Genomic DNA, 57,671 nt, shown 5'->3' with positions numbered 1-57,671 from the left:
CTATATCTCACGGAAATATAGAGGACGTCGCTGCTGTAGTAAAAAACTATAAAAAAAGTAATGCATCTTCAGCTAAAACATCAAAAACATCTAAGAAGTCATCTAAACCTAGGAAGAATATTGTTAATAAGGATAAAAGAGATAAAAGATAAGGTATAAGGTTAATATAAAGTGTACCTGATGCATATAATTTAATAGAGTTCTATCTAGGAGGATTTATGTCTAGACATTTTACAAATGCAATTTACTTAAGTGATGAAGTGGAGAATATTGTACGAACTTCTAAATTCCTAGGAAAGGGCAACAATGGAGTAGTATATAGAATTGATGATGAAAAAATTATAAAGATATTCAATGATAAAAAGGTTTGTGAAACGGAGTATATAATTCTTAAATCATCTATGCATCATCCATCCTTTCCTAAAGTTTTTGGCTATGGAGATTATTTTATTGTAAGAGAGTTTGTAGATGGTATAAGACTTGATAAATATCTAAATCATAACCCGTTAAATCAAAAACTGGTAAGAAGCCTAGTAGATTTAATAAATGATTTTAAAGAACTTGGGTATAAAAAGTTAGATATACGTTGTAAGGACTTATATGTACAAGAGGACTTTTCTATTAAAGTTATAGATCCAAAGGATAACTTTGACAGAGAGATGCCTTTTCCGAGGCATCTAATGAGAGGTATACTAAAGAGGGATAGTATAGGTGAATTTTTTTATTATCTACAAAAAATAGATAGTAATCTATACGAATCTTGGAGAAGCCAGTTTAAAGAATATCTAAAAAAATTAGCAGAAAAAGATAAAAAGCTCTAAGAGTAATCTTCTTAGAGCTTTTGTGTTTTAATAGCTAATTTTAATCAAAAATTAACTAATTATATGTTTTATTTTAAAAGATACAATGGTAAACTTATCTAGTAAAAACATATAAAAGGAGACGTTTCAAATGAGAAAAAGGACAATAGGAGCTTTGCTTATTACGGCAATAATTTCCCTTACATTAATAGGATGTAGTACCTCTAATAAATCTAATAAAGAGGAGGCGAATACTGAAGGTAATGATAATAAAGAAATATATCTTTCAAAGGAAACAGAGAAGAAGGAAACAGATAAAAATCCAGTGGCTACTATAGAAATGGAAGATGGCAAAGTTATTAAGTTAGAGCTTTATCCTGAAATAGCACCAAATACTGTTAGAAATTTTATAAGTCTTGCTAATAGTAAATTTTATGATGGTCTAATATTTCATAGAGTAATTTCAGGCTTTATGATTCAAGGTGGAGATCCAGAAGGTACTGGAATGGGTGGACCTGACTACTCCATATATGGGGAATTTGCCAATAACCAATTTGAAAATAATCTTTTACATACTAAAGGAGTTATATCAATGGCTAGATCGAACGATAAGAACTCTGCTGGTTCTCAATTCTTTATAATGCATGGTGATACTCCTAGTTTAGATGGAGACTATGCAGCATTTGGTAAGGTTATAGAAGGTATGAATGTAGTAGACTCTATAGCTCAAATAGAAACTGGTAGTAATGATAGGCCTAAGAAGGATATAAAAATTAAATCCATAACAGTAGATACCTTTGGAGTTACCTATAATGAACCTGTAAAATATACAAAATAATTTAAAAGAGCTTTCGCAAATTAGTGATATTTTTGCGAAAGCTCTTTTTTATATAAAATGTTGTTATTTCACATTAAATATACTGCTACCTCTTTTTGTAGCCTTTAATTTGGCTATGTATACATATTTTTAACAAATATTTTATCTACTTCCTCTTTTTTATTATTTAATTATTTCAATATAACTACCATTCGATATAATGTTAGTTATATTGAATGGTAGCTATAATAATTTGCGATATAAATATGCTTACATAATGTATACCTAGTGTAAACGCGGATAAAATGTTTGTTTACAAGGGTAAAATGATGTATACTTAAATCAAGGTGTAATTTAATAATTTTAAGGATGTGTAATTAATGGATTCAATTTTAAGTGTAAGGATAAGCGAGGAACTAAAAGAGAAATTTCAAAGTTTAGCTGAGGTAGAGGGGATAAATAATAAAGAATTCATGGATCTTATAATAAGGAACTACGAATTAAACAAAACTGCAACGGCTACAGACTTTATTAAAAGCGATGTAGAAGAGTTACAGAGCATAACAAAAAGAATTTTAGATATATACATAAATATGATAGAAAAGAACAAGGTTAAGAACTCGGAAGTTATTAATAGTTTTAAAGGGACCTTAGAGGAAGAGTCCAATAGAAGTGAAAAGTTAAAGGAAAATATGGAAAGTGTAAAAAAAGAGTTAGAGTCTTTAAATTCTCAGAATAAAGAACTTAAAGACTCCTTAAAGGAATGTAAAAATCTTTTAGAAAAAGAGAGAGAAGATACTAAGGGCTATAAAGAGCTAAACATAATGTTAAAAGAGAAGGTAAGTGAGCTAAATAGTTATAAAAATGAAGCAGAAAACTTAAGATCAATAAATCAGGACATGGATGCTAACTTAAAAACTCTTGAGAGGGAAAAGGATAGTTATATTAATAAATTAAATGAGCAATTAAAGCACAGTGCTACTTTGGAAGATCAAATAAATGATATTAAAAGTTCTTATGAGAATAAAATTGTAGAGATCACAGAAGAGTTTAGTAGAGAGTTAAGGTTAAAAGATGATGAAATAAGGATTTCTATACAAAAAGAATTACTACAAAAAGAGGAAGAGTACAGAAAAGAAATTTGGTCAATGAAATCTCAGTATGATGATAAAATTTCTAAATTAATGGATGATAAAGAACAATTACTGCTAAAAATGAGAGATGATATAAATAATAATAAATAATATATAAAAAAATGCTGAAGTATTTCTAATTTTTAAATTAGGCTCCAGCATTTTTATTATTTACCCTCTGTATAAGCATGTTCAAGTATATCTAAATATTCTGTGAAACTATCCTTATCCTCTTTAGAAACGTTTTCTAGGGAATAATCAAGAAACTTACATCTTTCCATAATTACTGCTTCTAATATGTTATTTCCCTTTTCTAAACCTTTAATCCTAACTATTCGTCTATCTTTTGAATCTCTAACTCTCTTAACAAGATCCTTACTTTCCATTCTATCTACTAAGTCAGTGATAGTACTAGGAGCTTGATAAAGTTTATTACTAAGTTCGCTAATTGTAACTTCATTATGATTTATGATAATTTGTAAGGCTTCAAATTGTGCAGGGGTAATATCATAATCTTCCAATATAGTTCTTCCTTTTTTCTTTATATAAAAGCATACTCTTCTTAATAGTTTCTCTATCCTTTCTATTTGTGGATCTTCGTAAATTTTCAAAAAATCACTCCTAAATTATATTATAAACAGCATAAGTGCTTATATACTCTTGCACTATTATACACTTTTTTTTGAATATAGTCAATAAATTACAGTTTATTGACTATATTCAATAAAAAACAACATCTTGAAATTTTAAATCAAGATGTTGTTTTTTATATATTTATTTTTAAATTAACTATGTAAGAATTTACTATTCTTGCATTTTAGCAATGCTATCAAGACATTCTTCACAGATGTTTTTACCTTTGTAGTTTTTAACATCTCTAGCATTACCGCAGAATAAACATGCTGGCTCATATTTTTTTAATATGATTTGATCTCTATCTACATAAATTTCTAAAGCATCTTTTATCTCGATATCTAAAGTTCTTCTTAATTCTATTGGGATTACTATTCTCCCTAATTCGTCTACTTTTCTTACTATTCCTGTTGATTTCATAATATTTTCCTCCTAATGTTTGTTATTTATTTTTTCATAAGTATAAATTGAATTATATATAACTATTATATATAATTATTATAATTTGTATACATTATTAAATTATCCAATTACAATTAAAATATACATTAATAGTTAATATATATCTATTATAACTTATTCTTTTAAATATTAACAGATATTTTTTTACTTTGTCAAATTTTACAAATGAAATGATTTATCTATAGTTTGTAAATTGTACATCTATACCATAATCTTTAGATTTTAAAAGTTGCATTGTTTCTTGTAAGTCATCTTTATTCTTCCCAGATATTCTTAATTGATCATCCATAATTTGAGGCTGAACCTTTATTTTGCTAGCCTTGATATCTGCCACCATAGCCTTAGCTTTCTCAGTAGAGATACCTTTTATTAATTTACAATTAACTTTAGCTGTTCCTAGTGAACCTGAATCGATTTTTCCAACCTCAAGAGCTTTGGAAGAGACACCTCTTTTAATAAATTTCCCTTTAAGTATATCGATTACAGTATCTAATTTAAACTCATCATCAGATATGAGTTTGACTTCATCTTTCAGTAAAGTTATTTCCGTCTTAGTACCTTTAAAGTCATATCTTTGTTTAATTTCCTTTAGTGCTTGATTAATAGCGTTATCAATTTCTTGCATATTAATTTCAGATACCACATCAAAGGAATATGAACTTGCCATACTTAGAACCTCCTTAAAATAATCTATATGTAAAAAACATATAAATATATAATAATTTATATGTTTAAAAATGTCTATATAATTTTTGAAAAATTTAAGTTAATTTTTTGGTTGAAGTTTTTTAATAGTTTTGTTAAAATGATTTAATGATTTAATATAGATAAAATGGGAAGTGATGATAATGAAATATTGTATTTTTGATGAAAAGAAAGTATGTAATGATTGCGGTGAGTGCAATGTATGTGAATATAATAGAGATAAGATCTGTGATAATTGCGGTAAATGTCTAGAGATTGAGGGATATGATGTCAAGGCTATAAAAATAGATGAGGTATTTGAGAAGAATAAAGAGGAAGAAATTAAAATTGATCTAGAAGATTTTAGTGATTTCGATACAGTTGAAGATGAGGATAGTTTTGCAGAAGAGGGTGTAGTTTCGTTGGAAGAGGATGAAATGCCATATATAGATGCTCTCGATGATGAATCCAATTGGGATTATATATCTGATATAGAAGGCATGGATGAGATTATGGAAGAAACAGATACAGATGGACTGCTACATGAAGAATATCCAGGTTTATATGTAGTAAGCAATAAAAGATAGCTACACAAAACTATTATATATGATATAATAGTTTTATAATATTTTACTACGGAGGTACAAAAGAATGAGCATTACTATTCTTAATTAATTTTATATGCATAACAAAATAAGTATTTATTACACTTTAAATATAGTTTTATGTTTTTTTGTTGTGCAATTAATTAGGCAGTGGTAATCTATTCTTTAAATTCTAATCATATAATAAGTATAAGACTGTTTTGATAGGTAAAGGTATGTAACCATAGTTTACTATAATTAATTTATTTTAATAGTTTCTATTTACCCTGAACCAGTTTATATTGTATGAATTACTAATAGAGTTGTAAGTTTGGTTTTAATTGCTTATTGTGATTAAAACCTTTTTGTTTTTTTAAAATAAAATACCACTATTGCCTTTTGATAGATTTATTAAAAGGAGTGTTATAATGGATAAGATAATCATTAAAAATATTTCTAAATCCTTTCAAAATCGCACAATTTTAAAAAATATAAGTTTTGAAATAGGAGATAATTCTAAGATAGGTCTTGTAGGAGAAAATGGCATAGGTAAAAGTACCTTAAAACAAATAATAACTAAGAAGATTTCCTACGATGAAGGAAGTATCAATTATATTCCTTCAAATATTCTTATCGGAATTATAGATGAAAACTTATATAATAATAATACTTTTTTAAGTGGTGGTGAAGCTACTAAAAAAGAAATTCTTAATATATTTCATAGTAATTATGACTTGTTTATACTAGATGAGCCTACAAATCATTTAGATTTAAGTGGTGTTCAATGGTTAGAAAGACTTATAAATTCTATAAATAAACCTATGATTATAATAAGTCACGATAGGTTTTTCTTGGATGAAGTTACAAATAAGACCTTTGTTTTAAGTAATAACGGAATAAAAACCTATGAAGGTAATTATTCTTCTTATGAAAAACAGCTATTGATGGAAAAGATAACTAATGAAAATTTATATAACAAACAACAACAGGAAATAAAGGCTTTGAAAGAAAATATTAGTCAAAGAAAACAATGGTTTAACAAAGCACACAAAATGGCGGGTACTAATGACCATTTAAGAGCATTAAGTAAAAAGCATGTTTCTATAATGAGATCAAAAGAAAAAAAGTTAGAAAAATTAAAAGAAGATGGAGTTGAAAGAATAAAGGATAATTCTTCAATTAAACTTATACTTAATAATACTAATAGTTTTAAAACAGCCATAAGAGTTGAAAACCTTAGTAAATCCTTTGATAAAAAGTTATTATTTAAAGATGGAAACTTTACTATAAATGGTGGTGATAAAGTCGGCATCATTGGTAATAATGGTAGTGGTAAGACTACATTACTAAATATTCTTCTAGGTAAAGATAAGAATTACAGTGGTGAGGTTTATTTAAACCAAAATATGAAGATGAGCAGTTTATCTCAATATCTAGAAGTCGTAAATGAAGAACTAACTATACTAGATTATTTATTATCCACCAATGAAACTAAAAATATAATTCGGTTATATTTAGGAAGTGTATTTATAAAAGGGGATAGAGTAAATACCTTAATTAAAAACTTAAGTATGGGCGAAAAATGTAGAGTAATATTTACTAAAATAATCATCGAAAATCCTGATTTAATAATTCTAGATGAACCAACTAATTATATGGATATCTTATCTAAAGAAAGTGTAAGTTTGCTTTTAAAAAGTTATTCTGGAACAGTTCTGGTAGTTTCTCATGATAGACATTTAATTTCTACTGTATGTAATAGAATTCTAAAAATAGAAAATAATAAAATTATTAATTTTACTGGGAATCAGGATGAAATAATAGAGTTTTTCACTTGTAATAGGACTAAAAATAGTAAGTCAAGGGTCAATAAAGACGAAATATTAATGCTTCAGTGTCGACTTTCTCAGCTAAGTGGTTTACTAGATGATGTTTCATTAGAAAAGGATGTTAAGTTAAAATATGAAAAAGAATTTTTGAATATTAGTAGGCGTATATCTGAATTGAGCGATAGAAAATATAAAAAGTAAAATAAAGAAGGATAGCAGCTATAGATTTAATAGTTGCTATCCTTCTTTATTTTACTCATCCCCCAAGGGGTGAGTTTTAATTGCTTCTCTTAGGGTTTCATCATCAACATGAATATATATTTGAGTAGTGCTTACATTTTCATGACCTAATATCTCCTGAAGAGTTTTAACATCTACACCACCATGCTTATGAAGTAGAGTTGCAGAGGTATGCCTTAATTTGTGAGGTGTGTATTTATCAGTATCGAGACCTGCTGCGCCTACATATTTTTTTATTATCCTCTCTACAGTACGTTTATTGATTCTTCTATATTTTCCACTTATAAATAGGGCTTCTTTATCTTCACTATGAACTTTATCTGCAATGTCATTTCTTACTGCAAGATATTTATTTATAGCCTTAATAGATGCTTTATTAAGGTATATAGTTCTTTCTTTATTTCCTTTACCAATGACAGTAAGGGTATCACCTTTAATATTAGCAATATCAATGCTACAAAGCTCTGATAGTCTCACGCCACAATTTAAGAATAGGGTAATTATACATAAATCCCTAGGTGAATTTTTATCTCTATTATTAGCTACAGCTAATAAGTCTCTACTTTCATCTAAAGTTAAGTAAATGGGAGAGCGCTTTCCTATTTTAGGACTTTCTAAATCTAAAGTAGGGTCTGTAGGTATAAGTTTAGCCTTAGAACATAAATAGTGAAAAAAGGACTTTAGCGAGGCAACTTTTCTTGCCTTTGCATAGGTTCCATTTTCTCTCATATTCTCTAAAAAGGATAGATAGGTGTAAAAATCAACCAATTCTAAATTCTTAAGATAATCAGAAGATATGTCATCAATAGGAATATTTTCGAAGATAGCATCTTTTGATAATTTAACTTCATTATTATGTACTTTAAGAAATTTAAAGAATAAAGTTAGGTCATAAGCGTAGGCAACTAAAGTATTGCTAGAAACACCTTTAACAGAAGAAAGGTAACTTAAATAATCCTTTAGTATTTTGGGTAGAGAATTATCTTGCATATAATTTATTTTAGAATCCATAAAATCCATTCCCCTTTAATTTTTATAGCATAATGTCGCGAAACTTACATTTCACGACATTAATTATTCGATGAAGAGAGGTGAAAATCCTTTAATTTTTTAAAATTGTTGTACAATGACAAAAAAGTTATTGCATAATAATAGATTCTATTGTGACATAAAAGTATGTATGTTCCTTTTAAAATACGTTTATGCACACACTTATATGTCAATTTTCTTATTACTATATACTTTTTATTAAAGTAGGTTTAATAAAATAACGTTAAAACTTCAACTATTAAATTAAATTTTCGATTTCTCCATTTATTTCTACTACTCTCCCCTTTTATCTGAAATATTTAAGCGTTATAACACGTATTAAATTAAAACTAACTACATTTTTGATTTTCAATTACTATGTATTAGTACAACTTTATAGAAAATAAGGAGTGAGCATAGTGATTAAAAAATATTCATGTACACTCCTTATTGAAAAATTGATTTAAAACTTTATTCTTTCGAGCAACTTTTATTGCAAAAATTGCCTTTTCACAGTATGCTTTCATGGTTTCTTCATAGTAGAAGTCTATCATTAATGTCGCATCAAAAAGTCAACGTTATTTATGGTATGGCTCGCCTTATATGTGAGCTTTTCTCTAATTATTTTCTAACGTAATGTAACCATTCCACTATCTAAGTTGTAACCCATTTTCATTAAGATAATTAATAAAAAGTTCTTTTACCTTAGTAATCTCATCAATTTGTAAAGTTCTATCACTATCACCAATAATCATTCTAATAGTAGTACTCTTCATGTTATCTGGAACATTTTTTCCTGAATAAGTGTCTATATAATTAGTTTGTATTATTAATGGATGGATGAATTTATTCACCAGGGATTCTATATCATCATAAAGCGTATTCATTGGAGTTAATATACTAAAATCAAGATAAGTTTCAGGGTACTTTGAAATTGCTTCATATTTAATTGGATTTTTTTCTACAGTATTAAGAAGCTCCAAATTAATGTCTATTACCTTTATAGTATGCTTTCTGCTGAATAATTTCAATGTAGAGGAAGGTATAGAATACACATAGCCTAATTTTACATCTTTATAGCTTATGCTAAGGCAATGCTCCTTATAGTCATTTTTTATTTGAATATACTTTCCATCAATATTTTTCGCAGTTTTTAATAAATATCTGCTAATTCCCTTGGTATAGCGATATAATTGCTCCTCATCTTTGCTGCTGTAAATTGCAGCAGTCAAATGTTTAGGTTGAGTTAATTTACCCTCATTCATTTTGAATACTCTTCCTATTTCAAAGATTTTAATTTCCTCAAAGCTTTTTCTATTGTCATAAATTATTTTGAGTAAATTAGGCAGCATATCACTTCTAAGGCTTTCATACTGCTTTACTCCAGAACTCACTATCTTCAAGGTATTTTTGTATCCATAGCCAAGTCTTTTAAGCCAATTGTTATCGTACCATGAGTAGGAATGAACCTCGTTGAAGTCAAATTTTTTCACTAATATATCCTTCAATAAATACTCCATATCCTTTATAGGATTTTTTATACCAGCAGCTACTTCTGCTTTATTAGGACTGCCTTTTATATTATCATAGCCATAAACTCTAAGAATTTCTTCTATTATGTCTGCTTTGCAGGTGATATCTTTTGTTGCCCTGAAGGTGGGCACTTTTATATAATATACATCCTCTTTCTCTTCTACCTCAAACTCCAAACTCTTTAGTATATTTATCACAGCAGTCTTATCAATGTTGTTTCCTAAATAAGTTTCTATATATTTATGGTCAATGCTAATATCTATAGACTTTACTTCATTAATAATATTATCGTACAGTGATGTTTCTACTTCTATTTCCGGCTGATACTTCTGAAGCAGTTTTAAAAATCTCCCAACAGCAACAGTAATAATTGTGGTATCTAAGAACTTTTCATATCTCACGCTTGCATCTGTTCTAATACCCAAGGATGAGGCAGTTTTTCTTACAGCTACCCCATCAAAAGTAGCAGATTCAAGAATTATTCCTTCTGTATTTTCACACACCTCTGACTCATATCCTCCTATTATGCCTGCTATGGCTAAAGGATTATTCTCACTGCATACCATTAATGTACCTTCAGGAATATCTATTTGCGAATTATCTAATGTACCGAACTGTATTGGCTGTTTTAAACTAGCTACTCCAATAGAATGGATATCTCTACTATTAAAAGTATGAAGAGGTTGACCTATATCAAGCATAACATAATTTGCAATATCTACTATAATATTAATTGGTCTAATGCCACAGTTACTTAATCTATCAGCAATAAACTCTGGCGATTTATTTGCCTTCACATTACCAATTTTAATTACAGAATATCTCAAAACCTTTTCTTTATCTTCAATATCGACATCTAAAGTCTTTTTACTAATGTCTTTTAGATGCTCTTCCTTTATATAATCTATACTTTTTAATTTCCTACCTGTGATTGCTGAAATTTCTCTTGCTATTCCATAATGGCACCATAAATCTGGTCTATTGGTTAAAGATTTATTATCTATTTCAATTATCACGTCATTATCTATATAATTTACTGCTTCTATCTCTGCAGTAGTAATTGTGAATTTACCTACAAGCCAATCAACATCTATATTTTTTATATCCACATAATCATTTATCCAATCTAATGATATCTTCATTTTTCTTCCTCCATTACTTATTTAAATTGCTTCATAATTTTCAAATTACCAGAGTTAAAACCTCTGATATCTGGTATTCCGTATTTCATCATTGCAAGTCTTGTAAGTCCAAGACCAAATGCAAAGCCTGTGTATTTTTCGCTGTCAATACCGCCATACTTTAATACATTGGGATGAACCATTCCACATGGCAGTAATTCTACCCAGCCAGAGTGTTTGCAGGTAGGACATCCTTTTCCACCGCAAATCTCACACTTTATATCAAGTTCAAAGCCAGGCTCTACAAACGGGAAATATCCTGGTCTAAGTCTCAACGTAATCTGCTTTTCAAATATTTTACTTAACATTGTTTCCATAGTATAAATAAGGTTTGCCACAGATATTCCCTCATCTATTACAATACCTTCAAGCTGGAAGAATGTATTTTCATGGGACGCATCAATATCCTCATTTCTGAAGCATCTTCCAGGAATAATAGCCTTTATTGGAGGTGAATACTGCTCCATTATATGCTGCTGTCCTGCTGAAGTCTGAGTCCTTAATACCATACCATTTTCTAGCCAATAGGTATCCTGCATATCTCTAGCTGGATGATATTTAGGAATATTTAAAGCTTCAAAGTTGTAGTAGTCTGTTTCAACCTCATTGGTATCAGCTATGAAGAAACCCATTTCCTTAAAAATTTCTTCAATATCCCTTTGAACAATTGTTATTGGATGATAAGTTCCCACCTCAAATTCCATCCCAGGGAGGGTTATATCAAATTTATTTTCCATGCTTCTGTTTTCAAGGTCAGTTTTTAGTTCTGATATTCTTTCTGTAATGTAGTTTTTAAGCTTATTTCCTTCAACACCTACAGCCTTTCTTTCTTCAGTACTAAAGCTGCTTAGTGACTTTAATATATTTGTTAATTCTCCATTCTTACCTAAAAATCTTATTCTCAGTGATTCCAGCTCTTCTATAGTTTTAATTTCTTCAAAAGCTCTCACTACCACTTCTTTTAAATGGTTAATTGACTCTGAGATTTTAATCCTCTCCTTTTAACTTTTTAAAAATAAAAAACCCCTCATCCTAAAAAGGACGAGAGGTTAAACTCACGCGGTACCACCTTATTTATCAATCATATTTGATATTCTAACACTATTTATAGAACACCTAATACAATTGACATCTCAAACAGATACTGGAATGAAATCCGATATCCTCTTTCTTATAACGGTGAAAGCTCCGTTTTACCTAATAAAATTTCAGCTTAAAACTCCAGAGGGAACTTCAAAGTAACTGCCACTGCAGGGTTCTCAGCCTCCCCCACTCTCTGTAAGCTTTAGATAAATTTACTTTCCTCTATCATAGTCATATCAATATTTATTTTTAATTATGTTAACATAATAATCCTTTGAAGTCAATATATTTTTAAAATTCAGATAAATTTTAATTTTTAATATTTATAATTTTTAGGTAGGCTTCTTGATTATTCTTATTATATTGAACAACATAATCAACTAATGGAGGTGAAATAAATGATTTAAAATCAATTATTTCATTGGGTTTGGTGGCTTTTATGTTAATAGCATAAGTAACCCAATTGTTATAATGCCTTATCAATAGATTGCTTAAAATACGTTCAAAACTATCAACTAATACACCATAATCATCTAATGCTATATATTCATTTTTTCCATAAGAATTAAAATACATGCGAAATTCATTGCTAACATATTTATAAAAAAGTGTTCCAGTTATATTCACTTTTATTGAAACCAAAGGATCATCACTACCCCTATTTGTCTTTCTAGTGTGAATATGGTCATAATCCTCATGCCCTTCTATATCTCTTCTCCACATTATGTAAGCAAATACTTCTGCATCAATATTTTTGTAATAAAGTTCTTCACTAGATAATTTATCTTTAAAATAGTCAAAGAAAAAATATAACTTTAGACTTTTATAAATATTTATGGAATTTTTTTTAATATGATACTTTCTTCTGATATGTTTTGCTATACCCTTAATTATTTCTATATATTCATTCATCATAATGAATGAATATCCATCATAAATACTGTCACTAAATTTAGGTATAGTACTATGCTTCAGACTGACTTTAAACTTTATTGCATTATTTGGTAACTCCTTTGATTTTACTATTTCCAAAAAAGCTTTAACACTAGTATTAAATAGAGTACTTTTTAAATCATGAACTAAAAACCAAATGAATGAAGGATAGAAATATATAATACCTTCTTTAGAACTAGGAAATTTGCTTTTTCCAATAGAATCAATTATTTTATTATTAATACTCAGATTCGTCCATGCTCTAAATATGTCAATTGGTGTTTTGTCTAAAATATAATTATACTCACAAGTACATTTTAATCCATGTTTATAATCAGAATAATCTATAACGTAGTATGATTCTCTTTCGCAATTAGGGCATTTAGTTTGTAAATAAACATTTATCAAAGAAAATCAGCTGATTACATATAGAATGATATCCATTTTTAATACACTCAGGACAGTACCTCCATGTTCTTACCATATATTTTTTAAAGTCTGGTGCATTATAGATACAACCTAAGAATTCTTCTAATTCATCGTGAGTCTTCTTAAAAACATCTATATTTAATATCTTAGTTAATGTTTTTAAATCAATGTTATTATTACATGCATACATACTAGGATAAATGTAAATAGTGTTTCGTTTTGACTTAGCCTCTATAATCTTTGAAAAATTTCTATCAGTGATTGCATTTGCATATTTAAATTTTTCAACACTTCCCCAAATTGATTCATAAGGTAGAATCCAATTACGCTTCCATGTATATGCCATATTTTTGCTCCTGTGATATTATTATTATTTATTTAAACATACTATTGTATATCTCGGCCTCAATATATCCTGAGGAATTAATTGCTTCTTCCCAATTTGAAATACTTGGCCAATGTACCCCCTTACCATTTCCCTTACCCTGGATTTTGGTTGTATTATATATTTAATTATTTTTCTATAATTTCTTTCTTATAACTATCATACATTTTTGAAATGGAAATATAAATCATTAATATATATCCTAAAATAAATAGGTAGTTTAAATTTAGTAATATATCTATTACTCCAAATACCTTAGAAGATGTAGATACTATATAGGCTACAGCTACTATTATAAAAGGCATTAAAGAAATAAAACTAAATAATATTTTCTTTTTTTCTCTTTGGAGTATTTTTTCTAATAATTTTTCATCCATACCTATAGCTTTATATAGTAAAAATTCATCTCGCCTTGTTAAAAATAGATTATAAAAAGAGAAATAGCAGTTTGAAAATCCTACTACTACAAAGAATATACTAAAGAATACTGCTAATATATTTCCTATTACACTTCTCTTTTTAACTAACATTTCTTCATCTAATTCTGATACTAAACCATAGTCGTTTTCTTTGAAATATTCTAAGGAAATATTATTAATACTATTTTGTACTTCCTTTATATTATCAGTCTTAACTGAAATATATTCATATTTATCTAAATCTGCTATTCTTAAGAAATTACTGAAAAGTTCTATATACTGAGATTTAGACATACATACATTTAATCTATTTTTCCTAATATTATAGTCAAATAAAGGTTTATCTATTTTATCCTCTACATTTAATTTAAATTCATATCCTCTAGTATCTAGAATACTTCCATATTCTGAAAGAGATAGTTCCTTTACATCATCTTTCAAAAACTTTATATCTTTCATTTTTGATGCTGGGACATTAAAATCATCTCCCATAGTATTTAAAACAATCACTTTATTTCCTATATAATCATCTGGATTTAAACCTTTTTCTAAAACCAACTCTCTAAACTTCTCATCTTCTATTCCAAATAATTCTACTTTAATATTTTCTAAAGATATTATTTCTTCCTCTAAATTACTTAAACTTTCTGTACTTTTATATTCATCAGAAACTAGATTATTATCAAAATCCAAATATACAGATTCTTTTCTAAAGTTTACTAACTCATCTATATCTAAGAATTTAATACTTTTTATCAACTCTTCATTTAATGGATTTAAGGTTGCATATTGACCTTGAATACCATAAGTTGCATATTTATTTACACGGTTGTATTTTTCATCTATAGAGTAGTAGGTAATTACCGTCATTATAAATGCCATTAATAGAAATCCTATTTTTAAAGTTACACCTGTAAATCTAAAATTATGCTTACTGTTTTTATAAAATTGCTTTGAAAGATCTTTTTCTATATTTCCAGTGTATTTTAAATCATATTTTCTATAGCTTTTGCTTTTTATATTTCTCTTCAATCCATTTAATATGGAGTTTTTCTTAAGTTTTTTAATTGGTTTTTTAGTACTTAAATATATTATTAAAAAACTTAAAATATATACAAAAGCTACAAGTTTAAAATCAAACTTTAAATTTAAATACATATTGTTTGAAAATGATTCCTTTGCATTTGAAAAATATTTTTCGACTCTACTTATAATTATAAAAAGTAATTTTACTAATCCCAAAGAAGAAAGTATCCCTAATAATATTGGAATTTGTGATGTATATATAGCCTTTAATCTTATTATTTTATTTATATCTTTATTTGTAGCTCCAATAGATTTAAGTTTTGAATACTCTACAATAGACTTTGATTCTTGAACTAAAAATAAATTTACAATTATTGAATAGAAAAGGACTATTAATATTATAAATAGAACAAAAAGTATAACCTGAAAAGTATGGTCTTTTAATAAATCATCTTCTGGATCAAATACAAAGGCCCTATCTAAATATGTTAAATTATAATTATAGGTAATATTCTCAGTCTCTAAGTTTTCTACAACTTGTTCACTTAAGCTATATGTTCTAAATATATTTTTATACCATATAAAAGGTGACAGTTCTTCTCCACTTTGTAAAAGAGCATCTTGACTAACTTTTAAAAATATATTGTAAAATTCCTGATATTCATAAGTCGTATCGTAATATATACCTGATATTTTATATATATTTCCTCCAAATTCTATATCATCTTCTGAGTTTTTCCCTATTTCTCTAGCCATATCGTTACTTATCATGACTTCTCCATCTTTAGGAAGTTCCCCTTCTTTTAGCCATGATTTAATAGTAGATAATGCATTATCATCCATTTTAAATAATTTAGTTTTTCCTTTAGAACCAAATCCTTCTTCTACTTCTCTTGTATTAAAGAAACCAACTTTTTTTATATGCCTATTTGCAATTAAGTTATTTGAATCCTTACTTGAAATTCTATTTACAATTCTAAAATGATAGCCTCCTGTACTTTCTGCGATTGTATCTCTATAAGACTTATAATAAGAAGATACTCCAAATATGAAAGTAGATAGTATTAATACGGCTAAAAATATAGTAATTATTGTTGAATTATAACTTTTCCTATTATTCTTAATATCTCCTTTTACATATTCTTTTAAAATACTCATCTTATCACCTCGTCGTTTACAACAAGGCCATCTTCCATTGTAATTATTCTATCAGCTGCTAAGGCTACCTCTTCATCATGGGTTACTATTATCATTGTTTGATTGTACTTTAAATTTGATAACCTAAAAAGTTCTATTATATCTCTAGCATTTTTCTTGTCTAGATTTCCTGTTGGCTCATCAGCTAAAACTATACTTGGCTTATATATTAGACTTCTAGCTATAGCCACTCTCTGCTGTTGTCCTCCAGATAGTTTGTCAGGAAAAATCTTTAATCTATTATCAATTCCTAAACTACTTACTAATTCTTTAAAATATTCCATATCCACTTCTTTATCATCCATTAAAACTGGTAATTTTATATTATTTTCAACTGAAAGATTAGGTATTAGATTGAAAAACTGATATATAATTCCTAACTGTCTTCTTCTATAAAGAGCTAAGCTATTTTCATCTAATCTTGATATATCACTATTTTCAACGATTATGCTTCCATCTGTATCTTTATCTATTCCTGAAATTAAATTTAAAAGAGTAGACTTTCCACAGCCACTTGGACCCATTATGGCAATCATCTGTCCTCTTTCTATAGATAGATTAATATTCCTTAAGGCTTCTACCTTTGTTTCTCCTTCACCATATATCTTTTTTAAATTTTCAATTTTTAATATTTCCATTTTATTACCTCCTTGTAAACGCTATTATAAAAGTTAACCACTTTCAATCAATTCGCTAGCGAATTAGTTTACCACCTTGAAATATATTCCTGTAAGATTTAAGGGTATCAAAAATTCTTACAAGGAGATGAAAGGTGTGATTGTTGAAGTGGATTTATACTATAAAATCCGTACCCTCCATGGAGATGGAGAATCTATTCGGGCTATATCTCGAAGGCTTGTTGTTTCAAGACTAGCCGTCAAAAAGTATTGTCAAGGCAATACGCATCCCGATGTACGCAAGCGTATAACCGTGAATCTGATGTCATTACTGATGATGTCAGAAACTTTTTTATTGATTGTCTTAATGAAGACAAGGAGCAGAAGTTGACAAAACAGCAACGTACTGCAAAACGTATTTATGACCGTCTTGTTTCAGAGAAAAACTTCAAAGGCGGTGAATCTACAATCCGAAATGCAGTGAAGGCTCTTCGGATGGAAGTTGTTGTTCCTCCACAAGCGATGTCCCTTTAGAATATGATCATGGTGATGCTATCCAGATTGACTGGGATTAATCTACCGTCTACATGGTACTATGTCAAGAAAAATCACAAATTAAAAGTGGAAAGTTATCTGATAACCGTGTTGTAAAAATATATTTATTTTTGGCTGACTTCTTGTTATTTCGCTACTTTTGTATATTCTTTTTCATATTGATTTGGAGACAAATATCCACAGCTCTCTTTTCGAGTCGCTATATCAGAAGGTAATCGTTTTCTCCAGGCGTTATAACCTAATATTGAAACGCCTAAATATTTCAACATTCCGCTGACACAAACCCGGCGCTATCCACTGAGTTTATCCTGTTTTGCAGCAACTTCTGTATAAATAGCTTCTGTCATCTTCCCAGAATGCTGATTGTTTTTTTTATAACATCAAGTGCATCCTGCACATCACGCAGTTTCTTTTGAGCCGTGCGATTTCCTTTGCTTCATCGCTTGAATAATTACCGGATCCTCTTGTAGGGACTTCCCCTTTGTGTTCTTTTGCTGCATTTACCAAGTTGCTCAATGCAGACTTACTTATTCCTAGATTCTTATTACAACCATTCATACCTAGTTCTCTATGTCCATTGTAATAAGACACTGCATCTTCTTTAAAGTTCTGCGTACTGTACGCCCATGTTAAGTTCCTCCATCTTGTATTAATTGTAACAATTTATTAGGAACTTTCCACATTTAAAAGCAACGTGGTAAAAAAACTCATTGACGTTTACACCTCCTATATATAGATAATATAATATGAACATGACATCTAAGTGACATTATAAAACTTAACTTAAAATATAAGACTGCTGTTACTTATCTTTATTTTCTTATACATTGGACTTGATATAAATGCTATACCTCTTTACTTATAGTATTGTTTAAAAGTAAAAAAATTGTATTTGTTTTATACTCTTATAAAACAAATACAATTTAGATTAATAATCTTTAAGTTCTTCATATAATTTAAAAGAATCTAATAAATTATATTGGGGAGTTGTTGAATCTCCATCAGCTCCTGCAGTAACTACTATATATTCTCTACCATTAACTGTACCGAAGCTAACTAAGCATAAACCTGCTTCTTCTGTATATCCTGTTTTTCCTCCCTGTATATAATCCTTATTTAGATTTAGATCATTTCTCATTTGTAAAAGTCTGTTATAAACTATATGTTTAGTAAAAATTCCATTTAATCCATAAGCACTATATTCTTTAGTCGTTATTATTTTTTTAAATTTATTATTCTTTAATGCATAATCAAAAAGCAAGGCTATGTCTTGAGTTGTACTGTAGTTTTCACTATCTGTAATTCCTGTTGAATTTGAAAAATGAGTATTCACCATACCTATTTCCATTGCTTTTTTATTCATTAGTTCTGTGAAACTCTCTTCACTGTAAGAAACTTCCCTTGCAAGAGCTATACTAGACTCTCCACCAGATTCCAGTAAAATTCCATATATAAGGTCTATAACTTTAGGTTTATCTCCTTCTTCAAATCCTGAAACACTTAATCCATTTGTATTACAATAGTTTATTATATCTCCTGTTATTTCTACTCTTCTATTTAAGTTTTTAACATTTTCTAAACCTATTATTGCTGTCATAACTTTAGTCATAGAAGCTGGATGAATTCTATCTTGAGGATTTTTCCCCATAATAACTGTATTCGTATCTTTATCTATAACAGTTGCATTTCTAGATTTAATATCTTCATATGAATTATAATTATCATCTAAAGTATGATTGCTTACAGTATAATCCGTATTTGATTCTATTTTCCCTAGATTAGAAAATGTTGTTGATAAAAACGGTCTACATTTCAATAATGCCATTAATAATATTAAAATTAAAGCAATCCTTATAAATCCATTTTTCGTTCTTCTCACATTAACCACCCTTTTATAAAATTGTTTTAAATGATTTTCAAATAAATCATCTTCTTAAAAATATAAAAGACCTGTCTGAATATACTTTTATATCATATAAAAGGTGAAAGTTATTTTTCACTTTCTAAGATACTATCCTAATTTATGCTTAAAGATACTATGTCTTTTTATATTCTCATTTTATTACCTCCTATAGCTAGAGAATATAATATGAAAGTGACATCTAAGTGACATTGTAAAATTTAATTTGAAATGTAAGTCCATTGTCATTATAGACTTTTATTTCCCCATTATGATTTTCTATTATTGTTTTTGAAAGATTTAGTCCTATTCCATAGCCTGGCATAGATGTATTTCCCCTATAAAATCTATGAAAAATTCTATTTATCATTTCTTCTTCTAAACCCTTTCCATTGTCCTTTATCTTTATTTCATTGTATATGGGGTTAGATATAAATTCTATTTCTACCTTGTCTAAAGTATACTCTAAAGAGTTTTTTATTATATTTAAAAACCCTTCATAAAGCCAGACTTCATCTCCTAAAACCTTAAAGTCTACTCCAACATACTCTACTTCAATAGCTTTTTCTCTATTTAAACTATTGACAACATCTTCTACCATTTCCCTTATAGAAAGCTCTTCATATTTATAATCTATAGTATTTGAATTTACTTTAGATAGTTTTAAAAGTACTTCTGTAAAGTTTTTCAGTCTATCAAGCTCTAAATTTAATTTTTCTAAATATATATCTGTATTCTCTCTATCTGTTGATATTAACTCTGTCATAAAACCTATTGAAGTTATAGGTGTTTTAAGTTGATGCGCTATATTTGATAGGTCTATTTTTAAATTGGATTTCTGTCTTCTTGCTTCCTCTTCTAGAGATTTTAAATTTACTATAATCTTATATATTTCATTTCGCAAAATACTGTACTCATCATCATCTTTTATTTCTATAGAATAATCTCCTTTATTTATATTTATTAAAAGCTCTTCTAACTCCTTAATCTTAAATTCAAGTTCTCTATCTTTCTTTCTATTAAATAAAATATAAATACCGTATATTATTCCAGAAATAATAAAAGCTAATATAAACCCATATAGCTTATGGGTAAATATACTTTTATTGTAATAACCTAGTGAATTTAAAGTAGCTTTACTATCTAGGCCTTTAATATCTAAAATATTTGAAATTGTTCTGTAAAAATATCTATCCAGTCCATTTATTAAAAAGCTAATAATTAAAACTATTATTAAAAAAAAGATCACCTTAATCCCTCACAAATCTATAGCCAATCCCTCTAACAGTTTCTACTACATAGCTATAGTCCTTTAATTTTTTTCTAAGTCTTTTAACTGCTGCAGAAAGAGTATTATCTTCTACAAAATCTCCATCTATATCCCAAACTAACTCTAAGATTTTATCTCTACTTAAAGTATTTCCTCTATTTTCTAAAAGAAGTTTTAGAACCTCATATTCCTTTAAAGTTAAATTTATATTTTCTCCCCCTAAAAAGCATGTGTAGTTTTTTTGATCTAATACCAGACCTTTATAGTTTAGTTTTCCTTCTACTCCATCTACTCGCCTTAAAATACTTTCTATTTTAGCCTTAAGTACAGGAAGTCTAAAAGGTTTAGTTATATATCCATCTGAGAGATTTAATCCTTTTACTATATCTTCTTCAGAATCATTTACTGTTAAAAATACCACTGGAGTAGATTCTATATTAAATATTCTTAAAAAATCAAACCCTGTTCCATCTGGTAAATTTATATCTAAAAGAACTAAATCAAAATTATAGTCAAATATTTCCTTTGATTCATCAATTGTTCTTGCAACTTTAACTATGTAATTATTATTTTCCAAATAAGTTTTAATTCCAAAACAAACATTTTCGTCATCTTCAAGTAAAAATATTTTCATTAAATTCCACCTTAATTATTACGTATTTATCCTATAGATAAATCATAGTTCACTTTCATATTAAGCTATAATTTCATATACTTGTACTAATTTTATCTTCTAATTAAAGTATATCACTACTTATTCCCATTACCTCCACTACTTCGTAATAATTGTAATTCCGACCATTAACAGAAAGTATACTTAAAATTTATCCTATAGTTTTTTATTATATTTCATAGGTATTCATCTTTAAAATATGGATTTTATTTAGCTATCTCTTTGCGCTATTGAGTTATCTCTATGATTATTTATCTTTCAAACTCTACAAAATCTACTAAATTTATAACTATAAGTTTTCTCATAACTGTATACGCTATTAATCCCATATTGGCATCTCATCATTATTTTATATAATGACTTTGAGATATGAATTTCTATATATAAAGTTTTTAATTGTTGATGTTGCTATTGTTTCAATATCCATAAACTCCCTAGCATAACTTTCTATACTTAAAATTTATCACTATTTACTTAGTTGCCTCTATCTGTATGAAATAGAGTAATATTATCTAATTTAGTTTTATCTCTTGCAAATGCTCTATAAACTAGAGGTGCATCTTTATTAGGCCCAGCCACCATAGCCACTTATTTCTCTATTAAATAGGTTGACTAAGAAACATATATAATTCCATCTAACGTATGTTAAATCACTTACTACAGTTTTATAAGGTTCATCTGTATTTAATCTTCTATTTAGTTCATTAGAAACCTTTGATTCATTGCATTTATCCACATGAGGCTTGTACTGAGCTACTGTATAGTTTGATACTAATCATTACTCTACCTATTTTTTCTTCTAAATACTATATAACCTGCTTTTTAAGCTCAACTTTAATTTTTCTATTACCATAGTTATTTCTACTTGATTTAAATATATCTATAACTTTTGGTATTGTTTCATTTGTAGAGCTCTTATCTTTTGATTCATAGTAATAAGTACTTCTAGGAATTTGTAGCACTTTGCACATTGCTGATACACTGTATTTGTACGGATTATTCTTAATCACATTTACTTTCGTCCTAATATCAGCGCTGCTTGCTTTAAAATATCATTCTTCATTTTTATATGTTGGTTTTCTTTCTTTAATTTTATTAGTTAATTTTCTTCTGGAGAACGATTAACTTTTTCTTTAAAAGAACCAGTGATTTGGCTGCTTTTAATCCAAGAATTAAAAGCAGTAGGTGTTAAATCATATTCAACCACAATATCTTTTTTTAGGCTTACCACTTTCGTATAGCTTCACCATTTGTTCTCTGAATTCAGGGGTATAGGTTCTTCTTTCTCTCTTTGTCATATAAACGATTCCACTTTTAATATATTGATATTATTTTACATTACCTTAATTTAGTTGTCTAGTTTATTGTAACCTATCCTCCTGTATTAATTTTTATATTATGTTCATTAATTTTAGATTTATTACTGCTCTTTTTCTATTTAGATAAACATTTTTATCAATTTCTGATAGGTTATCAACCAAAACTTTTGACCATGTACTTGTATTACATAGTTGAGGATTAAACATAATTTCCTCCCTTGGTATCAGAATGAAATAAAGTACTAACTTTAATGTCATATTCTTTTTTCTATGGTAGAAATAGTATTATGTCCACATTTTAATGTCATTTATACATTATATACCCAAGTATATGTCACAATTTTCTTGACATATACTTGGGTATATAAAAATTTTATTATTAAGTTATAATAGTAAAAAAGATGTTAAACTCCTAGATACTCTAGATTTTCAACACCTCTTATAGAAAAGTATTTATGTAATAACTTTTATGTCACTAGACAATTTCTTTTCTATTTTTATTTTATTCTCTAAAATTTTATTCTCTACATTACTTATACAATCAATTAAATGTATTTTTAAAGATCCACTTCCCTGAGATTTTTCTACTATTTTACTATAAGCAAGTTCACCACATACTCCCATAATACCTAAAGCAGTTACGGTAGCATCTAATAGTTTATCTGGATTAGCACCAACTAAAACTCCTATAATCGATGAAAGCATACATCCTGTTCCTGTTATATTTCTCATGGATGGATGCCCATTTCTAATAATATATACCAAATCTTTATCTGCAACTATATCTATAGCTCCTGTAATGGCTATAATTGCCCCTAGATCTGTAGAAAGCTGTGTAGCTAGACCAATTGCACCTTCAATGTTATCTTCAGTTATAGTCTCAATTTCACTAGCATCTACACCTTTACATATTGTCTTTTTATTTCCTATGGTTTTTATTTCGGAAATATTTCCTTTGATAACTTGAAAATCCACAGTGTTTAAAAGCTCCTTTAGAGCCTGTTGTCTAAAGGAGGATGCACCAACACCTACAGGATCTAATATTACAGGATGCTTTAATTTATTAGCTCTCCTCCCTGCTTTAATCATGGCTTCTAATGTTCTTAGATTTAAAGTTCCTAAATTCATCACTAAGGCATTGCTTAAGGTGGTTATCTCCTCTACTTCCTCTGGATCATCAGCCATAATAGGAGAACCTCCACAAGCTAAAGTTATATTTGCACAATCATTAGCTGCTACATAATTAGTTATATTGTGCACTAGTGGGTTAGTTTTTTTTGCTATATCTAAAATATCTTTAATCATTTAATCCCCTCTCTATTAATATTTATTTTTTAAATATTAATGTGTTAACTTCTAATTACCTTCATTCGTTAGAAAATTTTTCTAATATTCCTGTTTTCTTGAGAGCCATTAAAAATAGTATGGCTATTACTGCACCACCAATGGAGCTTACGCTAAATGGCACTACAAAGCCCCAAAGAGCTGCTTCCTTTGATAGAATGAACTTTGCTACTGGATAGGCTATTAAAGCTCCTATTACCCCTGTACCGAAGATTTCTCCTATAGATGCCATAGTTATTTTTTTATTATATTTATATAGTATTCCTGCTAAGATAGCTCCACACATACTTCCTGGAAAAGCTAGAAATGTTCCTGTACCCATTAGCACTCTAATTAAAGAAGTAAGGAAAGCTATAGCTACTCCATAAAAAGGACCTAAAATAACAGCTGATAACACGTTTATCAAGTGCTGAACTGGAGCACATTTCGCAATTCCTACTGGTATAACTATAACTGTAGATAAAATAACTCCCATTGCAATGAAAATTCCAGCTAAAGTTAATTTTTTAGTTTTTAACATTACATATCATCCCCTCAAGATCAATATTTTTTTATTTACTTACCCTCCCCTATATGAACAAAAATAAAAGGTACACCAACTAAGTGGTATACCTATAATTATATAAATCTACTTCCTACGTTGGCATTATCCAAATCAGGTACGGTCGAAGTTTACACTTCCTCTCAGCCTGTACACAAGCTCCCGAATATTAAGTTAACTAAATATTATCATAATGAATTACTATAGTCAATTAAGGATATACTTGCTATTTTAGAAAAATAATATGCTATAATTATTTTAAAGCCTTGAAGTATTATTTAAAGCTATAAATCTATATACATAAAATTTTCAAGGAGGATAATCTATGAAAAATAAACAAGCTACCCTATCTATTATTTCAGTAGTAATATTAGGTTGTATTATTATGGCCTTAGTGGAAATTTTAATTATACCTAATTATTTTACAAAATCATTAATAAAAATATGTATATTTTTGATATTGCCCTTAATTGTATGTATAAAAGATAAATCTATTTCCTTTAAAGCACTTTTTAAGGGAAGTAAAAAAAGCATATTTTTTGCACTTATATTTGGCATAGTTGTATATGTCTTTATATTAGGAGCCTATTTTATTCTAGGACCATTTTTTGATTTTTCTATGGTCACCACTAATTTAGAGAATAATTTAGGAGTAACTAAGGATAACTTTTTATTTGTAGCACTATATATTACATCTATTAATTCTCTTTTGGAAGAGTTTTTCTTCCGTGGTTTTTCCTTCTTATCTTTAAAAGAGGTTAGTTCAAGGAAAATCGCCTATATTTTTAGTGCTTTAGCCTTTGCTATTTATCATGTGGCTATTATGAATAATTGGTTTACTCCCCCACTGTTCATTTTACTTATAGTTTCACTATTCATAGCAGGACTGCTTTTTAATTATCTTAATGAAAGGTTTAACAATATTTATGTATCTTGGATAGTTCATATGTCCGCTAATTTAGCTATTAACACCGTGGGATTTATCCTCTTTGGTATCATAAAAATAAGCTGAAATGCATTGGCATTCCAGCTTATTTTATACTATACGTTTATTTCTACTTCTTCACCTAATTCATTTTTATGAGTTTCTAATACAGGGTTTATATATTCCTCTATAAAATCAACTACTTGCCCACTAGCTCTTCCAGTGAACTTACTTGGATCTATTATAGATAGAATCTCTTCTTTTGATAATCCAAAGGATTCATCAGCTAGTATTCTTTCTATTAAATCATTCTTTTCTCCAAATTCTTTTACTTGTCTTGCAGCAGCTAAAGAATGAACTCTTATTTTTTCATGAAGTTCTTGTCTATCTCCTCCACGTTTAACAGCTTCCATCATAATATTTTCTGTAGCCATAAATGGTAACTCACTATTAACATGAGCAGCTATTACCTTTTCATATACCACCATATTAGAAGTTATGTTGATATATAAGTTAAGTACTCCATCAAGAGCTAAGAAAGCTTCTGCAACGGATATACGTTTATTAGCAGAATCATCTAGTGTTCTTTCAAACCATTGAGTTGCTGCAGTAATTGCTGGGTTAAGAGAATTTACAATTATATATCTTGAAAGTGCACTAATTCTTTCACTTCTCATAGGGTTTCTCTTATATGCCATAGCAGAAGATCCTATTTGATGCTTTTCAAAAGGTTCTTCCATTTCCTTCATGTTTTGAAGAAGTCTCATGTCATTACTAAATTTGTATGCACTTTGTGCTACTTCAGATAATGTATTTAATATTATAGAATCTAATTTTCTAGAGTAAGTTTGGCCAGTAACAGGATATGCTTTTTCAAAGCCCATTTTTTTGCATACAATTTTATCTAATTCTTTTACCTTTTCTTCATCATTATTAAATAAAGACATAAAGCTAGCTTGAGTTCCTGTAGTTCCCTTAACTCCTCTAAATTTCATTTTATCAATTGCAAAATCAAGGTTTTCTAAATCCATTAATAACTCTTGCATCCAAAGAGTAGCTCTCTTTCCTACTGTTGTAAGCTGAGCTGGTTGAAGATGAGTGAATCCAAGAGTTGGAACGTCTTTATATTTTAAAGCAAACTTGCTTAGTTGGTCTAACACATTTATTACTTTTTTTCTAATTAGTATAAGAGCATCTCTCATGATAAGTAAGTCAGTATTGTCACCTACATAACAGCTAGTAGCTCCTAGATGTATTATCCCCTTTGCTGATGGAGCTACAACTCCATAAGCATATACATGGCTCATTACATCATGTCTAACTTCTTTTTCTCTAGCAGCAGCTAATTCGTAGTCAATGTTTTCAATATTGTCTCTTAGCTCTTTTATTTGTTCATCAGTAATGTTTAATCCTAATTCTTGCTCTCCCTCGGCTAATGCAACCCAAAGTTTTCTCCAAGTTTTAAATTTCATTTCCTCTGAAAAAATATAGCTCATTTCCTTAGATGCGTATCTAGAATTTAATGGTGAATTATATGTATCTCTCATAGCAACCTCCGTACAAAAATGTTTTTATATCTAATATCATTCAGTATTATAACATATTATATAAGCAAAAGTCCAATTTAAATTCGTGTTATTTATAATAATAGGCTATTATTACTGTTCTATTTTATCCAAGTATATCATATATATTAAACATAAAATATATTAGTGGATATAAACATATCATAATATAATTAAAGTGGGGGGAAGTTTTTATGTGCAAAATTAGTTTATTAGACAAAATATCATTTGTACTTGTTATTATAGGCGCAATTAATTGGGGAATATTTGGACTCTTCAATTTTGATCTTGTTCATTTCATCTTTAGCTTTTCAGATATGCTAGCTAGAGCAATATATATATTAGTAGGACTAGCAGGCATTAATATGATTAGATTTTTATATTGTCTTAACAAAAAATAGTAGCTTTAGTATTAAGAAATAGTTCCATATATAAATATTTATATATGGAACTATTTCTATTTTTGTATAGGAAACTATTTAACTATTTAACTATGGAACTAGGGAAATATATAAATAGCTAAATAGTTGTACTGTCCATGCGGTTTTGAAGTGATTTATGATTTGAATATTGAAATAAAATAGCCTCATTTATATTTCTTATATTTCTTGCTGGGGAATAATGATATAATATTTTATAGAAAATGTACTTATTGGAGGTATAACATGAAAATTGCTTTTATTGGGGATACTCATCATAATGAAATAGCTCTAGAAGTAGCTTCAAAATACATAAATGATTTAAAATCAGATATAGTTATTCATTTAGGAGATTGTATAGAAGATGTAAAACTCTTAGAAAAAACTTTTAAAGGTGAAATATACGCAGTGGCTGGAAACTGTGATTTTTCTAATACATATCCTAAAGAAAATGCTCTTACTATTAATGGAGTAAAAATATTATTTACCCATGGGGATTTATATAATGTTAAGAGTAACATGAATAGCATAGCTATAAAAGCAGAAAGTATTGGTGCTGATATAGTACTATTTGGTCATACTCATATACCCATTAAAGAAGAATATAGAAATGTTATTTTTATGAATCCTGGTAGTATTCCTAAGCCTTCTCCATGGGTCAAAGGAAAATATATAGGTTTTATAGAAATTGATGATGAGGGAGTTATAGTTACTGCTGAATTACATGGCATAGAATTGTAATATAATCCATGGAGAATTGTAATTAAGTACCATAAACATAAAAACAGATAGAGAATATATTGTAAAACACTATATTTTCTATCTGTTTTCTTATGAGGGATTATTTATTAATTAAATAATGAAATCTCACTAATTATAAAGAGTTAAATTAATCTAATAATTCAAACTCGTACCCTTGATTTTTGACGTCTTTTATAACTGAATCCAGTATTTCAGTATTAGTTTTAGAGACTGCATGAATAAGTAATATTGCTCCATTATGGAGTCCATTTAGAATTATTTTCTTTGCTTCTATTGGGTTAGGTTGATTATTAGGGTCCCAATCAACATAAGCAAAACTCCAAAATATAGACTTATATCCTAAATTTTTAGTCATAGCTAAAGATTTTTGGGAATATTCCCCCATAGGTGGCCTAAAATATGGTGGAATATCCTTACCAGTAATGTCCTTAAATTTATTTTCAACATCCTTAATTTCTTCGTTAAATTTTTTTTCATCATCAGCTAAGGATGGCATGGATAAATGACTACTTGTATGATTTCCTACCGTATGGCCTTCTTCTACCATTCTTTTAATAATTCCAGGATTATCATTTAAATAAGGAAGTGTAGCAAAAAAAATTGCCTTCACATTATTAGCTTTAAGAATATCTAATATTTGAGTAGTATAACCATTTTCATATCCTACATCAAAAGTTAAATGTAATACCTTTTTATCTGTATTCCTCACGTAATGAGCATCATATTCATGTAAGTCATAATTTAAATTGTCATTTATTCCAGGGGTTGTATGATCTTTATTTGGATTAAACCACCAAGCTGTTTTTTCATTATCTAAAGAAGAGGTATCAATTATTTTATTTAAGAACTCCTTTTTCTCATTATCAGTAGTAGTTTCCTGATTAATTTCTTCCTCAGTTGTATAATCGCTTTTTATTGATGTATTTTCTATTATTTCATACTCAAGTATTCCAATAAATACTATAATTAATAGAGCTATGAAAATTATTATGTTTACCTTCTTATTCATTTCATCACCTATCATTTCTTTATAAATTTATAACATATAATAAAACAGAGACTTATATAATATAAAAGTTTAAGAAATATACTCTAGAATTCCATCAGCGATGGCTTTTGCACACTTAGCTTGTCCTTGTGTTGACAAGAGAAATTCAGTATCAGAGTCATTAGTTAAGTATCCCAGTTCAACTAATGTTGAGACAGCATTATTTAGTCTAATTACCTTAATTTCACTATCAGACTCATATTTTATTCTTCTATCTGTAGTATAGTTAACACTTGCTAATTTATTTTGAATATTCTTTGCTAAGGATTCCCCTTCACTATTAGGAAGTCTACACCAGCTTTCTACACCTTTAACACTTGAATCTTCAAAGGAATTACAATGTATAGATACAAATACATCAGCATTTTTTGAATTTGATATATCTATACGTTTAAGAAGATCATCACTTTCATTACTGAGCCATGGAACTTCATCACTGGTTCTTGTGTAAACAACATTTATTTGATTTTGGTCTAATATTTTTCCAACTTCAAGGGCTACTTTCATTGTAATATCTTTTTCATATACATTAGAGCTGGTCATAGTTCCAACGTCATAGCCTCCATGACCAGCATCAATACAAACTATAGGTCTATCAGCATACTTTTGCACTTCTTGTGGTTCAGCTTCTTTACTTCCGACTACTGTCATAGCATCTCTTTTGAAGATGTTCAACTGTGTAATTCCAATGACAACAAAAACTATTAGGATAATACCTATGACTTTAATACGTCTTAATTTACGTTTCTTTCTCTTCTTTTTATATTCACTACTATTAACTTTATATGTATATTCACTTTTCACACTTCTTTCTCCCATAAATACACCTCTAATCAATCTTTATTTTAGATATTCCTCTAGACAAATTCCTCTTTCAGTAATTTCTTTTGCTGCTTCTTTTCCTACATATCTATAATGCCAGGGTTCGTATTCTATTCCAGTAATATGAGTTTTATCAGAGGGGTATCTTAATATAAATCCATATTTATATGAGTTCTCTATTAACCATTTTTGCTACGGTGTATTTTCCTGTTCCTTATTTAGTAATTGATAACTAGATGAAACAATATCTAATGCAAGTCCAGTTTGGTGCTCACTTGTTCCTGGTATTGCTATCCATTGCGCAGCTTTCTTTTTAGCTTCTTCTTGCGAATAATTTTGTTCTATATATGTACTTACATCTTGATTAAATAACTGTTGTTGAAAATCCATGGTTCTATAAGAAGAGCAAATCATGGGAGATAGACCTTCTTTACGTGCATTATTCATCATATCTTGTAAATCGCTATATGCACGTCTGTCTATTTGGTGGCCATTGCTAAGTTGTGCCAAATCTACACTAAAGTCTTCTGGTAAAACTGTTGAAGGATTTGCTAAAATTAAGTTCCAACTTTTTTTATCTTGTGAAGATAGGTTATTTTTTTCTTTTAAATTTTTTTGCTTAGATAAATTAGATTGAGTTTTATTCCCGAGTGCTGACATATTAGATGATTCCCATACTTTAGTAACAGCATCTTTTGAAATTTTAAAAACCAATGTAGAAAATGCGAAGAAAACTATGCAATATATTAAAATTAAATTTCTTTTTCTCTTTATTGATACTCTTTTATCTTTAGATATTTTTTTCATGTAAATCACTCCTTCTATGAATCTATAATATAAAAGGAATGTTTAAAAACTATATCATTTTCCCATCAAAGTTGCATAATTAAAAATCACGATAATCATAATATTTATCATGATTATCGTGATTTTTAATAATTAATTAGATTTAATACTATATATCTTTCTGATACACTATACATATAAAATATTTGCTTCTCTGCTATTGAATAAGTTATATTGTTAGAATAATAGTCTTCTACTTTAGACCATTTGATACCTAAGTAATTAGCAAATTCATCAGGATTACTCACTAATTCAATATCTGTAGTATCCTCAAAAGGCGAAACACTAAATCCATAAATCATATGTGTCTCTACATCCATAAGTATGTTAAGGGTACACTCATCAGCATCTAATCTAATATCCCAGACTTTAACTTTGTTTTCTAAGTTCTTTGAATCTATATATGTTTTAAGAGAAAAATCTGTAACCCTTAAGTTATTATCTAAATTAACCTTTGGAATAATCTCTCTATCTTGTAGCTTCTTAATTTCATTAACTATTGAATCTGGTATTCTTATATTATTCATTTTGGGTTCAAATAGTTGTTTTTTATCAATGAGAATAATATCTTTGTTCATCTTTCCATAGCCACATATCATAGATAATTTGTCAATAACAGATGTTTCAGAGCTGTTAGTATTTTTATCACTATTTATAGTAGAAGTCTCAACTTTGCCTACAAGGTAGTTCTGTTGAATGTAAGATAAAATTATAGGCAAAAAAGCAAAGGCTGCTATAATGCTGAATAATATTATACCACTTATAATATTTTCATATTTAATTTTATCTTTTTTCATATTGTATTTCACCCCTTAACTTTACCATAACTTTAGTTCCTTCATTTAACTTACTCTCAAATAGCATTTCACCATTATGAAGCTTTATAATCTCAACGCATATTGCAAGTCCAAGACCAGCTCCACCTTGACTCCTTGCCCTTGATTTATCTACCATATAAAAGGCCTCTGTAATTCTTGATAGTTCACTTTCTTCCATGCCCTTACCATTGTCTTCTATAGTAACTATATAATCTTCACCGTGTCTTCCTTCCTAATAAAGATATTCTGCCACATTCATTATGATGTCCAGCTGTAATAGCTTTAATAGAATTGTCTATTAAATTTATAAAAACCGTCTTTAGGAAATCAGGCTCTAAATATATTTTTTCTTCATCTACATCAAGTGAAAATTCTATATTATGTTTTCTTAAGGAAGGATGCATAATTCCATTTATCTCTTCAAAAAATTCACCTGTTGATATGTAGTACATTTTAAATTCTCTCTTCTTTAAAATAATTAAATCTAAAAGCTTCATTGATAAAGCTTCAATTCTTTTACCCTCCTCAAAGATATAATTAGCTGAAAGCATTATTTCTTCTTGTGATAATTTTTTTGAACGAAGCATATCTGCATATCCAATCATAGATGTTAAAGGGGTTTTTGTTTCATGGGCAAAGCTTCCTATAAATGATTCTTGTCTAACATTTAAATCCTTAAGTTCTTTGACTGTTGTATCTAAGTTCTCAGCCATCAAATTAAAATTATCTGCTAAGTATCCGGTTTCATCCTTAGATTTTATATATACTCTTTGTTCAAAATTCCCCCTTGCAATTTCTTGAGTTGCCTTTGATAACCTATATATAGGTTTTAAAATTAGCCATGAAACAAAAAATGATACCATTCCGCTTACAGCTATCATTATAATAACTATATATATAAAGGTTTTGTATTGGTTGTTTAGACTATCAAATACGTGAGAGATATCAGTAAAATTTTGTACATAGAAGGTTTCTTCCAAAGTTTGCATTGGAACTATAGCATGTATGTAGTATTTATTATTTATATGTACGATTTCATGAGCTTTTGTGTTTTTATCAAGCTTTTTTATAATTTCATTACCAAACTTTTCTTCCAAGTTTTCATAAATAACTTTACCGTTATCATTGCTTATTCGGAAATTCATCTTTCCTTGAACAGTACCAATATTCACTGTAGGGGCAATTTGAGCTATCCATTGGGATTTAGTGTAATTTGCCTCATCACTATTACTATTTGAAAATTCAATAAACGATTCACTGATGTCATCAAGTTCTTGGGATAAAGTAAAATTTAAAATATCATTTTCTATATAAGTTGTATCAATTTCTCTTTTTAGTGAAGACTTAAAATTACTGTTAATTAAAATATAGCTTCCAATACTAAAACAGCTAATAGATATTATCATAGTTGCAAAAAAAATTTTCCAAAATATCTTCAAAGACTATACCTCCAGTCTATATCCTATTTTGTATACTGCCACGATTTTATCCTCTAAATCTAATTTTTTTCTCATTCTTTGTACATGTAAATCTACAGTTCGAGTATTTCCCATATAATCGTCGCCCCAAACTCTCATATATATCTGCTTTCTAAATAGAGCAATATTTTTGTTTTGGATGAAAAGCAATAATAAATCATACTCTTTAGCAGTTAAATTTATAATTTCACCCTTCTTTTTTACTATTCTAGATAAAGTATCTATCTCTATATCAAATAGATAAAGATGATCTTGAAGCTTATTAAAGCGTCGAAGTACCCTCTCCACTCTAGCAAGTAATTCCATTATTTCAAAGGGTTTTGTAAGGTAATCTTCGGCTCCAAGCTTTAAGCCTTTTACCGTATCTTTTACATCAGATTTTGCTGTTAAAAATATAACTGGAATTTCTAGGGGTTTTATATATTCAAATAGTTCATAGCCATCTACCTTAGGTAGCATAATATCTAAAAGAATTAAATCGTAATTATTTTTTTCAATCATTTCAATAGCTTGTTCTCCATCAAAGGAACATTCGCAATCATAACCAGCGTCTAAAAGATTTATTTTTATTAAATTAGAAATTGGTTTTTCATCTTCTACAGTTAATATTTTAATCATATATTCATCTCCTTATGGAATATAAAATACCCTTATTTCTTTATTTTATATCATAATTGTATCATTATTGCATCATTTGTCATTTTTATATAAATAACTCCTTTGTCTTTTTTATCAAATTCAGGAACACTAGAGCCTGAACTGTCTAGTTTGATAAATAGCAATAGAAATAAAATTTCAAAAATGTATATTCTAGGTGGACCTACATTTATTACAAATAGAATATTAAGTCAACTAAATATAAAAGTTAATTAGTCAATTAAATTAAAAAGAGTTGTTGCAACACTTATACCGCAACAGCTCTTTTAATGCAACCTAAATATTTATAATACACCAGATTAAGTATCATTTTAACTAAGTTCTAGCCAGTATCTTTGAGTTATCTCATCTCCATTTTTAACTTCATTTTCTAGAATTCCACCATTATCAATAATAGTTTTAGCTGATCCTAGATTAGTTTTATCACAAGTAATTAATGCCTTATTTATGCCTAATTCTTTAGCTATGGGTAGTGCTAAAGATAACATTTGAAAAGCATAGCCTTTTCTACGCTGAGAAGGTCTTATTCCATATCCAATATGTCCTCCATACTGTAATAAGTAATCATTTAGATCATGCCTAATATCTATAGCACCATAAATTTTATTATGATTATCTATCAGAAAATACATAGAAGAAGGAACTAATTCTTTCTCATACATATTTTCTGACTCATATTCTTCCCACTTATTTACTAAATCTTTAAAGCTCATATTATCTCGCTTAGATGCATTGGGAACAATCTTTTCTCCAGCAGCTTCCCATTCAGTAATATAGTCTATATATTCTTTTTCCATAAATAATGTTGGTTTAACTAATTTAAACAACTATCTCACTCCTCGTCATAAATTATATATTTATTAAAGCTCTAATCTATATTTTAATGCCCTTTTCTTTTAAATAATTAATTATATGTTCTTTATCTTTTAAACCTTTGAATAATATTGCCTCATAAATGTAATATCCACTGGTAAATGGAGTTCTTCCTTCTTCATTTATAATGGAGTTTTTCACATTTAAGATTAAGCTCCTGTTTTCTTCATTTAAATTTTTAATTACTTTAGATACATAGTTTTTATTAAATTCAAAACTTTCTTTATCTACAATCCACAAATCCATTTTCCAAGTTTTATCGGTGATCTTATTTTCATATTGAATTCCCCAATAAAATCCCTTTGGAAGTCCTTTCTTAGGGTAGTTAACAAAGTCTTGAAATTTCATTAGTTTAATGTTCTTTATCTTTGCAAGTTCACTCCCCATTTTAAAGAAATTATCTAAAGAAAATTCTTCTCCATTCATTACCATGTTCATATCAATATCTTCCCAGACCATTAAATTAAACTTATAACTACCAGTATAATTAATTTGTCCATATTTCTTTAGAATAGAGTCAATACCTTCTTTATAAATTATATCTTCAGCTTCTTTGTGTAATTCTATAGCACGACTTAAATAATCCATTATTTCACCTCATTATTTTGATTGTGTAATAATTTATTTTAAATTTAAAATTTACATGATAAAGTTCCTTGATGAAAAAACATTTTCCACTTTCCATCGCAATATTTCCATATGGAACTACGAAGGGAATATTTTTTATTTTCATCAGCTTGAGTATGCTTTATTACTTTATACATGGCTAATATACAATCACTTGATAATTCTTTTATATTAAAATCTAAAATTTCCCACTGTAATGTAGTATCATCATCTTGATCTTGATGTATATCGCCTTTTTCATAATGATATTCTCTTCCTGAACTACAAAATTCTATAAAATCATCTGCTAATATATCATTTATCTTTTGTGCTGATTTTCTTACTTCTGATTTTAGTAAATCATTCTCTAATTCTAATATATGTTCTTTGATATAATTCATTATTCCACCTCAATATTTAAATAATTATTTATATTGTTCATAATAAAATCTGCAAAGTTCACTAGAGCCTTTTCATTAAAGTTAGCTTCTTCTCCATTTTCATAACAGTTTAAAGCTTTTTCTACAGTCTTTATATACTCCTTTGGAAGATTAGAGCATGCCCATTGTCCACTCTCTTTTTTTGAACAAATAACTTCTTCTTCAAGGTAATATAGAACTCTACAAAGATTAAGAATAATATACATTGGTGAATCTAGAATTTCTTCTCTAGAATTTGCTATGTCAAAATAAATTGATTTTAAATAGTCTTTTCTTGGTACAGGTGAAAATATATCTTCTATGGAGCTACCATATATACAAATCCCTCTAGCTCTTGTTATTGTAATATGAGCAGCTAAATCTGGGTCTTCTCCATCTTCACATAAATAGCTATGATTAGCTTCATAAGTAGCTTTATATGCATTAGAGTAGTGAAGTATATATGGAGTTGGATGCTTAAAGTTCTTAACCTCCTTTTCTAAAAGCACACTCATTTCCAAACCTTTTCCTGGTCCATCTTTAGATAGTTCTAATAAAATATCTACAAGCTTTCTTTTATCATTGGCATTTAGGTTTACTTTTACTACTACTAAAAAATCTATATCACTTATATCAGGGTTAAAACAATCCATAGCTAAAGAACCATGAATGTAGATTCCTATTAGATTATCCTTTAATATGGTTTTATAGCTTTCTACTATACTATCTAATATGGTTTTTATCTTTTGCATTTTATATCACTTCCTTCTAATAATTTATATTTTTCATTACAGATATCTATAATAAATTTTATGAAGCTTTTAACTAAGTGTTCTCTTTCGACTGTTGAACTGTAAAAGGATGAATCAAAATTTCTCTCTCTAAGTCTTAAACATTCTTTTATAATTAAACTGTACTCCTTAGGTATAGTAGTTATTGCATATTCTAAAGCTTTATCTTTAGAGGTTATAGCTTTATTTTCTAAGGTATATAGTATTCTACATAGGGTTGCAACTGCAAATTCAATCCATTCATCCTGGAGAAATATATAATTTTCACTTAATTTATCTTTCCAATAATTATTTAAATTGTAGTTCATATTCTCTATAATACTACACCAATCTACTTCTATAGATAAACTGTTAACATCAGGGCAATTTATAGGTATGCCAAAATATTTTAATGTCCACCAAGTAATAGAATTAATATCGTAATAGCCATAGTAATGAAGAATATTATCACAAAAGTATATATAAGGACTTATTTCTGAGTTAAGCTTACCTACTTTATCCTTAGTTATATACATGCCTTCCATTCTATTACCATATTCAAAAGCTTCACTTATTTTCCTATGGACTTTTTCTACGGTACAAATATCTTCATTTTCAAATTCCTCATTCAATATTGTTATAAAATCTATATCGCTTGTTTTCTCATTAAAACAACCTAGTGCCACTGAATTATAAACATATATACCAAATATCTTATTAGGAAAGTTTTCTCTTAGGGATTTATCATATTCATTTAACATAGGAATTAAAGTCTCTGGAATGGGTGTATTTTTTAACTTCTTCTCATAGCAATAAAAATGAAATTCTCTATTAGGAAAATATAATTTACCTACTCTTTTATATCCATGATTGTCGTATAATTTAAGTGCGTTTCTATTTTGGCTATAAGCATCTAATCTGATAGATGTATATCTGTTTTCATCAGCAAACTCTTCAATGAATTTTAATATTTTCTTTGCAATTCCCATACCTTGATATTCAGGAAGTACAGCTAATCTATGAATAACCAATACTTTTTCACCTTGAGTAATCCAAGTTATGTTATTGTACTCTGATGGTTGCTCTTCATCTAAAGCGAAATATGCTATAGATAGTTCATTGTCTTTTAACAAATAGCAATTACCACTAATAATATCAGTTTCTATAATATCTAAACTTGGATAAAATTCATTCCATTGATATATGTCATAACTTTCCATATGAGCTTTACACTTAGAGATTATATCAAAAATACTTAATAGATCTTGTTTTTGGCATTTAACAATATTCATAACCTATTTCCTTTTTAATCATATTTTTTATTGAATGTATTTTAAAATAGTAGTTATATTATACCATTTATATAAATATAATTCATAAATTTATAATAATAATATTGAAGTTAGTGTATAATATTCATATATTTTCAAATTAATTATTTTCATAGAGGGTGTGATTTTTGAAAAGCCTTTAGGTATATTATTTGACTTAGGAGATACTGTACTAGAGTATTATTATAATAACCCTATAGAAGGAACTAAAAAGATATTAGAAAACTCAATAAATCCTTATAATACAACAGCAGAAGAAATTCAGGAGCTAGCAGTAAAGTTAACCCAAGAAACCTTTGGAAAAAGATAAGTGACAGATATAGAGCTTCTAGAAGTTGACTCTATATATGAAATAGAAAAGTTAATTAAGGAGATTAAATAATGGACATTTTAATTAGTAATATGGATGAAAATATGAGCTATGAAAAGTCATGTGGAGCAGTAGTATATAGAACCTCAAATAAAGGAATTCAATATTTGCTTTTAAAAAGTATTGGACTTGATAGTTATTGGGGGTTCCCTAAAGGCCATATGGAATATTCAGAAACAGAAGAAGAAACAGCATTAAGAGAAGTTTTTGAGGAATGTGGACTGAAAGTTAACTTAATAGATGGATTTAGAGCTACAGATAAATATATTATTGATAATTTCATTGAAAAAGAAGTAGTATTGTTTTTAGGAGAAGCTGATAATAGTTTAACTAAAATTCAAGTAGAAGAAATTGAGGATTACAGATGGAGTAATTATGAGGAAGCACAAAGCTTATTAACCTTTGGTAGTGGACGAAGAATCCTTGGTGAGGCTAACAAATTTTTATGTGAGAAAATTTAAGTAATCATAAACAGAGTTCTTTGCTTCAGAGGTAGTTTTTACTCCTTCTGAAGGTTACTAACAGAGTTCTTAGTATCAGTATTTTCGATACTTAGAACTCGTTGTCATTTAGGAAAAATCGTTATTCAGGGACGTAGTAGCTCTTTACTCCCACTTTGAAGAAGATGGGAGTATTAGAGCTGGTAGTCATCGGATAAATATTAAAATAAGAGGCAACCCGGAGGTTACCTCTTTTACATCTACTCAGCTGCAGCTTGTGCTTTTTCCATCATATCTTTAACCTTCATTAGACGGCTTAAAGCACCTCTTTCATTTTCATCCAGCTTCATTTTAATATATTTAATTGTTTCTTGAAGCTGAGGAATTGTCATATATTCTAGAGCGTTTACCCTTCTTCTTGTCTTCTCAATCTCATCGGCCATAAGCTGACAAGACTTTTCTACTTCTGCAAGTTCTAGAAGCTTAGGAAGAATTAAATAAAGCTGTTCAATTGAATTATCAAGTTCTGAGGAAGTACTATAAAATCCATAAGGATATATACTACCTGAATCTCCTTCTAGCTTACGTACAAAGTTCATAACAGGTACATTTACGCTCATTATGTTTTTTTCTGCTAGCTCTAAAGATATGCTTTCCTTAGGATAAGAAATAGCTTCTTCCAAGAACTCAGGTGATATAGCTGCTGATGCCATAAGAAAATCCTTAAAGGCACCTTGAAGTTTATCTTCAACTTCACCACGTAGCTTATTGTTGTATTTTATTAGATCTATGAACCTTCTCATTAATTCATCTTGTTTATCTTTAAGAAGTTTATGCCCTCTAGTTGCTGTAGCTAATCTTTTCTTTAACTTGGATAGCTCCATTCTAGTAGGATTGACATTTAATCTTGCCATATGCTATGCCTCATCTCCCTTAGGCATATACTTTTCAAGGTATTCATCTCTAATTCTCTTAAGCTCTGTGGTAGGAAGTATGGTTAGAAGCTTCCATCCAAGAGATAAGGTTTCTTCTATGCTTCTATTTGTATTAAATCCTTGAGAAACATATTCATTTTCAAAAGCCTCAGCAAACTTAGCATACTTCTTATCTGCATCTGAAAGAGCAGATTCGCCTAGAATTGCTGATAATTCTTTTGCTTGCTTACCTTGTGCATATGCTGAAAATAATTGGTTCATAGTATCTGCATGATCTTCTCTAGTCTTACCCTTACCTATTCCTTTATCTTTAAGTCTTGATAGTGAAGGCAATACATCTATTGGAGGCATTATACCCTTTTGATATAGCTCTCTAGATAGAATAATTTGTCCCTCAGTTATATATCCAGTTAAGTCTGGGATTGGGTGAGTCTTATCATCCTCTGGCATTGTAAGAATCGGAATTTGAGTGATAGATCCTTCTATACCTTTTAATCTTCCAGCTCTTTCATAAAGGGTAGATAGGTCCGTATAAAGATATCCTGGATATCCACGTCTACCTGGAACTTCCTTTCTAGCAGCTGATACTTCTCTTAGAGCTTCTGCATAGTTTGTAATATCAGTCAATATTACAAGTACGTGCATTCCTTTTTCATAAGCTAAATACTCAGCTGTAGTTAGAGCCATTCTTGGAGTAGCTATTCTCTCGATAGCTGGGTCTGAAGCTAAGTTCATGAATAATACTGATTTATCTATAGCACCAGTCTTTTTGAACTCATCTACGAAGAACTGTGCTTCTTCAAAAGTTATACCTATAGCTCCAAATACAACGGCAAACTTAGAATCAGAATTTAGAACTTGAGCTTGACGTGCTATTTGAGCAGCTAACTGTGCATGTGGAAGTCCAGAACCTGAAAATACAGGTAGTTTTTGACCTCTAACTAACGTATTAAGTCCATCTATAGCAGATATTCCAGTTTGAATAAATTCAGACGGATAATCTCTTGATACAGGGTTAATTGGCTCACCATTTATATCTACTCTTTTTTCAGCTATTATACTAGGACCATCATCATTTGGATTTCCCATACCATCAAATATTCTTCCTAACATATCCTCAGATACTCCAAGTTCCAAAGGTCTTCCTAGGAATTTAGCTTTAGTTCCCTTTAGGTTTATACCTGATGAACCTTCGAAAAGTTGAACCATTGCTTTAGAACCATTAACTTCTAGAACTTTACCTCTTCTCTTTTCTCCAGTTTGTAGTTCTATTTCAACTAATTCATCGTATTTAACGCCTTCTACACCTTCAACAACCATCAAAGGTCCTACAACTTCTGTAACTGTTCTGTATTCTTTAAGCATCTAGAACCCCTCCTTCGCTAATTAATCTATTAATTTCTACTACTAATTCCTCAGCGATGTTATTGATAGTGTCAATATTATCCTCAGCAATATATTTACTTCTTGCAATTTTATCTCTCATTGGTAAATTTAATATATTGTTTAGATAAACTCCAGCTTCTAAAGCACGTTCAGCTTCCTTTTTAAATAAAAGAATTAGTTTTAACATTTTATGTTGTTTGCCAAGTGAAGCATATGTGTCTATTTCATGGAAAGCATTTTGTTGTAGATAGTCTTCTCTAAGAGATTTTGCAACCTCTAATTTTAATCTATCCTTTTCAGATAAAGCATCTATACCTACTAATCTAACAATTTCATCAAGGCTAGCTTCTTCTTGTAGTAGTGTCATAGCTTCAACTCTTAATTGAGACCAATCTGAGGCTACTTCTTCATCCATCCACTGACCAATACTATCTAAGTATAATGAGTATGAACTTAACCAGTTTATTGATGGGAAGTGACGCTTATATGCTAGCTGAGCATCAAGTCCCCAGAATACTTTAACTATTCTTAAGGTAGATTGAGTAACTGGCTCAGACAAGTCTCCACCTGGAGGCGATACGGCTCCAATGGCAGTAACTGCTCCTTGTCTACCATCTTTTCCTAAACATATAACCTTACCAGCTCTTTCATAGTAATCTGCAAGTCTTGATCCTAGGTAAGCTGGATATCCTTCATCACCAGGCATCTCTTCAAGTCTACCGGACATCTCTCTAAGAGCCTCAGCCCATCTTGAAGTAGAATCTGCCATTATTGAAACTGAGTATCCCATATCTCTAAAGTATTCTGCTATAGTTATACCAGTATAGATACAAGCTTCACGAGCTGCAACTGGCATATTTGAAGTATTAGCAATAAGTACTGTTCTCTTCATTAAGCTTTCACCAGTTTTAGGGTCTTTTAGTTCTGGGAATTCATTAAGAACGTCTGTCATTTCGTTACCACGTTCACCGCATCCAACGTAAACAACAATTTCTGTATCCCCCCATTTAGCTACTTGGTGTTGAACTACTGTTTTACCTGCTCCGAAAGGTCCTGGCACTGCAGCGGCTCCACCTTTAGCTACAGGAAAAAATGTATCTATAACTCTTTGTCCTGTTACCATTGGTTCTATAGGTTTTAACTTACTTGCATAAGGTCTTCCTTTTCTAGCTGGCCATTTTTGCATTAGGGTTAATTCTTTATCACCCTTTTCAGTTTCAACAATACATACAGTCTCAACTATAGTAAAGTTACCTGATTTTATTTCTTTAATTTTTCCTTTTACTCCATAAGGAACCATTATCTTGTGAAGCACTACGGCAGTTTCTTGCACTGTTCCAATAATATCTCCAGCCTCTACCACATCTCCAACTTTTGCTGTAGCATTAAATTCCCAAACTTTTGTTCTGTTTAATGATTTAACTGCAACACCTTTTTTAAGGAAATGAGAATTTGCAGCTTCCTGCATAGCATTAAGTGGTCTTTGGATACCATCAAACATAGATTCAATTAATCCAGGTCCAAGTTCTATACTTAATGGTTCTCCTGTTGTAATTACTGGATCTCCAGGTCCTATACCAGAAGTTTCTTCATAAACCTGAATGGAAGCTTTATCGCCTCTCATTTCAATGATTTCACCAATAAGTCCCTTTTCACCAACTTTTACAACGTCAAATATATTAGCATTATCCATGTCCTTAGCAACTACTAATGGACCGGAAACTTTAACAATAGTACCATTCTTCAAGTTTTTTTACCTACCTTTCTATAAGATATTTACTCCAACAGCTTTTTCTACATAATCGCTAATTTTTTGTTTACCAATATTTAGCGTACCTTGATTGCTTGGTATAAGTATAATTGCAGGTATAAGCTTTTTATTATACCTTTCAATAGTTTCTTCCAAATGCTGAGCTAATTGCTCAGTTAAAAATATTACAGCATAATTTTCAAAAGCCATTTTATCTACAATTTTTCTTGCTTCTTCAGCTTCGACTGCTGGATAAACATCAATTCCTAAGGCCTTAAATGCTAGTATTGAATCTTTATCTCCAACTACACCTATCTTATACATATAGTTCACGCAACCTTTCTCTGATAACTTCAGTAGCAACCTTATTAATCTTTCCTACCATAATAATTCTAATTATTTTAATTTCAGTTTCTTTAGCAATTATATATGCAATGATAGGCTCTGGTCCGAAGTTAACTCTCTTTGCATCCTTTGCATGGTCCATAATATAATTATCATAGAGTACATCTAAGGATGAAATGCTGCCTGTAGCCATATATTCTTCTAAGATAGTATGAAGTACCTTTGAGTAAGGGGTTCTAGATATTTTACTTGTAAAGATTTCTAGGGATTCATTTATTCCCTCTATAAAAAAGTTATGTTTTATAGTTCCACCAGGTATTAACACACCTTCAAGGAATCTACCATCTTTATTTTGCTTTTTAACTCTAAGCATAGTCTTTATGTTAGTAATATCTATGGACTCATTTACATATCTAGTTATATACTCAACATTTATATTCCTTGCTTTTTCAAACATATCTTCAAACATGTATTTATCTAGAAGAGTATCAATTACTTGAGGATCAGAATTAACCTCAAATTCATTTTCTACCTTAGTGATAACTTTTTGAATATGTTTATCTAAGGATTTTAATTCGTCAGATAATATACAGTTTTTAAGAGTTTCTAAAGGAATTGTTCCTATTGGTATTAAAATATTAGATAAATCCTTGCCCAAGGCTTTTGCCTTTAATAAAACTTTAATATTATGATAATCATATCTTAAACTCATAATATCTATAATTTCTTTTACCGGAGATATTTTATATAAAGTGTTGTAAAGATTCACTAGCTCTTCCTTAAGGATTTTTTCATAATCATAAACTGAATCTATATTATTAATAAGATCACCATAGGTAGTTTCTTGTAATACTTTTAAAACTTCCTGTGGACCATCACTATCTAATAATCTTTCGATTTTATTTTTATCAAGGAGTCTTTTTTCCATTACCCTTAATCGAGCTACAGCATGGGTAAAATCCATTCTGTCCATTTAAATACCTCCTTACTATTCTGTAAACAATATTTTCCCAACTTCATACTCTAATTCATATTTAAGTGAATTCACAAGTTCTTCAAAGGAATTATTTATCTCGATTCCATTTTTACTAAGTATAAAACCACCATCTATTTCATGGGTTTTAACGTTGAATTTTAAATTTCCTAATTTGCCATTAGATTTTAATAACTTATTTAGCTCTGCTAAAAACTTATCAGGAAGCTTTTCTCTATCCTTTGGGTTTATAATTATTTCTTCATCTCCGTCAATGTTTAGAGCCATAACAGAATTGTTCATAAACTTAGTAAACTCTTCTGCATTCATGGACTTAAGTTTTTCCTTAGCTGTTTCAAAGACTTTTTCAATAATTTGTTGTTTTGCCAATAATTTTTTATTTCTTATTTCTAAATCAGTTTTAGAAATAATTCTTTCTTTTATGGTTTTACTTTCCATTTCAGCTTTTTCTAAAATAGAAGAAGCTTTTTTATTTGCTTCTTCTGTTTTCTTTTTAATTATTTCATCAGCTTTTATGGTAGATTCATTTAAAATTTCTATTTTTTTTACTTCTGCATCCTTTATAATTTTAGAAGTAAGATTATCCAAGTTAGACATATTATTCACTTCCTTAATTAAAAGTTACCACTCATTACTAGTAGAAGAGACATTACAAATCCTAAAAGTGCATAAGTCTCAACCATAACAGTTAATATGATACCTTTTGTATTATGTTCTGGTCTCTTAGCTAGAATTTGAATTGCAGAAGCTGCTGTTTTAGCTTGAGATATAGCTGATTTCCATCCTGCTATAGCTATTGGAAGACAAGCTGCAAATAGGTAGAAACCTTGACCGAAAGACATATCTGGTGATAATTGTAAAGATACTAAAAGTGCTATAACAAATCCATATAGTCCTTGAGTACCTGGAAGTAATTCAAGGATTAAGGCTTTACCAAACTTTTCTGGTTCTTCTGCTAAAAGTCCACTAGCTGCTTCACCAACTATACCAACACCTCTTGCTGATCCTACTCCTGGTAATGCTGCTGCAAGAGCAACTCCTATAGCTGCAATAACTATTCCACCGTTTTGTGTTAAAAATTCCATCATAATATTTTATTCCTCCTAATTTATCTATTTTGATATTTTAAAATATTTAGAATTATATTTTAAAGGCTCAAAGGCTGTGCCTCCACCTTCATAAAATTTTCCGAAGTATTCAAGATATTGTAATCTGCATGTATGAACATATGCTCCTAATGCATTGATAAATAAGTTAAATATATGGCCAACTACAAAGATTGCTACTCCAAATATAACTGTAGCCCATGAAGTTGATACCATACTTACCATAATATTAAATGCATAAGCTATAAATCCTGTTGCAAGTCCTAGAGCTGCAAGTCTAGTATAAGAAACCAAATCACCTACATAGGATGTAATTCCGTATAGAGCATAGAATCCTTGGCCTAACTTAGCGCCTATAGAGCTTTCTTGACGTCCGTTAGTAAGTACAATTCCTATCATTCCAGTAATAGTACCATATTTTGCTATAGTAATTATTATAGCTGGAACTCCAAGGGAAGCTAAATCTACAAAAGCACTTAATGCCCATATAATTGCACCAGTTAGGGTTATATACCATAATCCTACATCGGAAAAGGCTCCAAAGTAATCTTTATCTCTTATTTGCATATATGCCTTGATTCCAAGTCCTACATAAATTTGAATTAGTCCCATTACTACAGATACAATCATTAATAACCCTACATTGCTATCAGGTTTCATCCATAGAGGAGCTATCTTTATAAAATCTCCAAAATAACTACCATACATTACACCCCAGAATATAGTTGAAATACTTAACAAGAAAAACATCTTCACTGACTTTCTCATCTCGTCATCTAAATTAAATACAGTGAGTGCAATTAAAGTACCTACAAACATCACGAAGCCATATCCAGCATCTGATAGCATCATTCCAAAGAAGAATATATAGAAAGGCGCTAACAGTGGTGTTGGGTCTATCTCCTTGTACTTAGGTACACTATACATGGAAGTAATGTTTTCAAAGGATTCAAAGACTTTATTATTTTTTAATTTAACAGGTACATCGTCACCTTCAGCGGCTTCTGACTCTAAATAATAATCATTACCTAGAATGTTTTTTAATGTGCTTTCAAAGTCATTATGCAATTCTGCGGGATAATATCCTTCTATAGCCACAATGTTTCTACTCTTCAGGAAATTTTCGGTAGATTTTAATCTTAGTAATAAAGAACTCAAGTATTCGTAAACCACTTTATATTCTTCTAGTTTATTAACATGTTCTTTCATGCTATCTTGTATAAAGTTATTTTCTGCCTTTATTGATTCAATGGTTTTTTTATACTCTTTTATTACTTCTTTAGGTATTCCATCACATTGAATATCAATCTTACTGAAGGTTGAAGATTTCAACAATTGCTCTATATCAGCTATTTCATCATTATGAACTATGACCATTATGTAGCTGTTTCTACCTATGCTGCTAATAACTTCAAAGTAATAGTTTTTAGTTGTTTCCTCTAACTTAAGTCTTAAAGAATCAACATTTCCTTGAGGAATTTCACCTAATATAGCTTTAGATTTTTTTAATCTATTTAAGCTTTCTACTGAGGTATCTAAAGATTCCCACGGTTTTAAATCTTCTATATTGGCTTTCAACTTAGTTATATAATTATGATTCATGTTTATTTTATTATCTTTTTGTTTTAGGTCACTATATACCTCACGCCAATGAGATGTATTGTTAATCTGCTCTAACACATCATAGCTATAGCTCTTTTTTCCTTCCTTTAAGTCTTTTAGTAGCTTAGGCTTTTCACTAAATGTGCTCAAAAGTTCAATAGTAAATTTTACTTTTGATAATTCACCTTCTACTTCAGAAATTTCACTGCTTGCATTATCACTTTTTAATTGATTCAATTCAATAGTTTCATTTTTACTTAAATCTAAGAATTGTACATTTTGGAAGGATTGCAATTTCTCAAGCAAAGATTTTTTTTGATTTTCAAAGGCTAAGAGCATAAATTTATTCATTTTAACTATTGCCATTGAACTTCACTATCCTCTCAATTACTAAATTAACAGCTAAATCAATCTTTTCTTTAGAAGTATTGATTATATTATTTACTTCTTCTTCACCTTTAGCCATGGTCGGTTGTGAATCCTCATTCCCTTTAGTTTGAGCATCATCTTTCATTTTTTTTGCTTTTTTCATAGCATTTTCAATGATAGTACGGTACTCTTCATTTCCTTTAGTTTGAGCATCACTAATTATTTGTTTGCTATTTTCTACTGCTTTATCCAATATATCTTTTGCAGTAGATTCTGCCTGTTGTATTTTATTAATTGCTTCTAGCGCCAAAATATCACCACCTTTTAAGTATTAATTTTATATATAACCACTTATATTAAGTCTGCTTTATATATAGGTGTAAACATAATATTTTAAGTGGTATTAAATAACCTATAATACGTATTAATTCAACTCTTTAGAAGATATATTAAAATCTATTATATCATTTTTCCTAAAAAGTACAATATACCCGTATAAAAAATTAATATATTGTACTTTTTAAAATAACAAAGATTTTACTTGACATATTATTGAATTATCAATTCATTTTCCTGTATAAATATTCTTTCTTTGATGTCATTGTTTATAAAAGCAATATAGTTTAAAGTTTTATTTATTTCTCTGTATTCAACAAAACTTTTTATATTATGATTAAATTTAAAGACACTTATTTTATTTATATTATCTATAGAATTTTTATTCATAATATATTCTTTTATACTTCTTTCTTCAGTTTTACTCATTTCCATTCTTAGAAAATCAGGTATCCATTTTGTGTTATTACAAGAGAAATACTCATATCTTATTATGTCTAATAATAACTCCTGCTCTCCAGCTTTAATATAGTCATTAAATTCAACAAAGAGATAGTAATAATCTACAGAGGCTATGCTTCGTTTAAAGTATCCCTTGCTATCATAAAACTTAGAAAGTTCATAGTAGAATTCAAATATATCTTCGAATTTTTTGCTATTTTTAAAGAAATTTAAAATATTATAAAACTTACCACTATTTAAATATTTATCGACCATATGCTCAATTTTCTTTAGTATAATTAATTCATCATAACTTATATCCTTTGTTTTCAAAATTTCATAAGGTGGATAAGGTGAATATACCATCCCCCATTTTTCGCTTTCCTCTCTCATTTGTGAACCTTTTAAAAGCTTAAGAAACCCTAACTGTAATTCCTCTGGACTTATCTCATATACTTCATTAAAAGATTTTCTAAAAGAGTTAAAGTCTTCTCCAGGTAACCCTGCAATTAAATCTAGATGCTGTTTAATATTGTTTAGCTTATTTAGTTCCAATACCTTTTCTTTAATGGTAGAAAATTCTATAGTTCTATTAATATTTCTTAATATTTCATTGTTAGTAGTTTGAACACCTACCTCAAATTGAAACATACCACTAGGTGCTTTGCTTAGTATATCTAAAGATTCACTGCTAAATAGGTCTGCAGATACTTCAAAGTGGAAACATGTATCCTCTCCATTTTCAATTAGATAACTCCATATAGCATTTGCAAAATTCTTATTACAATTAAAGGTTCTATCAACAAATTTAACCAATTTAACTTTTTTATCTATAAAATATTGTAGTTCTTTTAACACTCTATCTATGTTTAAGAATCTTACTCCATGAGTGGTAGAAGATAAACAGTATTTACAATTAAAAGGACATCCTCTTGAAGCTTCATAATATACAATTTTATTTTTTAAGTTGTCATCAGATTCATAAGGAAATACTATATTGTTTATGTCCATTAATGGTCTTTTACTTCCATATACTATGCCTTCATCACTTTTATAGTATAGTCCTTTAATATTTTCACAATTATTATTATCTCCATTTATTTCGTTATTTATTTTTAAATTAATTAATTCTTTATAGGTTTCTTCACCTTCTCCTTCAATTAAGTATTCACCTACATTTTCTGTTAAAAACTCAATGGGATTATAGGATGTTTCGGGTCCTCCATATATAATTTCAATATTACTATCTATGAGTTTTATTAAGGTTGATACCTTTTTAACAAATTCAATATTCCAAATATAACATGAAAATCCTATTATATTTGGCTTTTCAAATAGTATTTCCTCAACAATTCTTTCCTCTCTATCATTAATAGAGAACTCCATAGTATGACAATTATAATTTAAATCCTTTGTATATGCCTTTAAATATCTTACTGCTAAATTGCTGTGAATATACTTTGAGTTTACTGCAACCAAAACTACTTTCATTTTTTATTAACATCCTTTCTTCTGCCTACAATCCTAAAAGTGCCATTGGAGGATACTGCTTCTACAATATCGAAATAGTCCTTTAGTCCGTCTATAATTTTTGATGAAGTGTTATCAGTGAATATGTTAAGCAAGTTTATTTGAAAATTCTTCATACTTTTATCTGGTAGTGAAACTGTTATATTTTTTTGTAATGTTTTTAACGGCTCCTTTTCTACATCCCAAATATAAACATATCCATTTTTTTTCATTAATCTATATATATTATCAAAAAGCTTTAGCTTTTGTCTATGGGATTTAATTTTATTTAAGGTAAAAAATACTATACAACTATCGTAATAACCTTCATTATCAAAGCGTTTAGAAGGAGTATCTTCTAAATAATCTACATCTATAAAATTATCATAATACTTATTGGCTTTATATATTATGCCCTCGTTTCCGTAAGTAATATCCAATATATTACCCCTAAAAATTTCTTTTTCTAAATTTACAAATAAGCTTTCCATATCACACACCTCCATATTTTCATATTAGAGATACTATTCTTTGTAATTTTATAAATTCCTTTATTTTTTACTATTTGCATAAGCAAAACAAAAGAACTACCACTATACTTTAGGTGGTAGTTCTTACAATAAATAGAGTTTTTATTAATCCTCAGTTTCAGAATCTATAACTTTTAAGTTATTATAAAAATCAACAAGTAGTCCTGCAGTGGTAATGCAGGCTCTAAGTAATATAACCTCTGCAATCTCATTAAACCTATTCTGTTTGACTCTTATACTTTCAAAGGACTTAGCTGATTTAACAGCAAACTTTGTATTTTCAATTACATACTTTTCAGGATCTCCATAACTAATTACATGATCTTTCAGAGGAATTTTATATCCATCAAGAACTTTATCTATTATGAAATTTTCCAAGGGTTTATGTTTTTTTAAGTTTTTCATAGCGTGAGCCGGCACTGTAGAGTCTTGTACTAAATGACAAGCTGCACCTAAAAAAAATATAGCTTTATTCATATCAGAGTTAGCACCATAAAATACAGATGCATTATAATACTTTACACACTCTACTTTAGCATTTGAAAATCCATATAGACCAATACCCTTTTCATGATGATAGAAATGATTTGTACTTTTTAAATCTGCATCAGCCCATTTTACACCTTTATTTAAATCTAAAATATGTTTCATAAAAAAATTATATTCTTCGATGTAACCCTCCTGCTTTAATAAACGAAGAGCTTCTTTATTTATGAATTTGTGGACTATGCATTCTGTTTTTTTTATTCTTTTTTTTATAGGATTTGCAACTCTTATAACTGCGGTCATAGTTCTATTATAAGTTCTTTCCATTCTCTTCATGTAATTCACCTACGATTCTTTATGAATAATAAAATAATAATTTAGATATATATTATTATACTCTAATTTAATCATATTTAACGTAGCAATTATATGAAATTTTAATTTATTGAAATTTTATTTTTTAATAGATATGGTAAATAAAAATCCATGATTACCATCTAGAATATATAGTTCATTGTTAAAAATCTTCATATTGGATATAGTGCAATTATCATTTAAATTTAATAATTTCTTTGGAACACCATTTACAGCACTGCACATTATATTATTTTTATTACTATCATAAAAATATAGCTGCAATGTATTTTGTCCATTAATTTTTCCATTATCATCTATTGCTATCCATTTTAAACTATCTAAATCATTATGTTGATAGGCAGGTGCTGGTGGTGACATAGGATATTTTTTTAGTATTGGAGTATTTTTTATATTAGATTCACCTTGAAATCGTGGTGAATCTAGAGGATCTCCACCAGAAAAATCTGGGAAGCCATACCAATAGCCTTTTTTTATCTCATAAATATAGTCACTGTCATTTTCTACTGGTCTTAATCCTCTATTTTCATATCCTCCGACAGTAGCAAATATTCTACCATCATGTGTTATGTCTATACCCTCTATACTTCTTATTCCCCATGCATAGGTTTCAATAGCTTTAGTATTAGTGTTATAAATTATAACAGATGAATTGCCAATTGATTCACCCTTTATAACCTCATTGTCCTCATTAGAAGCTCCATTTGGTACAAAGCCTCCATTTTCATTTTTATTCAACACTATATCATAAGGAGATATATCATAACCAGTTGGGTTTTTACCTATCCATTGGTTATCACTTCCCACTACACCTGAATTAGTTGCAGCTCCAATTGAAATAAATAAATATTCCTTATATCCCCTTATTAATACCTTATTATAATCACCAATATTAGGTATATTGGTTAAGCATTCTTCTAGCTTCCCATTGTTAATATCTACACTCATTATTCCATTATCAGTAACGAAGTATAATTTATCTCCATTACTTTCTAAGGAGGTAATATTAAAGTTTTTATCTTCAATTAAAGTATAGGGCTCGCCAGTTGATGGAATAGCTATTATTTTACTTTGAAAAGCAACATATAATCCTTTGTCATTGTTAGCAAAATCTATGGCATTTTTTAATCCCTTATATTTTATTTTCATATCAATTCCTGAGTCCTTAACACCTATGTCATATATTTCATTTTTATCTTTTACTATAAATAAAGAGATAATAGCTACTATTATCAACAAAATCCATCCTATTATTTTTTTCATAGTTCCTCCAATTAAATAATGATTTACACTAATATATATTTAAATATTCTTCATTAAATTACATTTAGTTAAATAAATGATAAAAATATATGGTTAGAGAATAATCCTTAGTTTACCTTCATAAGTATTATTATATTAATTGGAGGTAATAAAGATGAGTAAAGATACTTTTTATAGAGATACCTTTGTATTGACTCTTTCTAATTTAGCCATGGGCGTTTTAAGATTTATGTTTTCTATTATACTCTCAAGGCAGTTAGGGCCAGAAGGTGTTGGACTTTATGGTTTGATAATGCCTATATATGATTTATTTTGTTGTTTAGTATGTGGAGGAATAATTGCTGCAATTTCAAGAGAAACTTCTGCCTATCTAGGTACCAGTAGATATGAAGATTTACATAAAACCGTTAATGCTTCCTTAGTTTTTATAGTACTTTGGTCAATTTTTATAGCAGGTATTATGTTTATACTTAGTCCAATAATTTGCAATTATATTATTAAAGACCCAAGAGCAATTCGATCCTTATGGATAGCTTCTCCTGCTATTGTTTTTATTGCTATATCTTGTGTATATAAAGGCTATTTCTATGGAGTAAGTCAGGTAATTACCCCATCAGTTGTAGATATATTAGAAAAAGCTGTTAGAATGGTTATATTAGTAGGGGTAATTTATTATTTTTCTCTAAAAACTATTGAAAATACAGTTGCAGCTACTTATCTTTCATTTACTATCGGTGAAATAATAAGCTTTGTATTTCTATATATTTTCTATAAAAGAAGTATTAAAAAGATACCTTATACTAATAGTGTAAGAACAGATAATAGCTTTCAATTATTATTTAACATATTAATTATTGCTGTTCCTCTAGCTATAAATGGCTTCTTAACTACAGCACTACAAAGTGTATCTACTCTACTAGTTCCTATTAGGTTAGTTGCAGCTGGTTTTGATCATATAGGTGCTTTGGAGATAATTGGTAAATTTAATGGTATGGCCCTTGCCATTGTGTACTTTCCATTAGTTATAGTTGTTTCTTTATCCACTGTAATAATTCCAGATATATCTAAAAAAATCAGTCAAAGGGATTTTTCTAATATAAATGCTAGAGTAAATGAAGTTATCAAAATTTGTTTTATGCTAGGCGTTTCCACAGTAATTATTTGCTTTGTATGTCCTAATCTATTAGGTGAAGTGTTCTTTGATAGAAATGACTTAGGTAGTTTTATAAAGATAGCTTCCCTTGCAGCTCCATTTATGTATTGTCACTATTGTACTTATAGTATTTTAAATGGTATAGGGAAACAAAAGGTTATACTTATAAGTTCCATTGCTACAGCTTTAATTGAGTTAGCTCTAATATTTATACTTATAGGTATTCCTGGCATAAATATATATGGATATGGAATTTCTTTAATTGTAACCTCTATTATAGGCCTTTTAATAAACCTGTACTATATTGGACAAGTAATAGAGTTATCTTTTCCTATAGGAGAAATGGTAATTATAGCATTATTGACTGCTCTAATATATTTAGTAACAACCATAATAAATTCTATACTTCCTAATACTTTAATCATTACAAAGATTATAACTATTATTGGAGTTGCATTTTCTTTGTTTTTTATATCAAGTTTTTTAATTCGAAAATCCTCATAGAAAAATAAAATGGAACTTATGACTTAGCATCTTTTCAAGATCCCAAGTCATAGGTTCCATTTTAAAATAATTAGGTAATCTCTATTTAAATTTTCTATATACTCTTCTAGGTATTAATTTTGTAATTTTATTTGGCAAAGAATTTAAATCAGATTTTTTAACACCACCTATGGATACTAATACTAAACCATAGGCTCCAGCTGATAGTGCTATACTTATCACTGCTGCAAATAAATTTAATATATATCCACTAAAAATTAACCCTAGGATTCCATTAAATACTTTATATGAGAAAAATGTTACTATTCCCATGGCTAATCCAGCTATTAAAGGTTTTATGTAACAAGGTATTAAGTGTATTCTACCATCTATAGAGTCATTTATTTGCCATTGGAATAATAAAAGCATTATTAAATAACAGGCAGCATTACCCCAAATAGCTCCCAAGATTCCAAAGGAAGGCATGGCTACTAGTACATAATTTACAACAATTTTAGCTAATATCCCAATTACAGAAAAGATAGTTACTATGTTTACCTTACCCATTCCCTGTAAAATGGAAGTTTGAACTAAAGTGATAGCATATAGGACTAAAACCCAAGATCCCCATATTAATAGTGGTGCTACTTCTTTATCATAGCCAAGGATTCTTAAAATAGGCATTGATAAAACTCCTAATCCCACAGCACAAGGTATAGCTATCATAAAAGCAACTCTATAAGAAGATTTAATATTAAACCTAAGACCTTTCTTATTGTCTAAAGCATGAACCCTAGATATAGCAGGAACTAGAGCAATAGCTAAAGCGCCAATAATAGCCATGGGAATTGATATCAGAGTATTGTAGAGAGTTAAATAACCCCATTGGGTATCTACTATTTTTTGAGTTAATCCTGTAGATAAAAGTCTGGACTTTACAATTTTTAAGTCTACTAGAGTTCCAGAGTTCTGCAGTGCAGAAGCTATGGTTATTGGAAATGCATACTTTAGTATGGATTTAACAATACGTTTATTGCTCAGTCTATTAACTCCAGGTTCGTTCTTTTTATGAATGTGATTAGATGAATGTCTTTTATATACTAATACAAAGTATAAAGCTGCTCCAACAGCACCTACTACTGTACCTATAGTACCTCCAGCTGCTCCATAAGATACCCCTCTTCCCATAAGTAGATATGCAAATAATAAACTGAATATTATATTTAGAATTTGTTCCCCTACTTGAGATACTGCAGTGGTAGTCATATTTCCTATACCTTGAAAATATCCTTTGTATGCACTCATTACTGATGTAAATAATAGTGCTGGTGCAAGCCATCTAGTAGCTAGTATTGATTCAGGACTATTAAAAATCATACTTAAAGGTTCGGACCATAAAAACATAAATACAGATAGGACAATTCCTAATAGTATAAGCAAAGTTCTAGATGCTCTAAAGGTTTTTACTGCATCTCTGTAGTTTCCCTTAGCTTCAAGTTCTGATACTAACTTTGCAATGGCTACAGGTATACCTGCATTAGCTATAGTGTATATATAAGTAAAAATTGTATATGTAGAAGAATATACTCCCCAACCTGTTGCACCTAAAATCTGTCTTAGCAAAGGTGTATAAATTACGGATAACACCTTTACAGACATCATAGATATGGTGAGTACCATAAAGCCTTTAGCTACAGAGTGCTGAGCCCCCTCAGTTCTGTCATTCATATTACCCCTCCATTAAAACTTAAACACATCATTCTTTATCTTCTTTAATACTGGTGGTAAAGATTCTGCTATAGTTTTATTTTTCATATATTCAAGCTCATCTGAGTTTGATTTAAATATTACTTTATATGCATATAAGAATTGATAATCTAAACCATACCTATTTACAAAGAAGCTATTAAGCTTTTTATCTCCATATTTAGAATCTCCAACTATAGGATTCCCAAGTTCTGATAAATGAGCTCTTAACTGATGGCTTCTTCCAGTAAGTAAATTAATTTCTATCAGGGAAAAAGTACCACAGCTTTGAATGGTCTTAACTTCCATAGCAATTTCTTTACTGTTTAGAACTTCAGCCATATATACCTTAGAAATGTTTGCATCTTCATTTTTTAAGATATATCCTTTATAAATTCCGTCCTTTATTCTTCCTTGGACAAGAGCCATATAGTACTTTTCAATACTTCTTTCTCTTATAGCTTCATTAAGAGCTTTTAGATATTTGAAATTTTTGCCGAATATAACCACCCCAGAGGTATTTCTATCTAATCTATTGCATGGAGCAGGAGTAAAAGTTACTTCTTTTTCGGGTTCATAATCACCCTTGTCATATAGATATGATAACACATAGTCTGTTAAAGTTGGTTCTCCATTCTTTGTGTCACTGTGTACTAATAAATTAGGCCACTTTTCTACCATAAGTATATTTTCATCTTCATAGGTAATTTTAAGATTATTTTCTATTCTTTCAAATTTCTTTTTTTCACCACTAGTTTTAATATATCTTATTTCTATGGTGTCTCCCTCTTCTAAAACATACTGCTCTTTAATTTTTTTACCATTTACTCTAATGTCACCTTTTCTAAAAGCCTTATATATAGCACTTAAAGGTACATCCTTCAGTAACTTTCTAAGGAATTTATCACATCTTTGACCTGATTCATTTGCACCTATCTGTATATTATTCATATTGTCCTCCAATATCTATTTCTTATAGTTTTTTAAGATAGTTTACAGCCATATTACAATGAACTGCAACTCCTACTTGTAGACATTCCTCATCTATGTCAAATTTACTGCTATGCAGAGGATATATTATTCCTTTTTCAGGGTTTCCACATCCTAATTGATAAAACATAGCTGGAACCTTAAGTGAAAAATATGCAAAACTTTCTACACCCATAGTAGGCTCTCTTAATATTTTAACCTTATCTTTCCCTAATAGCGATACACTATTATCATAAAATATATTATACATATTATCGTCGTTATATAAACATGGATAGCTCTCATCAATTGTAATTTCACAGGTGCCTCTTAAACTTTCTACCTGCATGGTTACAACTTCTTTTAATCTATTTTTCATATATTCTCTATCTTCTAGGTTCATAGTTCTAATTATACCAGTTATAGTAATCTTATCCGGTATAATATTGGCTGCTGTACCTCCATTTATAGTTCCTATTGTTATTACTGCTGATGATACTGGACTAGTCTCTCTACTTACTAATAGCTGTAAAGCATTTATAACCTGAGCTGTAATTACTATAGGGTCTATACCTTTGTGAGGACTTGCACCGTGAGCACCCTTACCATAGATTGTTATGGAAAAAGGGTTAGAAGCAGCATAGGCTACCCCTTGCTTAAGTCCAATAGTTCCCACAGCGAGATTTTCATCAACATGACATCCAATTATTGCATCCACATGAGGAGTTTCTAATGCTCCTTCTTCTATCATAATTCTAGCGCCACCAGTAGTTTCTTCAGCGGGTTCAAAAATAAACTTTATATTTCCTTCTAGTTCTTTTCTATGGTTATTTAAAAGTTTAGCTGATCCTAGTACCATGGTCATATGGGCATCATGACCACAGGCATGCATTTTCCCAATAATCTTAGAAGCATAGCAGTGACTATTTTTTTCTTCAAGAGGTAGTGCATCCATATCACATCTTATAGCTATAGTTTTTCCATTACTATTATCCCCTTCTCCGTAGATAGTAGCTACAACGCCTGTACCTGCGCAAGAATAAAATTCTATGTTTTCATTTCTTAAGAAATTTTTTATTCTATCTGAAGTTTTATATAAATCAAAATCTAACTCAGGATTTTTATGAA

The 57,671-nt window shown here is 29.0% G+C and carries 58 protein-coding genes, 1 pseudogene, 1 riboswitch and 1 other annotated feature (2 of these 61 only partly in view); of the genes and pseudogenes, 12 read left to right on the top strand and 47 right to left on the bottom strand.

The annotated features are described in order from the left end of the window. The 4 genes from ABDZ93_RS01890 to ABDZ93_RS01875 all read left to right on the top strand — a co-directional run. Positions 1 to 152: the 3' portion of a DEAD/DEAH box helicase gene (locus ABDZ93_RS01890; protein ID WP_343823117.1), read on the top strand. 1,105 nt of this gene lie to the left of the window's left edge; 152 of the gene's 1,257 nt are visible here — the last part of the coding sequence; its start codon lies off the left edge, out of view; its stop codon occupies positions 150 to 152. 66 nt (positions 153 to 218) lie between these two features. Next, a complete protein-coding gene (locus ABDZ93_RS01885) occupies positions 219 to 821 on the top strand; it encodes a protein kinase (protein WP_343823115.1) in 603 nt (200 codons plus the stop codon). A 130-nt stretch (positions 822 to 951) separates the two neighbouring features. After that, on the top strand, positions 952 to 1,638 hold the full coding sequence (locus ABDZ93_RS01880; RefSeq protein ID WP_343823113.1) for a peptidylprolyl isomerase: 687 nt from the start codon (positions 952 to 954) through the stop codon (positions 1,636 to 1,638). A 359-nt stretch (positions 1,639 to 1,997) separates the two neighbouring features. After that, positions 1,998 to 2,861 carry a V-type ATP synthase subunit I domain-containing protein gene (locus ABDZ93_RS01875; protein ID WP_343823111.1) on the top strand — a complete coding sequence of 288 codons (864 nt, stop codon included), beginning with the start codon at positions 1,998 to 2,000 and terminating at the stop codon, positions 2,859 to 2,861. 56 nt (positions 2,862 to 2,917) lie between these two features. On the opposite strand, the gene ABDZ93_RS01870 is transcribed toward ABDZ93_RS01875, so the two are convergent. The 3 genes from ABDZ93_RS01870 to ABDZ93_RS01860 all read right to left on the bottom strand — a co-directional run bounded on the left by ABDZ93_RS01870 (position 2,918) and on the right by ABDZ93_RS01860 (position 4,512). Then, positions 2,918 to 3,361, bottom strand: a complete 444-nt coding sequence (locus tag ABDZ93_RS01870) for a MarR family winged helix-turn-helix transcriptional regulator (protein WP_343823109.1) — start codon at positions 3,359 to 3,361, stop codon at positions 2,918 to 2,920. A gap of 193 nt (positions 3,362 to 3,554) precedes the next feature. Then, the gene (locus ABDZ93_RS01865) at positions 3,555 to 3,803 is read right to left on the bottom strand and encodes an AbrB/MazE/SpoVT family DNA-binding domain-containing protein (protein ID WP_035135880.1); all 249 of its coding nucleotides are present in this window, start codon (positions 3,801 to 3,803) and stop codon (positions 3,555 to 3,557) included. A gap of 217 nt (positions 3,804 to 4,020) precedes the next feature. After that, entirely contained in the window at positions 4,021 to 4,512 is a 492-nt protein-coding gene (locus ABDZ93_RS01860) for a YajQ family cyclic di-GMP-binding protein (protein WP_343823105.1), read from the bottom strand. Positions 4,513 to 4,693: 181 nt separating this feature from the next. Here ABDZ93_RS01860 and ABDZ93_RS01855 point away from each other — a divergent pair, with 181 nt between their 5' ends. Further along, complete coding sequence (locus ABDZ93_RS01855) at positions 4,694 to 5,116, top strand: hypothetical protein (protein ID WP_343823103.1); 423 nt, start codon at positions 4,694 to 4,696, stop codon at positions 5,114 to 5,116. Between the two features lie 425 nt (positions 5,117 to 5,541). Further along, the gene (locus tag ABDZ93_RS01850; RefSeq protein WP_343823101.1) at positions 5,542 to 7,143 is read left to right on the top strand and encodes an ABC-F family ATP-binding cassette domain-containing protein; all 1,602 of its coding nucleotides are present in this window, start codon (positions 5,542 to 5,544) and stop codon (positions 7,141 to 7,143) included. 51 nt (positions 7,144 to 7,194) lie between these two features. Here the strand turns inward: ABDZ93_RS01850 and ABDZ93_RS01845 are convergent, their stop codons facing one another. The 15 genes from ABDZ93_RS01845 to thiW all read right to left on the bottom strand — a co-directional run bounded on the left by ABDZ93_RS01845 (position 7,195) and on the right by thiW (position 24,595). Further along, a complete protein-coding gene (locus ABDZ93_RS01845; protein WP_343823099.1) occupies positions 7,195 to 8,193 on the bottom strand; it encodes a tyrosine recombinase XerC in 999 nt (332 codons plus the stop codon). A 668-nt stretch (positions 8,194 to 8,861) separates the two neighbouring features. Then, positions 8,862 to 10,886, bottom strand: a complete 2,025-nt coding sequence (pheT, locus tag ABDZ93_RS01840; RefSeq protein WP_343823097.1) for a phenylalanine--tRNA ligase subunit beta — start codon at positions 10,884 to 10,886, stop codon at positions 8,862 to 8,864. A gap of 17 nt (positions 10,887 to 10,903) precedes the next feature. Then, on the bottom strand, positions 10,904 to 11,881 hold the full coding sequence (gene pheS / locus ABDZ93_RS01835; RefSeq protein ID WP_343823095.1) for a phenylalanine--tRNA ligase subunit alpha: 978 nt from the start codon (positions 11,879 to 11,881) through the stop codon (positions 10,904 to 10,906). A gap of 78 nt (positions 11,882 to 11,959) precedes the next feature. Next, positions 11,960 to 12,246: a binding site (T-box leader), on the bottom strand. Positions 12,247 to 12,317: 71 nt separating this feature from the next. After that, positions 12,318 to 13,349 carry a hypothetical protein gene (locus tag ABDZ93_RS01830; RefSeq protein WP_343823093.1) on the bottom strand — a complete coding sequence of 344 codons (1,032 nt, stop codon included), beginning with the start codon at positions 13,347 to 13,349 and terminating at the stop codon, positions 12,318 to 12,320. Then, positions 13,324 to 13,716, bottom strand: coding sequence for a hypothetical protein (locus ABDZ93_RS01825; RefSeq protein WP_343823091.1), 393 nt, complete (start codon positions 13,714 to 13,716; stop codon positions 13,324 to 13,326). Before ABDZ93_RS01825 ends, ABDZ93_RS01830 begins: the two co-directional genes overlap by 26 nt. A 167-nt stretch (positions 13,717 to 13,883) precedes the next feature. Further along, positions 13,884 to 16,358 (bottom strand): FtsX-like permease family protein, encoded by a 2,475-nt coding sequence (locus ABDZ93_RS01820; protein WP_343823089.1) that lies wholly within the window; start codon positions 16,356 to 16,358, stop codon positions 13,884 to 13,886. Beyond that, positions 16,355 to 17,035 carry an ABC transporter ATP-binding protein gene (locus ABDZ93_RS01815; RefSeq protein ID WP_343823087.1) on the bottom strand — a complete coding sequence of 227 codons (681 nt, stop codon included), beginning with the start codon at positions 17,033 to 17,035 and terminating at the stop codon, positions 16,355 to 16,357. The genes ABDZ93_RS01820 and ABDZ93_RS01815 overlap by 4 nt, the downstream gene beginning before the upstream one ends. A gap of 1,462 nt (positions 17,036 to 18,497) precedes the next feature. Next, entirely contained in the window at positions 18,498 to 19,448 is a 951-nt protein-coding gene (locus ABDZ93_RS01810; RefSeq protein WP_343823086.1) for a D-alanyl-D-alanine carboxypeptidase family protein, read from the bottom strand. Positions 19,449 to 19,671: 223 nt separating this feature from the next. Then, the gene (locus tag ABDZ93_RS01805; protein WP_343823084.1) at positions 19,672 to 20,718 is read right to left on the bottom strand and encodes a sensor histidine kinase; all 1,047 of its coding nucleotides are present in this window, start codon (positions 20,716 to 20,718) and stop codon (positions 19,672 to 19,674) included. 1 nt (position 20,719) lies between these two features. After that, complete coding sequence (locus ABDZ93_RS01800) at positions 20,720 to 21,373, bottom strand: response regulator transcription factor (RefSeq protein ID WP_343823082.1); 654 nt, start codon at positions 21,371 to 21,373, stop codon at positions 20,720 to 20,722. Positions 21,374 to 21,977: 604 nt separating this feature from the next. Further along, complete coding sequence (locus ABDZ93_RS01795; protein WP_343823081.1) at positions 21,978 to 22,148, bottom strand: hypothetical protein; 171 nt, start codon at positions 22,146 to 22,148, stop codon at positions 21,978 to 21,980. Between the two features lie 70 nt (positions 22,149 to 22,218). Continuing rightward, a complete protein-coding gene (locus ABDZ93_RS01790) occupies positions 22,219 to 22,422 on the bottom strand; it encodes a hypothetical protein (protein ID WP_343823079.1) in 204 nt (67 codons plus the stop codon). Between the two features lie 381 nt (positions 22,423 to 22,803). After that, positions 22,804 to 22,938, bottom strand: a complete 135-nt coding sequence (locus ABDZ93_RS01785; RefSeq protein ID WP_343823078.1) for a hypothetical protein — start codon at positions 22,936 to 22,938, stop codon at positions 22,804 to 22,806. Positions 22,939 to 23,184: 246 nt separating this feature from the next. Further along, complete coding sequence (thiM, locus tag ABDZ93_RS01780; RefSeq protein ID WP_343823077.1) at positions 23,185 to 24,036, bottom strand: hydroxyethylthiazole kinase; 852 nt, start codon at positions 24,034 to 24,036, stop codon at positions 23,185 to 23,187. Between the two features lie 61 nt (positions 24,037 to 24,097). Then, positions 24,098 to 24,595, bottom strand: a complete 498-nt coding sequence (gene thiW / locus ABDZ93_RS01775) for an energy coupling factor transporter S component ThiW (protein ID WP_343823075.1) — start codon at positions 24,593 to 24,595, stop codon at positions 24,098 to 24,100. Between the two features lie 95 nt (positions 24,596 to 24,690). Beyond that, positions 24,691 to 24,792: riboswitch (TPP riboswitch) on the bottom strand. A gap of 149 nt (positions 24,793 to 24,941) precedes the next feature. On the opposite strand from thiW, the gene ABDZ93_RS01770 reads away from it, so the two are divergent. Further along, the gene (locus ABDZ93_RS01770; protein WP_343823073.1) at positions 24,942 to 25,628 is read left to right on the top strand and encodes a CPBP family intramembrane glutamic endopeptidase; all 687 of its coding nucleotides are present in this window, start codon (positions 24,942 to 24,944) and stop codon (positions 25,626 to 25,628) included. Positions 25,629 to 25,657: 29 nt separating this feature from the next. Here the strand turns inward: ABDZ93_RS01770 and purB are convergent, their stop codons facing one another. Then, entirely contained in the window at positions 25,658 to 27,088 is a 1,431-nt protein-coding gene (gene purB, locus ABDZ93_RS01765) for an adenylosuccinate lyase (RefSeq protein ID WP_343823071.1), read from the bottom strand. A 212-nt stretch (positions 27,089 to 27,300) separates the two neighbouring features. Here purB and ABDZ93_RS01760 point away from each other — a divergent pair, with 212 nt between their 5' ends. Both ABDZ93_RS01760 and ABDZ93_RS01755 read left to right on the top strand, forming a co-directional pair. Then, a complete protein-coding gene (locus tag ABDZ93_RS01760) occupies positions 27,301 to 27,507 on the top strand; it encodes a DUF378 domain-containing protein (RefSeq protein ID WP_343823068.1) in 207 nt (68 codons plus the stop codon). Positions 27,508 to 27,771: 264 nt separating this feature from the next. Continuing rightward, positions 27,772 to 28,266, top strand: a complete 495-nt coding sequence (locus ABDZ93_RS01755) for a metallophosphoesterase family protein (protein ID WP_343823066.1) — start codon at positions 27,772 to 27,774, stop codon at positions 28,264 to 28,266. Between the two features lie 148 nt (positions 28,267 to 28,414). On the opposite strand, the gene pdaA is transcribed toward ABDZ93_RS01755, so the two are convergent. From pdaA to ABDZ93_RS01695, 12 genes and pseudogenes are all read right to left on the bottom strand, one after another. Continuing rightward, on the bottom strand, positions 28,415 to 29,296 hold the full coding sequence (gene pdaA / locus ABDZ93_RS01750) for a delta-lactam-biosynthetic de-N-acetylase (RefSeq protein WP_343823064.1): 882 nt from the start codon (positions 29,294 to 29,296) through the stop codon (positions 28,415 to 28,417). A 69-nt stretch (positions 29,297 to 29,365) separates the two neighbouring features. Further along, the gene (locus tag ABDZ93_RS01745; RefSeq protein ID WP_343823062.1) at positions 29,366 to 30,154 is read right to left on the bottom strand and encodes an N-acetylmuramoyl-L-alanine amidase family protein; all 789 of its coding nucleotides are present in this window, start codon (positions 30,152 to 30,154) and stop codon (positions 29,366 to 29,368) included. 21 nt (positions 30,155 to 30,175) lie between these two features. Continuing rightward, positions 30,176 to 30,817 (bottom strand): annotated as a pseudogene (locus ABDZ93_RS01740) (M15 family metallopeptidase). 272 nt (positions 30,818 to 31,089) lie between these two features. Further along, positions 31,090 to 31,800 carry a hypothetical protein gene (locus ABDZ93_RS01735; RefSeq protein ID WP_343823060.1) on the bottom strand — a complete coding sequence of 237 codons (711 nt, stop codon included), beginning with the start codon at positions 31,798 to 31,800 and terminating at the stop codon, positions 31,090 to 31,092. Then, positions 31,787 to 31,999: an ATP-binding protein gene (locus ABDZ93_RS01730; protein WP_343823058.1), complete on the bottom strand. Its 213-nt coding sequence runs from the start codon at positions 31,997 to 31,999 to the stop codon at positions 31,787 to 31,789. Before ABDZ93_RS01730 ends, ABDZ93_RS01735 begins: the two co-directional genes overlap by 14 nt. A gap of 37 nt (positions 32,000 to 32,036) precedes the next feature. Next, positions 32,037 to 33,260: a HAMP domain-containing sensor histidine kinase gene (locus ABDZ93_RS01725; RefSeq protein WP_343823056.1), complete on the bottom strand. Its 1,224-nt coding sequence runs from the start codon at positions 33,258 to 33,260 to the stop codon at positions 32,037 to 32,039. 3 nt (positions 33,261 to 33,263) lie between these two features. Then, positions 33,264 to 33,917 (bottom strand): response regulator transcription factor, encoded by a 654-nt coding sequence (locus ABDZ93_RS01720; RefSeq protein WP_343823054.1) that lies wholly within the window; start codon positions 33,915 to 33,917, stop codon positions 33,264 to 33,266. A 350-nt stretch (positions 33,918 to 34,267) separates the two neighbouring features. After that, positions 34,268 to 34,783 carry a GNAT family N-acetyltransferase gene (locus ABDZ93_RS01715; RefSeq protein WP_343823052.1) on the bottom strand — a complete coding sequence of 172 codons (516 nt, stop codon included), beginning with the start codon at positions 34,781 to 34,783 and terminating at the stop codon, positions 34,268 to 34,270. A gap of 46 nt (positions 34,784 to 34,829) precedes the next feature. After that, entirely contained in the window at positions 34,830 to 35,417 is a 588-nt protein-coding gene (locus tag ABDZ93_RS01710; protein WP_343823050.1) for a hypothetical protein, read from the bottom strand. Positions 35,418 to 35,461: 44 nt separating this feature from the next. Beyond that, on the bottom strand, positions 35,462 to 35,836 hold the full coding sequence (locus ABDZ93_RS01705; protein ID WP_343823048.1) for a nuclear transport factor 2 family protein: 375 nt from the start codon (positions 35,834 to 35,836) through the stop codon (positions 35,462 to 35,464). Further along, the gene (locus ABDZ93_RS01700) at positions 35,836 to 36,606 is read right to left on the bottom strand and encodes an aminoglycoside adenylyltransferase domain-containing protein (protein ID WP_343823046.1); all 771 of its coding nucleotides are present in this window, start codon (positions 36,604 to 36,606) and stop codon (positions 35,836 to 35,838) included. Before ABDZ93_RS01700 ends, ABDZ93_RS01705 begins: the two co-directional genes overlap by 1 nt. Continuing rightward, positions 36,594 to 37,916 (bottom strand): GNAT family N-acetyltransferase, encoded by a 1,323-nt coding sequence (locus tag ABDZ93_RS01695; RefSeq protein ID WP_343823044.1) that lies wholly within the window; start codon positions 37,914 to 37,916, stop codon positions 36,594 to 36,596. Before ABDZ93_RS01695 ends, ABDZ93_RS01700 begins: the two co-directional genes overlap by 13 nt. A 160-nt stretch (positions 37,917 to 38,076) precedes the next feature. On the opposite strand from ABDZ93_RS01695, the gene ABDZ93_RS01690 reads away from it, so the two are divergent. Then, positions 38,077 to 38,265 (top strand): hypothetical protein, encoded by a 189-nt coding sequence (locus ABDZ93_RS01690; RefSeq protein WP_343823042.1) that lies wholly within the window; start codon positions 38,077 to 38,079, stop codon positions 38,263 to 38,265. Between the two features lie 71 nt (positions 38,266 to 38,336). Continuing rightward, positions 38,337 to 38,786 carry a bis(5'-nucleosyl)-tetraphosphatase gene (locus ABDZ93_RS01685; RefSeq protein WP_343823040.1) on the top strand — a complete coding sequence of 150 codons (450 nt, stop codon included), beginning with the start codon at positions 38,337 to 38,339 and terminating at the stop codon, positions 38,784 to 38,786. 239 nt (positions 38,787 to 39,025) lie between these two features. Here the strand turns inward: ABDZ93_RS01685 and ABDZ93_RS01680 are convergent, their stop codons facing one another. From ABDZ93_RS01680 to ABDZ93_RS01620, 13 genes are all read right to left on the bottom strand, one after another. Then, positions 39,026 to 39,679: a V-type ATP synthase subunit D gene (locus ABDZ93_RS01680; protein WP_343823038.1), complete on the bottom strand. Its 654-nt coding sequence runs from the start codon at positions 39,677 to 39,679 to the stop codon at positions 39,026 to 39,028. A gap of 3 nt (positions 39,680 to 39,682) precedes the next feature. Continuing rightward, positions 39,683 to 41,065 (bottom strand): V-type ATP synthase subunit B, encoded by a 1,383-nt coding sequence (locus tag ABDZ93_RS01675; RefSeq protein ID WP_035131359.1) that lies wholly within the window; start codon positions 41,063 to 41,065, stop codon positions 39,683 to 39,685. Then, positions 41,058 to 42,833, bottom strand: coding sequence for a V-type ATP synthase subunit A (locus ABDZ93_RS01670; protein WP_343823035.1), 1,776 nt, complete (start codon positions 42,831 to 42,833; stop codon positions 41,058 to 41,060). Before ABDZ93_RS01670 ends, ABDZ93_RS01675 begins: the two co-directional genes overlap by 8 nt. Before the next feature lie 18 nt (positions 42,834 to 42,851). Next, positions 42,852 to 43,160: a V-type ATP synthase subunit F gene (locus ABDZ93_RS01665; RefSeq protein ID WP_035131363.1), complete on the bottom strand. Its 309-nt coding sequence runs from the start codon at positions 43,158 to 43,160 to the stop codon at positions 42,852 to 42,854. Next, complete coding sequence (locus tag ABDZ93_RS01660) at positions 43,153 to 44,154, bottom strand: V-type ATP synthase subunit C (protein ID WP_343823031.1); 1,002 nt, start codon at positions 44,152 to 44,154, stop codon at positions 43,153 to 43,155. Before ABDZ93_RS01660 ends, ABDZ93_RS01665 begins: the two co-directional genes overlap by 8 nt. A gap of 15 nt (positions 44,155 to 44,169) precedes the next feature. Further along, entirely contained in the window at positions 44,170 to 44,772 is a 603-nt protein-coding gene (locus ABDZ93_RS01655) for a V-type ATP synthase subunit E (RefSeq protein ID WP_343823028.1), read from the bottom strand. A gap of 17 nt (positions 44,773 to 44,789) precedes the next feature. Continuing rightward, entirely contained in the window at positions 44,790 to 45,263 is a 474-nt protein-coding gene (locus ABDZ93_RS01650; RefSeq protein WP_343823027.1) for a V-type ATP synthase subunit K, read from the bottom strand. Positions 45,264 to 45,287: 24 nt separating this feature from the next. Further along, positions 45,288 to 47,249, bottom strand: coding sequence for a V-type ATP synthase subunit I (locus tag ABDZ93_RS01645; RefSeq protein WP_343823024.1), 1,962 nt, complete (start codon positions 47,247 to 47,249; stop codon positions 45,288 to 45,290). After that, the gene (locus ABDZ93_RS01640; protein WP_343823022.1) at positions 47,236 to 47,562 is read right to left on the bottom strand and encodes an ATPase; all 327 of its coding nucleotides are present in this window, start codon (positions 47,560 to 47,562) and stop codon (positions 47,236 to 47,238) included. The genes ABDZ93_RS01645 and ABDZ93_RS01640 overlap by 14 nt, the downstream gene beginning before the upstream one ends. Before the next feature lie 239 nt (positions 47,563 to 47,801). Continuing rightward, complete coding sequence (locus tag ABDZ93_RS01635) at positions 47,802 to 49,520, bottom strand: B12-binding domain-containing radical SAM protein (protein WP_343823021.1); 1,719 nt, start codon at positions 49,518 to 49,520, stop codon at positions 47,802 to 47,804. Then, positions 49,517 to 50,029, bottom strand: coding sequence for a hypothetical protein (locus tag ABDZ93_RS01630; RefSeq protein ID WP_343823019.1), 513 nt, complete (start codon positions 50,027 to 50,029; stop codon positions 49,517 to 49,519). Before ABDZ93_RS01630 ends, ABDZ93_RS01635 begins: the two co-directional genes overlap by 4 nt. Before the next feature lie 144 nt (positions 50,030 to 50,173). Continuing rightward, positions 50,174 to 50,890, bottom strand: a complete 717-nt coding sequence (locus ABDZ93_RS01625; RefSeq protein ID WP_343823017.1) for a zinc dependent phospholipase C family protein — start codon at positions 50,888 to 50,890, stop codon at positions 50,174 to 50,176. 117 nt (positions 50,891 to 51,007) lie between these two features. Next, positions 51,008 to 52,192, bottom strand: coding sequence for a PQQ-dependent sugar dehydrogenase family protein (locus ABDZ93_RS01620; RefSeq protein WP_343823015.1), 1,185 nt, complete (start codon positions 52,190 to 52,192; stop codon positions 51,008 to 51,010). A 154-nt stretch (positions 52,193 to 52,346) separates the two neighbouring features. Here ABDZ93_RS01620 and spoVB point away from each other — a divergent pair, with 154 nt between their 5' ends. Then, a complete protein-coding gene (spoVB, locus tag ABDZ93_RS01615; protein WP_343823013.1) occupies positions 52,347 to 53,849 on the top strand; it encodes a stage V sporulation protein B in 1,503 nt (500 codons plus the stop codon). 81 nt (positions 53,850 to 53,930) lie between these two features. On the opposite strand, the gene ABDZ93_RS01610 is transcribed toward spoVB, so the two are convergent. The 3 genes in view from ABDZ93_RS01610 to ABDZ93_RS01600 are tightly spaced (at most 22 nt apart) and all read right to left on the bottom strand, a layout consistent with a single transcriptional unit that may run on beyond the window. Next, the gene (locus tag ABDZ93_RS01610) at positions 53,931 to 55,556 is read right to left on the bottom strand and encodes a putative polysaccharide biosynthesis protein (RefSeq protein ID WP_343823011.1); all 1,626 of its coding nucleotides are present in this window, start codon (positions 55,554 to 55,556) and stop codon (positions 53,931 to 53,933) included. 12 nt (positions 55,557 to 55,568) lie between these two features. After that, positions 55,569 to 56,525: an RluA family pseudouridine synthase gene (locus ABDZ93_RS01605; protein WP_343823010.1), complete on the bottom strand. Its 957-nt coding sequence runs from the start codon at positions 56,523 to 56,525 to the stop codon at positions 55,569 to 55,571. A gap of 22 nt (positions 56,526 to 56,547) precedes the next feature. Then, positions 56,548 to 57,671 carry the 3' portion of a M20 metallopeptidase family protein gene (locus tag ABDZ93_RS01600; protein ID WP_343823008.1) on the bottom strand. The gene runs 61 nt beyond the window's last position, so only the last 1,124 of its 1,185 coding nucleotides appear in the window; its start codon lies beyond the right edge, outside the window; it ends in the stop codon at positions 56,548 to 56,550.

The organism is Clostridium subterminale, from assembly GCF_039521425.1.
Taxonomy (GTDB): domain Bacteria; phylum Bacillota; class Clostridia; order Clostridiales; family Clostridiaceae; genus Clostridium_J; species Clostridium_J subterminale.
This window is presented reverse-complemented; position numbering and strand designations above follow the sequence as displayed.

Excerpts from the sequence above, each read along its gene's own strand:
- ABDZ93_RS01755 (WP_343823066.1), top strand. The coding sequence starts at position 27,772 with ATGAAAATTGCTTTTATTGGGGATACTCATCATAATGAAATAGCTCTA.
- ABDZ93_RS01820 (WP_343823089.1), bottom strand. The coding sequence starts at position 16,358 with ATGAGTATTTTAAAAGAATATGTAAAAGGAGATATTAAGAATAATAGG.
- thiW (WP_343823075.1), bottom strand. The coding sequence starts at position 24,595 with ATGTTAAAAACTAAAAAATTAACTTTAGCTGGAATTTTCATTGCAATG.
- ABDZ93_RS01700 (WP_343823046.1), bottom strand. The coding sequence starts at position 36,606 with ATGCAAAAGATAAAAACCATATTAGATAGTATAGTAGAAAGCTATAAA.
- spoVB (WP_343823013.1), top strand. The coding sequence starts at position 52,347 with ATGAGTAAAGATACTTTTTATAGAGATACCTTTGTATTGACTCTTTCT.
- ABDZ93_RS01850 (WP_343823101.1), top strand. The coding sequence starts at position 5,542 with ATGGATAAGATAATCATTAAAAATATTTCTAAATCCTTTCAAAATCGC.
- ABDZ93_RS01865 (WP_035135880.1), bottom strand. The coding sequence starts at position 3,803 with ATGAAATCAACAGGAATAGTAAGAAAAGTAGACGAATTAGGGAGAATA.
- ABDZ93_RS01660 (WP_343823031.1), bottom strand. The coding sequence starts at position 44,154 with ATGGACAGAATGGATTTTACCCATGCTGTAGCTCGATTAAGGGTAATG.
- ABDZ93_RS01650 (WP_343823027.1), bottom strand. The coding sequence starts at position 45,263 with ATGATGGAATTTTTAACACAAAACGGTGGAATAGTTATTGCAGCTATA.
- ABDZ93_RS01695 (WP_343823044.1), bottom strand. The coding sequence starts at position 37,916 with ATGAATATTGTTAAATGCCAAAAACAAGATCTATTAAGTATTTTTGAT.
- ABDZ93_RS01675 (WP_035131359.1), bottom strand. The coding sequence starts at position 41,065 with ATGCTTAAAGAATACAGAACAGTTACAGAAGTTGTAGGACCTTTGATG.
- ABDZ93_RS01655 (WP_343823028.1), bottom strand. The coding sequence starts at position 44,772 with ATGTCTAACTTGGATAATCTTACTTCTAAAATTATAAAGGATGCAGAA.
- ABDZ93_RS01880 (WP_343823113.1), top strand. The coding sequence starts at position 952 with ATGAGAAAAAGGACAATAGGAGCTTTGCTTATTACGGCAATAATTTCC.
- purB (WP_343823071.1), bottom strand. The coding sequence starts at position 27,088 with ATGAGAGATACATATAATTCACCATTAAATTCTAGATACGCATCTAAG.
- ABDZ93_RS01610 (WP_343823011.1), bottom strand. The coding sequence starts at position 55,556 with ATGAATGACAGAACTGAGGGGGCTCAGCACTCTGTAGCTAAAGGCTTT.
- pdaA (WP_343823064.1), bottom strand. The coding sequence starts at position 29,296 with ATGAATAAGAAGGTAAACATAATAATTTTCATAGCTCTATTAATTATA.
- ABDZ93_RS01770 (WP_343823073.1), top strand. The coding sequence starts at position 24,942 with ATGAAAAATAAACAAGCTACCCTATCTATTATTTCAGTAGTAATATTA.
- ABDZ93_RS01860 (WP_343823105.1), bottom strand. The coding sequence starts at position 4,512 with ATGGCAAGTTCATATTCCTTTGATGTGGTATCTGAAATTAATATGCAA.
- ABDZ93_RS01745 (WP_343823062.1), bottom strand. The coding sequence starts at position 30,154 with ATGGGAGAAAGAAGTGTGAAAAGTGAATATACATATAAAGTTAATAGT.
- ABDZ93_RS01710 (WP_343823050.1), bottom strand. The coding sequence starts at position 35,417 with ATGGATTATTTAAGTCGTGCTATAGAATTACACAAAGAAGCTGAAGAT.
- ABDZ93_RS01800 (WP_343823082.1), bottom strand. The coding sequence starts at position 21,373 with ATGAAAATATTTTTACTTGAAGATGACGAAAATGTTTGTTTTGGAATT.
- pheT (WP_343823097.1), bottom strand. The coding sequence starts at position 10,886 with ATGAAGATATCATTAGATTGGATAAATGATTATGTGGATATAAAAAAT.
- ABDZ93_RS01685 (WP_343823040.1), top strand. The coding sequence starts at position 38,337 with ATGGACATTTTAATTAGTAATATGGATGAAAATATGAGCTATGAAAAG.
- ABDZ93_RS01730 (WP_343823058.1), bottom strand. The coding sequence starts at position 31,999 with ATGGAAGAAAGTGAACTATCAAGAATTACAGAGGCCTTTTATATGGTA.
- ABDZ93_RS01855 (WP_343823103.1), top strand. The coding sequence starts at position 4,694 with ATGAAATATTGTATTTTTGATGAAAAGAAAGTATGTAATGATTGCGGT.
- ABDZ93_RS01705 (WP_343823048.1), bottom strand. The coding sequence starts at position 35,836 with ATGAATTATATCAAAGAACATATATTAGAATTAGAGAATGATTTACTA.
- ABDZ93_RS01680 (WP_343823038.1), bottom strand. The coding sequence starts at position 39,679 with ATGGCAAGATTAAATGTCAATCCTACTAGAATGGAGCTATCCAAGTTA.
- thiM (WP_343823077.1), bottom strand. The coding sequence starts at position 24,036 with ATGATTAAAGATATTTTAGATATAGCAAAAAAAACTAACCCACTAGTG.
- ABDZ93_RS01825 (WP_343823091.1), bottom strand. The coding sequence starts at position 13,716 with ATGGCATATACATGGAAGCGTAATTGGATTCTACCTTATGAATCAATT.
- ABDZ93_RS01875 (WP_343823111.1), top strand. The coding sequence starts at position 1,998 with ATGGATTCAATTTTAAGTGTAAGGATAAGCGAGGAACTAAAAGAGAAA.
- ABDZ93_RS01845 (WP_343823099.1), bottom strand. The coding sequence starts at position 8,193 with ATGGATTCTAAAATAAATTATATGCAAGATAATTCTCTACCCAAAATA.
- ABDZ93_RS01630 (WP_343823019.1), bottom strand. The coding sequence starts at position 50,029 with ATGGAAAGCTTATTTGTAAATTTAGAAAAAGAAATTTTTAGGGGTAAT.
- ABDZ93_RS01645 (WP_343823024.1), bottom strand. The coding sequence starts at position 47,249 with ATGGCAATAGTTAAAATGAATAAATTTATGCTCTTAGCCTTTGAAAAT.
- ABDZ93_RS01885 (WP_343823115.1), top strand. The coding sequence starts at position 219 with ATGTCTAGACATTTTACAAATGCAATTTACTTAAGTGATGAAGTGGAG.
- ABDZ93_RS01625 (WP_343823017.1), bottom strand. The coding sequence starts at position 50,890 with ATGAAGAGAATGGAAAGAACTTATAATAGAACTATGACCGCAGTTATA.
- ABDZ93_RS01760 (WP_343823068.1), top strand. The coding sequence starts at position 27,301 with ATGTGCAAAATTAGTTTATTAGACAAAATATCATTTGTACTTGTTATT.
- ABDZ93_RS01620 (WP_343823015.1), bottom strand. The coding sequence starts at position 52,192 with ATGAAAAAAATAATAGGATGGATTTTGTTGATAATAGTAGCTATTATC.
- ABDZ93_RS01635 (WP_343823021.1), bottom strand. The coding sequence starts at position 49,520 with ATGAAAGTAGTTTTGGTTGCAGTAAACTCAAAGTATATTCACAGCAAT.
- ABDZ93_RS01785 (WP_343823078.1), bottom strand. The coding sequence starts at position 22,938 with ATGTTTAATCCTCAACTATGTAATACAAGTACATGGTCAAAAGTTTTG.
- ABDZ93_RS01815 (WP_343823087.1), bottom strand. The coding sequence starts at position 17,035 with ATGGAAATATTAAAAATTGAAAATTTAAAAAAGATATATGGTGAAGGA.
- ABDZ93_RS01735 (WP_343823060.1), bottom strand. The coding sequence starts at position 31,800 with ATGAAAAAAGATAAAATTAAATATGAAAATATTATAAGTGGTATAATA.
- ABDZ93_RS01720 (WP_343823054.1), bottom strand. The coding sequence starts at position 33,917 with ATGATTAAAATATTAACTGTAGAAGATGAAAAACCAATTTCTAATTTA.
- ABDZ93_RS01605 (WP_343823010.1), bottom strand. The coding sequence starts at position 56,525 with ATGAATAATATACAGATAGGTGCAAATGAATCAGGTCAAAGATGTGAT.
- ABDZ93_RS01665 (WP_035131363.1), bottom strand. The coding sequence starts at position 43,160 with ATGTATAAGATAGGTGTAGTTGGAGATAAAGATTCAATACTAGCATTT.